At 37.7% G+C, this 57671-nt stretch carries 58 protein-coding genes (1 of these 58 running past the window's edge); 39 read left to right on the top strand and 19 right to left on the bottom strand.

Features of this window, described 5'->3' with window-relative positions:
• Window positions 1–414, bottom strand: the start of a protein-coding gene (locus GO621_RS06520) for an NAD-dependent epimerase/dehydratase family protein (RefSeq protein WP_317163398.1). 603 nt of this gene lie to the left of the window's left edge; only the first 414 of its 1017 coding nucleotides appear in the window; the start codon lies at window positions 412–414; its stop codon lies off the left edge, out of view.
• 145 nt (window positions 415–559) lie between these two features.
• On the opposite strand from GO621_RS06520, the gene GO621_RS06515 reads away from it, so the two are divergent.
• From GO621_RS06515 to GO621_RS06500, 4 genes are all read left to right on the top strand, one after another.
• Window positions 560–859 carry a YXWGXW repeat-containing protein gene (locus GO621_RS06515; RefSeq protein WP_157565674.1) on the top strand — a complete coding sequence of 100 codons (300 nt, stop codon included), beginning with the start codon at window positions 560–562 and terminating at the stop codon, window positions 857–859.
• 147 nt (window positions 860–1006) lie between these two features.
• Window positions 1007–1546, top strand: a complete 540-nt coding sequence (locus tag GO621_RS06510) for a hypothetical protein (RefSeq protein ID WP_157565325.1) — start codon at window positions 1007–1009, stop codon at window positions 1544–1546.
• A 115-nt stretch (window positions 1547–1661) separates the two neighbouring features.
• Window positions 1662–2846, top strand: a complete 1185-nt coding sequence (locus GO621_RS06505; RefSeq protein ID WP_157565323.1) for a formimidoylglutamase — start codon at window positions 1662–1664, stop codon at window positions 2844–2846.
• Between the two features lie 184 nt (window positions 2847–3030).
• A complete protein-coding gene (locus tag GO621_RS06500; protein ID WP_157565321.1) occupies window positions 3031–4146 on the top strand; it encodes a TlpA disulfide reductase family protein in 1116 nt (371 codons plus the stop codon).
• A gap of 104 nt (window positions 4147–4250) precedes the next feature.
• On the opposite strand, the gene GO621_RS06495 is transcribed toward GO621_RS06500, so the two are convergent.
• The 4 genes from GO621_RS06495 to GO621_RS19370 all read right to left on the bottom strand — a co-directional run bounded on the left by GO621_RS06495 (window position 4251) and on the right by GO621_RS19370 (window position 6508).
• Window positions 4251–4595 carry a cupin domain-containing protein gene (locus tag GO621_RS06495; RefSeq protein ID WP_157565320.1) on the bottom strand — a complete coding sequence of 115 codons (345 nt, stop codon included), beginning with the start codon at window positions 4593–4595 and terminating at the stop codon, window positions 4251–4253.
• A 24-nt stretch (window positions 4596–4619) separates the two neighbouring features.
• Window positions 4620–5894 (bottom strand): phosphoribosylamine--glycine ligase, encoded by a 1275-nt coding sequence (gene purD, locus GO621_RS06490; RefSeq protein WP_157565318.1) that lies wholly within the window; start codon window positions 5892–5894, stop codon window positions 4620–4622.
• A gap of 48 nt (window positions 5895–5942) precedes the next feature.
• Window positions 5943–6284: a DUF5615 family PIN-like protein gene (locus tag GO621_RS06485; RefSeq protein ID WP_198170155.1), complete on the bottom strand. Its 342-nt coding sequence runs from the start codon at window positions 6282–6284 to the stop codon at window positions 5943–5945.
• Window positions 6285–6346: 62 nt separating this feature from the next.
• On the bottom strand, window positions 6347–6508 hold the full coding sequence (locus GO621_RS19370) for a DUF433 domain-containing protein (protein WP_157565316.1): 162 nt from the start codon (window positions 6506–6508) through the stop codon (window positions 6347–6349).
• 671 nt (window positions 6509–7179) lie between these two features.
• Here GO621_RS19370 and secA point away from each other — a divergent pair.
• The 3 genes from secA to GO621_RS06465 are packed head-to-tail and all read left to right on the top strand — an operon-like array spanning window position 7180 to window position 12166.
• Window positions 7180–10488, top strand: a complete 3309-nt coding sequence (gene secA / locus GO621_RS06475; RefSeq protein WP_157565672.1) for a preprotein translocase subunit SecA — start codon at window positions 7180–7182, stop codon at window positions 10486–10488.
• Window positions 10489–10509: 21 nt separating this feature from the next.
• On the top strand, window positions 10510–10995 hold the full coding sequence (locus GO621_RS06470) for an SPOR domain-containing protein (protein ID WP_157565315.1): 486 nt from the start codon (window positions 10510–10512) through the stop codon (window positions 10993–10995).
• Entirely contained in the window at window positions 10982–12166 is a 1185-nt protein-coding gene (locus GO621_RS06465) for a M20 metallopeptidase family protein (RefSeq protein WP_157565313.1), read from the top strand. The genes GO621_RS06470 and GO621_RS06465 overlap by 14 nt, the downstream gene beginning before the upstream one ends.
• Window positions 12167–12301: 135 nt before the next feature.
• Here the strand turns inward: GO621_RS06465 and GO621_RS06460 are convergent, their stop codons facing one another.
• Together GO621_RS06460 and GO621_RS06455 are read right to left on the bottom strand one after the other, a co-directional pair.
• The gene (locus GO621_RS06460; RefSeq protein WP_157565312.1) at window positions 12302–12733 is read right to left on the bottom strand and encodes a hypothetical protein; all 432 of its coding nucleotides are present in this window, start codon (window positions 12731–12733) and stop codon (window positions 12302–12304) included.
• A gap of 416 nt (window positions 12734–13149) precedes the next feature.
• Window positions 13150–13467, bottom strand: coding sequence for a hypothetical protein (locus GO621_RS06455; protein ID WP_157565310.1), 318 nt, complete (start codon window positions 13465–13467; stop codon window positions 13150–13152).
• Window positions 13468–13700: 233 nt separating this feature from the next.
• On the opposite strand from GO621_RS06455, the gene GO621_RS06450 reads away from it, so the two are divergent.
• Window positions 13701–14645 carry a hypothetical protein gene (locus tag GO621_RS06450; RefSeq protein WP_157565309.1) on the top strand — a complete coding sequence of 315 codons (945 nt, stop codon included), beginning with the start codon at window positions 13701–13703 and terminating at the stop codon, window positions 14643–14645.
• Between the two features lie 4 nt (window positions 14646–14649).
• Here GO621_RS06450 and GO621_RS06445 read toward each other — a convergent pair whose 3' ends face one another.
• Together GO621_RS06445 and asnS are read right to left on the bottom strand one after the other, a co-directional pair.
• Window positions 14650–15174, bottom strand: coding sequence for a GNAT family N-acetyltransferase (locus GO621_RS06445; protein WP_157565307.1), 525 nt, complete (start codon window positions 15172–15174; stop codon window positions 14650–14652).
• Between the two features lie 49 nt (window positions 15175–15223).
• A complete protein-coding gene (gene asnS, locus GO621_RS06440) occupies window positions 15224–16672 on the bottom strand; it encodes an asparagine--tRNA ligase (protein ID WP_157565305.1) in 1449 nt (482 codons plus the stop codon).
• A 179-nt stretch (window positions 16673–16851) separates the two neighbouring features.
• Here asnS and dnaG point away from each other — a divergent pair, with 179 nt between their 5' ends.
• From dnaG to GO621_RS06410, 6 genes are all read left to right on the top strand, one after another.
• A complete protein-coding gene (gene dnaG, locus GO621_RS06435; RefSeq protein ID WP_157565304.1) occupies window positions 16852–18765 on the top strand; it encodes a DNA primase in 1914 nt (637 codons plus the stop codon).
• Entirely contained in the window at window positions 18765–19133 is a 369-nt protein-coding gene (locus GO621_RS06430; RefSeq protein ID WP_157565302.1) for a YraN family protein, read from the top strand. Before dnaG ends, GO621_RS06430 begins: the two co-directional genes overlap by 1 nt.
• Before the next feature lie 97 nt (window positions 19134–19230).
• The gene (locus tag GO621_RS06425; protein ID WP_157565300.1) at window positions 19231–19608 is read left to right on the top strand and encodes an endonuclease domain-containing protein; all 378 of its coding nucleotides are present in this window, start codon (window positions 19231–19233) and stop codon (window positions 19606–19608) included.
• A gap of 99 nt (window positions 19609–19707) precedes the next feature.
• The gene (locus tag GO621_RS06420) at window positions 19708–20784 is read left to right on the top strand and encodes a glutaminyl-peptide cyclotransferase (protein WP_157565299.1); all 1077 of its coding nucleotides are present in this window, start codon (window positions 19708–19710) and stop codon (window positions 20782–20784) included.
• A gap of 33 nt (window positions 20785–20817) precedes the next feature.
• A complete protein-coding gene (locus GO621_RS06415; RefSeq protein ID WP_157565297.1) occupies window positions 20818–21120 on the top strand; it encodes a nucleotidyltransferase family protein in 303 nt (100 codons plus the stop codon).
• Complete coding sequence (locus GO621_RS06410; protein ID WP_157565295.1) at window positions 21117–21455, top strand: HepT-like ribonuclease domain-containing protein; 339 nt, start codon at window positions 21117–21119, stop codon at window positions 21453–21455. The genes GO621_RS06415 and GO621_RS06410 overlap by 4 nt, the downstream gene beginning before the upstream one ends.
• Before the next feature lie 185 nt (window positions 21456–21640).
• On the opposite strand, the gene GO621_RS06405 is transcribed toward GO621_RS06410, so the two are convergent.
• From GO621_RS06405 to GO621_RS06390, 4 genes are all read right to left on the bottom strand, one after another.
• Complete coding sequence (locus GO621_RS06405) at window positions 21641–21928, bottom strand: type II toxin-antitoxin system RelE/ParE family toxin (protein WP_157565293.1); 288 nt, start codon at window positions 21926–21928, stop codon at window positions 21641–21643.
• The gene (locus GO621_RS06400) at window positions 21925–22167 is read right to left on the bottom strand and encodes a hypothetical protein (protein ID WP_157565292.1); all 243 of its coding nucleotides are present in this window, start codon (window positions 22165–22167) and stop codon (window positions 21925–21927) included. Before GO621_RS06400 ends, GO621_RS06405 begins: the two co-directional genes overlap by 4 nt.
• Window positions 22168–22251: 84 nt before the next feature.
• Complete coding sequence (pgi, locus tag GO621_RS06395; RefSeq protein ID WP_157565290.1) at window positions 22252–23898, bottom strand: glucose-6-phosphate isomerase; 1647 nt, start codon at window positions 23896–23898, stop codon at window positions 22252–22254.
• A 125-nt stretch (window positions 23899–24023) separates the two neighbouring features.
• Window positions 24024–25265, bottom strand: coding sequence for an LVIVD repeat-containing protein (locus GO621_RS06390; RefSeq protein ID WP_157565288.1), 1242 nt, complete (start codon window positions 25263–25265; stop codon window positions 24024–24026).
• 148 nt (window positions 25266–25413) lie between these two features.
• Between GO621_RS06390 and prfB the strand changes: the two genes are divergently transcribed.
• Window positions 25414–26503 (top strand): peptide chain release factor 2 gene (gene prfB / locus GO621_RS06385; RefSeq protein WP_198170154.1). Its coding sequence is split into 2 segments (ribosomal slippage): window positions 25414–25473 and window positions 25475–26503, totalling 1089 coding nucleotides; the frame shifts between segments, so codons are not numbered across the junction.
• Window positions 26504–26654: 151 nt separating this feature from the next.
• Here the strand turns inward: prfB and GO621_RS06380 are convergent.
• Window positions 26655–27530, bottom strand: coding sequence for a transglutaminase-like domain-containing protein (locus tag GO621_RS06380; RefSeq protein ID WP_157565286.1), 876 nt, complete (start codon window positions 27528–27530; stop codon window positions 26655–26657).
• Between the two features lie 55 nt (window positions 27531–27585).
• Between GO621_RS06380 and GO621_RS06375 the strand changes: the two genes are divergently transcribed.
• Window positions 27586–28371, top strand: coding sequence for an O-methyltransferase (locus GO621_RS06375; RefSeq protein WP_157565284.1), 786 nt, complete (start codon window positions 27586–27588; stop codon window positions 28369–28371).
• Between the two features lie 15 nt (window positions 28372–28386).
• Here the strand turns inward: GO621_RS06375 and GO621_RS06370 are convergent, their stop codons facing one another.
• Entirely contained in the window at window positions 28387–29505 is a 1119-nt protein-coding gene (locus GO621_RS06370) for a BamA/TamA family outer membrane protein (RefSeq protein WP_157565282.1), read from the bottom strand.
• Window positions 29506–29613: 108 nt separating this feature from the next.
• Between GO621_RS06370 and GO621_RS06365 the strand changes: the two genes are divergently transcribed.
• The 20 genes from GO621_RS06365 to GO621_RS06270 all read left to right on the top strand — a co-directional run bounded on the left by GO621_RS06365 (window position 29614) and on the right by GO621_RS06270 (window position 49933).
• On the top strand, window positions 29614–30594 hold the full coding sequence (locus GO621_RS06365) for a deoxyhypusine synthase family protein (protein ID WP_157565280.1): 981 nt from the start codon (window positions 29614–29616) through the stop codon (window positions 30592–30594).
• Window positions 30595–30844: 250 nt separating this feature from the next.
• Complete coding sequence (locus tag GO621_RS06360; protein ID WP_157565278.1) at window positions 30845–32116, top strand: cytochrome c3 family protein; 1272 nt, start codon at window positions 30845–30847, stop codon at window positions 32114–32116.
• Window positions 32117–32159: 43 nt separating this feature from the next.
• Window positions 32160–35204 carry a TAT-variant-translocated molybdopterin oxidoreductase gene (locus GO621_RS06355; protein ID WP_157565277.1) on the top strand — a complete coding sequence of 1015 codons (3045 nt, stop codon included), beginning with the start codon at window positions 32160–32162 and terminating at the stop codon, window positions 35202–35204.
• Window positions 35205–35230: 26 nt separating this feature from the next.
• A complete protein-coding gene (gene nrfD / locus GO621_RS06350) occupies window positions 35231–36703 on the top strand; it encodes an NrfD/PsrC family molybdoenzyme membrane anchor subunit (RefSeq protein WP_157565275.1) in 1473 nt (490 codons plus the stop codon).
• Between the two features lie 2 nt (window positions 36704–36705).
• On the top strand, window positions 36706–37242 hold the full coding sequence (locus tag GO621_RS06345) for a DUF3341 domain-containing protein (protein WP_157565273.1): 537 nt from the start codon (window positions 36706–36708) through the stop codon (window positions 37240–37242).
• Window positions 37214–37813: a c-type cytochrome gene (locus tag GO621_RS06340; protein ID WP_157565271.1), complete on the top strand. Its 600-nt coding sequence runs from the start codon at window positions 37214–37216 to the stop codon at window positions 37811–37813. The genes GO621_RS06345 and GO621_RS06340 overlap by 29 nt, the downstream gene beginning before the upstream one ends.
• Before the next feature lie 13 nt (window positions 37814–37826).
• Window positions 37827–39080: a quinol:cytochrome C oxidoreductase gene (locus tag GO621_RS06335; RefSeq protein WP_157565269.1), complete on the top strand. Its 1254-nt coding sequence runs from the start codon at window positions 37827–37829 to the stop codon at window positions 39078–39080.
• 45 nt (window positions 39081–39125) lie between these two features.
• On the top strand, window positions 39126–40349 hold the full coding sequence (locus GO621_RS06330) for a cytochrome c oxidase subunit II (protein ID WP_157565268.1): 1224 nt from the start codon (window positions 39126–39128) through the stop codon (window positions 40347–40349).
• 12 nt (window positions 40350–40361) lie between these two features.
• Entirely contained in the window at window positions 40362–42248 is a 1887-nt protein-coding gene (locus GO621_RS06325; RefSeq protein WP_157565266.1) for a cytochrome c oxidase subunit I, read from the top strand.
• Between the two features lie 84 nt (window positions 42249–42332).
• Complete coding sequence (locus GO621_RS06320; protein ID WP_157565264.1) at window positions 42333–43412, top strand: COX15/CtaA family protein; 1080 nt, start codon at window positions 42333–42335, stop codon at window positions 43410–43412.
• Complete coding sequence (cyoE, locus tag GO621_RS06315) at window positions 43399–44256, top strand: heme o synthase (protein ID WP_157565263.1); 858 nt, start codon at window positions 43399–43401, stop codon at window positions 44254–44256. Before GO621_RS06320 ends, cyoE begins: the two co-directional genes overlap by 14 nt.
• Before the next feature lie 4 nt (window positions 44257–44260).
• Window positions 44261–44839 carry a cytochrome c oxidase subunit 3 gene (locus tag GO621_RS06310; protein ID WP_157565261.1) on the top strand — a complete coding sequence of 193 codons (579 nt, stop codon included), beginning with the start codon at window positions 44261–44263 and terminating at the stop codon, window positions 44837–44839.
• A 20-nt stretch (window positions 44840–44859) separates the two neighbouring features.
• On the top strand, window positions 44860–45546 hold the full coding sequence (locus tag GO621_RS06305; protein ID WP_157565259.1) for a cytochrome c oxidase subunit 3: 687 nt from the start codon (window positions 44860–44862) through the stop codon (window positions 45544–45546).
• 20 nt (window positions 45547–45566) lie between these two features.
• Window positions 45567–45908: a cytochrome C oxidase subunit IV family protein gene (locus GO621_RS06300; protein WP_157565257.1), complete on the top strand. Its 342-nt coding sequence runs from the start codon at window positions 45567–45569 to the stop codon at window positions 45906–45908.
• Window positions 45908–46615: an SCO family protein gene (locus tag GO621_RS06295; protein WP_157565255.1), complete on the top strand. Its 708-nt coding sequence runs from the start codon at window positions 45908–45910 to the stop codon at window positions 46613–46615. The genes GO621_RS06300 and GO621_RS06295 overlap by 1 nt, the downstream gene beginning before the upstream one ends.
• Window positions 46615–47208 carry a DUF420 domain-containing protein gene (locus GO621_RS06290; protein ID WP_157565253.1) on the top strand — a complete coding sequence of 198 codons (594 nt, stop codon included), beginning with the start codon at window positions 46615–46617 and terminating at the stop codon, window positions 47206–47208. Before GO621_RS06295 ends, GO621_RS06290 begins: the two co-directional genes overlap by 1 nt.
• A 93-nt stretch (window positions 47209–47301) precedes the next feature.
• Window positions 47302–47577 (top strand): hypothetical protein, encoded by a 276-nt coding sequence (locus GO621_RS06285; protein ID WP_157565251.1) that lies wholly within the window; start codon window positions 47302–47304, stop codon window positions 47575–47577.
• Window positions 47578–47648: 71 nt separating this feature from the next.
• A complete protein-coding gene (locus GO621_RS06280; RefSeq protein WP_157565249.1) occupies window positions 47649–48308 on the top strand; it encodes a DUF2461 domain-containing protein in 660 nt (219 codons plus the stop codon).
• Between the two features lie 8 nt (window positions 48309–48316).
• Entirely contained in the window at window positions 48317–49132 is an 816-nt protein-coding gene (locus GO621_RS06275) for an OmpA family protein (RefSeq protein WP_157565247.1), read from the top strand.
• 42 nt (window positions 49133–49174) lie between these two features.
• Window positions 49175–49933: a metallophosphoesterase family protein gene (locus GO621_RS06270; RefSeq protein ID WP_157565245.1), complete on the top strand. Its 759-nt coding sequence runs from the start codon at window positions 49175–49177 to the stop codon at window positions 49931–49933.
• Between the two features lie 3 nt (window positions 49934–49936).
• Here the strand turns inward: GO621_RS06270 and rfbC are convergent, their stop codons facing one another.
• Genes rfbC through GO621_RS06255 form a run of 3 tightly spaced genes read right to left on the bottom strand, consistent with a single transcriptional unit; the run spans window position 49937 to window position 52614 of the window.
• Window positions 49937–50485, bottom strand: a complete 549-nt coding sequence (rfbC, locus tag GO621_RS06265) for a dTDP-4-dehydrorhamnose 3,5-epimerase (protein WP_157565243.1) — start codon at window positions 50483–50485, stop codon at window positions 49937–49939.
• Window positions 50482–50790 (bottom strand): DUF4286 family protein, encoded by a 309-nt coding sequence (locus tag GO621_RS06260; protein WP_157565241.1) that lies wholly within the window; start codon window positions 50788–50790, stop codon window positions 50482–50484. The genes rfbC and GO621_RS06260 overlap by 4 nt, the downstream gene beginning before the upstream one ends.
• 21 nt (window positions 50791–50811) lie before the next feature.
• The gene (locus GO621_RS06255; RefSeq protein WP_157565239.1) at window positions 50812–52614 is read right to left on the bottom strand and encodes a tetratricopeptide repeat protein; all 1803 of its coding nucleotides are present in this window, start codon (window positions 52612–52614) and stop codon (window positions 50812–50814) included.
• A 158-nt stretch (window positions 52615–52772) separates the two neighbouring features.
• On the opposite strand from GO621_RS06255, the gene GO621_RS06250 reads away from it, so the two are divergent.
• Genes GO621_RS06250 through GO621_RS06240 form a run of 3 tightly spaced genes read left to right on the top strand, consistent with a single transcriptional unit; the run spans window position 52773 to window position 57040 of the window.
• Complete coding sequence (locus GO621_RS06250) at window positions 52773–54662, top strand: S9 family peptidase (protein ID WP_157565237.1); 1890 nt, start codon at window positions 52773–52775, stop codon at window positions 54660–54662.
• Window positions 54663–54689: 27 nt separating this feature from the next.
• Window positions 54690–56348 carry a sensor histidine kinase gene (locus GO621_RS06245; protein WP_157565235.1) on the top strand — a complete coding sequence of 553 codons (1659 nt, stop codon included), beginning with the start codon at window positions 54690–54692 and terminating at the stop codon, window positions 56346–56348.
• A gap of 2 nt (window positions 56349–56350) precedes the next feature.
• The gene (locus tag GO621_RS06240; protein WP_157565233.1) at window positions 56351–57040 is read left to right on the top strand and encodes a response regulator transcription factor; all 690 of its coding nucleotides are present in this window, start codon (window positions 56351–56353) and stop codon (window positions 57038–57040) included.
• 28 nt (window positions 57041–57068) lie between these two features.
• Here GO621_RS06240 and GO621_RS06235 read toward each other — a convergent pair whose 3' ends face one another.
• Window positions 57069–57539, bottom strand: a complete 471-nt coding sequence (locus GO621_RS06235) for a hypothetical protein (RefSeq protein ID WP_157565231.1) — start codon at window positions 57537–57539, stop codon at window positions 57069–57071.
• Window positions 57540–57671: the final 132 nt, after the last annotated feature.

Below are 57671 nucleotides of genomic sequence, written 5' to 3'. Positions count from 1 at the left end.
GGGTTTTCCTTCGCCAACGGCAGCAATGGAACTTACATGCAGTAAACGGATGCCTTTTTCAACACATAAATTAACCAGGTTTGCCGTGCCTTCTACATTGTTTTTAATCAGCTTTTTTTTAAGGGAAGGATCAAAAGAAACCAGCGCTGCACAATGGTAAACTTCGGTAATGCCTTCTAATGCTTCGTTTAGGGCATCAATTTCGAGTAAATCTGCTTCAACCCAAACGATTTGTTTTTGAAAAGGAAGCAAAATTTTCGGAACAACCGAAGTGGAACGTTTGGTGCATCGAATGCTGTTTTTACCGGATAAAAATAGTTGCCGGCATAATTCGGAACCTAAAAAACCTGTTGCACCTGTTACCAAAATCATAAAAAGTGGAATATTATTACGCCAAACATAAACAATTAGCACAGCGATAAGATGGGCGTTAAATTGAATTAGTGTTATTTTTAAACCGATAGTTTTTTATTGTTTAGGCGACAATATAATTTTAGCGCACGCAGCAACCAAACAACGTGGCTAAATAATTGGTTTTCTGTTTGATAATTTTGAAACAATGAAAACGGTCTTAAAATCAGTAGCGTTATCGATATTCGTTTTTGCAGCAACGGTAGCGGTAAATGCACAAATTATTGTTCGTAAAAAACCAGTTACGCCGCAGGCAGTTGCTGTTCGTCCGCCAGCACCTTCGTCAAAACATGCTTGGGTAAGCGACGAATGGAAGCGCGATCCGAAAGGTTACGTTTGGGAAGGTGGGCACTGGGAAACGCCGCCCAGAGATAAAGCTTTTTATGTTAAAGGGCATTGGCGCCATGTGCCAAAAGGCTATATATGGGTGCAAGGCCACTGGAAATAATTTGATGCTGTTTTTACCGCATAAAAGTTGGCCGCTCAGCAATAAATAAGAGCTATCCGGGCATTGCTATTTTGCTTGAAGGTGTTTAGGGTTGATTTTTTTACGCCCATTGACTGAAAACGAGTTTTTTAAGAAAAAGTATTAAACATGCTGATCCCTAAAATACAACTTTTTATTTTGGCAAATATAGCTTGGGCCAGCCTGGGCTTAAATTATCAGCCTAAGCCAAACCCTCAGCCTAAACTTAAAGGAAGCTTCACCATAAAACGTAAGCAGCAATTGGTTTGGTTAATTCTTCCTAAAATAGATTCTGCTAAAATGGATTGTATAGGCGGCTGTGCGGTTGTCCTGAAATTTGCCGACCCTAAAATTCCAACTATAAAAGTAAAAGGCGCTATTGGCGGCACACTGTATAATTTAGGCGACTTGAACAACGATGGGAAAGATGAGGTTGGCGTTTTGCATGAATGGTTTAACGGTTGCTGGAATGCCTTTGATGTTTATACTTTTAAACACGGTTTTTGGGAGATGGCCGTTCAGCCAATTAGCACACATTGCAACCAGTGGGAAGCCAATTTAAAACCAATTGTAAAAGACCCTGCCAAAAAAGGCTTTGTTAAAATTACGTACAGTGCTTTTGAAAATAATGATATTGTTTTCAAAACTAAATCTGTTGCGGTTAAATAGCTCAATAAACAGCATGATCTGCAGTTAAATAAACTCACCGGTACTTCTTTTACCAGCATAAAATTGAATACTTTATAAGAAATAACAGATATTTGACCAGAATTAAGCTGCTTAAATGTCTTTAATTGATTTTTTTACGCCTGTTGATGCCGCACGTTTGCTGACCGAAAATGATGCAATAAAAGGCCGGCTGGGCACTTGTATTGCTGTTTTTACCGATCATTTTCCTGACCTGGAAAACCAGAAACCGGATTTGGCCATCATTGGTGTGCAGGAGGACCGCAATGCCGATGGAAATAGTGGTTGTGCATTAGGGCCGGATTATGTACGCGAAAAGCTGTACCAGTTGTACGAGGGCGGTTACAAAACACATATTGTAGATTTAGGAAATATCCGCCGCGGAGAAAGTGTAACGGATACTTACATCGCCCTAAAAACTGTTGTTGCAGAATTAATTAAAATGGATATTCTGCCAATTATTATCGGCGGCAGCCAGGATTTAACTTATGCTCAATATTTGGCTTATGAAGTGCTGGAACAAAAAGTTGATCTGGTAATTGTTGATGCACATTTGGATATGGAAGATGATACTTTTCCAGATAGTATTGAAACGACTTCATCCGCTTACCTCAACAAAATATTTATGCACGAACCGGATATGCTGTTCAATTACAGCAATCTCGGGTATCAAACGTATTTTGTAAACCAGGAACGGTTGCTGATGATGGACAAGCTGTTTTTTGATGCCCATCGTTTAGGTTCTTTAACCGGGAAAATACAATTAGCAGAACCAATAATCCGCAATGCCAGCATGATTAGTTTTGATATTGGCGCTATCCGTTCATCCGATGCACAAGCTAATTTTAACGCTGTTCCAAATGGTTTTTATGGAGAAGATGCCTGCCAGATTTGCCGTTATGCCGGTTTTAATGATAAATTAAGTTCGATTGGTTTTTATGAATTTAACCCGGCTTATGATAGCAACGGACAAACAGCGGCATTGCTATCGCAAATGATCTGGTATTTTATTGATGGCTTTTACAACCGGAAAAAAGATTTCCCCTTGCATCCTAAATCACAATATTTGATCTATAAAACGAGTTTAAAGCATAAAGAGCACGAATTGGTTTTTGTAAAAAGTAAAAAGTCTGAGCGTTGGTGGATGCAAATTCCGTATCCAACAGCAGGATCTAAAAATGAACGCTTTCATTGGGTACCTTGTCATTACGATGATTACTTGCTGGCTGTATCAGGCGAAATGCCAGATTTATGGTGGCGCACTTATCAAAAACTGATTTAATGATTTATAAAATAAGTGAGATGCTTCTTTTATCACCTAAAAATAGATGGATGATTTTAGTTTGAAAATGGTTAAGTCAGAGAGTTTGGATGCTTGTTTTAAGTTTGTTTTTACTTTCCGGCTTCCGGCCTTTTCGTCTTTTAAACTTTATAACAGTGCTTCTTTTATCAACATAAAATATAACATGAAGAAAATTTTGTTTTTAATGCTGGCTTCTTTGCCTTTGCTGGCTAATGCACAAACAGGAAATTACGATGTAAAAGGTAAGGTAGGAAAGCTGGAACCGCCTGCAAAAGCTTATTTACTGCGCCGCGTAAACGGACAAAATTCGGTTGATTCTGTTGCCTTAATTGATGGTATTTTTGAATTTAAAGGCAGTTTAGCCGAACCAACGCAGGCATTATTACTGCTTGACCATTCTGGGATTGGGATTAACAATTTAGGACCTGGCGCGGATGTATTAACCATGTATCTGGAAAACGGCAGCATTTTGATTAATGGAACAGATTCTGTAAAAAAAGCTAAAATTACCGGTTCTAAATTAAATGAAGATAATGCAAAGCTGGCAGCCGCTATAAAACCGGTAATGGACAAAGCCGTAATTTTGAACAACGAATACCAAAAGGCCACAGAAGCAGACCGCCCGAAACTGGCCGATAAGTTTAAAGAATTGCAGGCCGAGCAAAAAAGCATCCTGAAAAAGTATATCCAGCAAAACCCGTCATCCTTTGTTAGTATGGATGCTTTACGTTCTTTTGGCGGGCCTTCGCCTGATTATAATGAAGTAATCCCTTTATTTAGCAGCCTGTCGCCAGCCGTACAAACCAGCGAAAACGGCAAAAACTATAAAGTAGTGCTGGATCAGTTAAAATCCACGTCTATAGGTTCTGTTGCGCCCAATTTTACACAAAACGACCCTTCCGGCAAACCTGTTTCTTTGTCTTCTTTTAAAGGAAAATATGTGTTGATTGATTTCTGGGCTTCCTGGTGTGGACCTTGTCGGCAGGAAAACCCGAATGTGGTAAAGGTTTACAATCAGTATAAAAACAAAAATTTTACGGTTTTAGGCGTTTCTTTAGATCGTCCAAACGGAAAAGATGCCTGGTTACAAGCTATTAAAGCTGATGGCTTAACTTGGAACCATGTTTCTGACCTTAAATTTTGGGACAATGAAGTAGCAGCTTTATACGGCGTGCATTCTATTCCGGGAAATTTTTTGGTTGATCCAAGCGGAAAAATTATTGCTAAAGATTTGCGGGGCGATGACCTGGAGCAAACGCTGGCAAAATTGCTGAAGTAAGAAAAACAGCTGATAAAAGAAGCATCAGGTTTAATAACCTGATGCTTCTTTTATCAGCTTAAATTTGGGTTTTCAGTAGAAGCACTTTTGCCGATAACATATTTTCAATCTTTCAAAAAATCTTCTCTTCGAGGATTAAAAGCATCCAGCAAAATACCTTCCTCCAAACAAACCACGCCGTGCATACTTACCGGAGGAACGTAAAAGCTATCACCGGCATTTAAAATTTCTGTTTTTCCGTCGATAGTAACTTCAAACTTTCCACTTAATAAACAAGTGGTTTGTGTGTGAATATGTTGATGAGCTGTTCCAATTGCGCCAGTTTCAAAGGCTACTTTTACCAGCATTAAATCTTCATTGTAAGCCAGAATTTTTCTTTTAACACCCGGATCGGTATGGTCCCAGCTTTGCCCGTCATCTCTTATAAAAATATCGCTGTGGTTCTTCATGCTTCTTTTATCAGGTAAAAATGATTAAATCAGGTCGAAGCCAATATCTTTTCTAAAAACCCGTCCGTCCCAGTAAATTCTTGCAGCATCTAAAGTGGCTTGTTGCAAGGCATCAAATAAAGTATCTTGTAAACTGGTTACCGCTAAAACCCGTCCGCCGGAAGTTTTAACTTCTTCGTTTTCCAGTTTGGTTCCCGCATGAAAAACAAAAGAACCGCGAACATTTTCAATACCGGTAATCACTTTATCTTTAACATATTCTCCGGGATAACCGGCAGCAACGCAAACTACAGTAGCCGCAAACTGATCAGAAATTTTAAGGTTGATTTCATCCAGTTTTTCATCTGCAACGGCTTGTAAAACTTCTACCAGATCATTTTCAATCCGGGGCAAAACACTTTCTGTTTCCGGATCGCCCATGCGGCAGTTGTATTCGATGACATAAGGTTCGCCGCCACAATTCATCAGGCCAATAAAAATGAAACCTTTATAAGGAATGTTTTCTCGCTTTAAACCTTCTATAGTTGGAATAACAATTCTTTCTTCAACTTTAGCCATAAAAGCAGCATCAGCAAACGGGACGGGCGAAACAGAACCCATGCCGCCGGTATTTAAACCGGTATCGCCTTCGCCAATGCGTTTGTAATCTTTGGCCTCCGGTAAAATTTTATAGTTTTTTCCGTCCGTCAATACAAAAACAGAAAGTTCAATGCCTTGCAAAAATTGCTCGACTACAACTTTAGAACTTGCTGCGCCAAACTTCGCATCGCGTAACATTGATGTAAATTCTTCTTGTGCTTCATCCCAACTGGTACAAATTAAAACGCCTTTTCCGGCCGCTAAGCCATCCGCTTTTAACACAATTGGCAATCCGTGTGTTGCTAAATAGGCGCGGCCTTCTTCTAAAGTTTCTAAAGTAAACGTTTTGGAAGCAGCGGTTGGAATGCTGTTTTTAAACATAAATTCTTTGGAAAAATCTTTGCTTCCTTCTAATTGTGCGGCTGCTTTTTGCGGGCCGATAACAGGAATATGTTTCAGGAATTCATCTTCCAGAAAAAAATCATGAATACCTTTTACCAGAGGTTCTTCCGGTCCAACCAAAACTAAATCAATACTGTTTTTAAGCACCAAATTTTTGATCCCTTCAAAGTCTGTTACGTTGAGGTTAACGTTTTGCCCATAAATTCCGGTCCCGGCATTGCCTGGCGCAATAAATAAAGACTCACATTTTGGACTTTGGGATAACTTCCAGGCAAAAGCACTTTCTCTTCCGCCTGAACCAAGAAGCAGGATATTCATGTGCCAAAGATAGAATTTGCTGTTAGAAATTATGCCATTTTGTTGCTGCTACAATTTATACTTTGGATGAACAACACTTTGCGGAACAGTAAAATCTTCATGAATTTTATCGACAATTGCATCAAAAAAATCCATGATTCTGGGATAAGTGTTAGTAGGTGCAATAAGTACAACAACTTTCAATGAATAATTCTTAAAGTTTTGCTGAGAAGATAAGTTATTATCAATCGTAATTAAAGCAGTAAAATTATGCTCAAGTATTAGCTTCAGCAATTCACCGTTTTGCTTTCCCGGCCACTGCATATCTTTAATGGTTTTTACATCAAAACCACGATCAATAAAGCGGTATTTTAACTTAACGGGAAGGTTTTCATCCAATAATAGTTTCATCCAAAACGCTTTCAGGTAGTTCAAAATGTTTTGCGCCCCATGCAATTACCCGTTGTGCCTGCTCAAAACTCACACTTGAAAAATCTTCCCAAAAAATCATGAATAGAAATTCCTTCCTGCAAATGCCAAAATAAGCTTTGAACAGGTACACGCGTTCCTTTAAACACTGGTTTTCCAAACTGGATATTGGGGTCAACGCTAATAAAATCTGATAGCTTTTCCATAATCACAAATATAACAATATGCTTCTTAACGATTCGTTTTTACACTTTTGATTGAAAGTAAAGGCTGTTTAAATGCTGTTCGGGATGTTTGATATGCTTCTTTTATCACCTAAAAATCTTTAAGGCTTTTTGTACGAAAGCAAGGACAAACACCCATTTTTATGCGGTAAAAGAAGCATCAGGATCAATCCGTACGGCGCTAATCAGTATGGCGCCAGAAAGGTAGCCACCCAGGCGCGCAGGGCTGAATGCCGCCCGGAGGCGATCCGGCATTCTTGATTTTTGGTTCTTTTGATCAAGCAAAAGAACGCACAAGAAAAAAGCAATTGTTCTTTTTCCTTAAGAAGCTGTTTAAACTTGGTTCCCTTTATTTTATTGGCGATGCTTCTTTTATCACCTAAAAATTGGCAACGCCATTGCCTTTTGTACGGCAGCAACGGATAAACTTCCATTTTGATGCGATAAAAGAAGCATCAGGATTTTCCTGGGATAAATGTTAAACAGGGCCTGCAATAATAAGTAACAAAAGAAGTATTTTCTGTTTTCTCTAAAGCTATTCTATAGTAAATACGGTTTTTCAATCGAAATCCGTATTTTTACCTGCCATTATGGCTTCGGTTACCGTTGGCGTAATTGTTGCAAACGGAGTATTTTATCTTAGAGATTACAACATGTTGGGATTTATCAGTAAACTTTTCGGAAATAAATCGGAGAGAGACGTTAAAGGTGTACAACCTTTAGTAGAAAAAATAAAAGCAGAATTTTCAAAGCTGGATCAGATCAGTAATGATGAGCTGCGTGCAAAAACGCTTGATTTTAAAGCGCGTATTAAAGCTGGTTTAGAAAAAACAGATGCACAAATACAAGCTGCAAAAGATGAGGTAGAGAATGACCAAACCTTAGAAGTTAACCGCAAAGTAGAACTTTACACGGAAATTGATAAGCTGGAAAAAGACCGCAATACAGAGCTGGAAGCTATCCTGATGGAGATTTTGCCTGAAGCTTTTGCGGTAGTTAAAGAAACGGCAAAGCGTTTAGCCAATAACAAGACGTTAGAAGTTACCGCTACGGACTTTGACCGTGAACTGGCTGCTTATAAAAAGAATGTGCTGATTTCTGGCAATAAAGCGATCCACCATAATACCTGGATTGCTGCCGGAAACGAAGTTACCTGGAATATGGTACATTATGATGTTCAGTTGATTGGCGGTATCGTTTTGCATCAGGGAAAAATTGCAGAAATGGCAACGGGTGAAGGTAAAACCTTAGTTGCTACTTTGCCTGCTTACTTAAATGCTTTGGCCGGACAAGGTGTACATATTGTTACCGTAAATGATTATTTGGCCCGTCGGGATAGCGAATGGATGGGGCCATTGTACGAGTTTCATGGTTTATCGGTTGATTGTATTGACAGGCACGAACCAAATTCAGAAGAACGCAGGAATGCTTATTTAGCAGATATTACTTTCGGTACCAATAACGAGTTTGGTTTTGATTACCTGCGTGACAATATGACACGCAGTCCGGAAGAATTAGTACAACGCAAATTGCATTACGCAATGGTGGATGAGGTTGATTCAGTTTTAATTGACGATGCCCGTACGCCTTTGATCATTTCCGGTCCGGTTCCGCGTGGTGATGAGCATGAGTTTTATGATTTGAAACCGCGTATCGAACGTTTGGTAAATGCACAGAAAAGTTATATCACCACAAAATTAAACGAAGCAAAAAAGCAAATTGCAGAGAATAAATCAGGTGTCGATGAAGGGGGTTTAGCTTTATTGCGCGCGCATCGTGGTTTACCAAAAAATAAAGCATTGATTAAGTTTTTGAGTGAGAGTGGCATCAAACAAGTACTCAACAAAACTGAAAACTATTACATGCAGGACCAGAACAAGGAAATGCCTAAAGTTGATGCCGAACTGTTTTTTGTAATCGATGAAAAAAACAACCAAGTAGAACTGACTGAAAAAGGTATTGAACTGATCACCACTTCCGGAGAAGACCCACATTTCTTTGTAATGCCAGACGTAGGAACAGAAGTTGCCGAGATTGAAAAATCAAGTTTATCTTCCGAAGAAAAAGTAGCTAAAAAAGACGAGCTGATGCGCGATTTTTCGATTAAATCAGAGCGTATCCACTCCGTTAACCAATTGTTAAAAGCTTATACTTTGTTTGAACGGGATACCGAATATATTCTGGATGACGGCAAAGTAAAAATTGTGGATGAACAAACCGGCCGTGTTTTGGATGGCCGCCGTTATTCTGATGGTTTGCACCAAGCAATCGAAGCTAAAGAAAATGTGAAAGTAGAAGATGCTTCACAAACTTTTGCTACGGTTACTTTGCAAAATTACTTCCGCATGTACCACAAACTTTGCGGCATGACGGGTACGGCCGTAACAGAAGCAGGTGAGTTCTGGGAAATTTACAAACTGGATGTAGTTGAAATTCCAACCAATACACCTGCAAGCCGCGAAGACCGCCAGGATTTGGTTTACCGTACCATCCGCGAAAAATATAATGCTGTTGCCGATGAAATTGTAGCTTTAACAAAAGCAGGCCGTCCGGTTCTGGTTGGTACAACTTCGGTAGAAATTTCAGAATTATTAAGCCGGATGCTGAAACTGCGAGGCATCAAACACAACGTTCTGAATGCGAAAATGCACCAGAAAGAAGCAGATATTGTAGCCGAAGCCGGTAAAGCAAGCACGGTAACCATTGCTACCAATATGGCTGGCCGTGGTACAGATATTAAATTAGGCGAAGGCGTAAAAGAAGTTGGCGGTTTGGCTATTGTGGGTACAGAACGGCATGAATCCCGTCGGGTTGACCGTCAGTTACGTGGCCGTTCTGGTCGTCAGGGCGATCCGGGTTCTTCCCAGTTCTTCGTTTCGTTAGAAGATGACCTGATGCGGTTGTTTGGGTCCGAACGTATTTCGGGTTTGATGGTTCGGATGGGAATTGAAGATGGAGAAGTGATCCAGCATTCCATGATCACTAAATCTATCGAACGTGCACAGAAAAAAGTGGAAGAAAACAACTTTGGCATCCGTAAGCGTTTGCTGGAATATGATGACGTGATGAACTCGCAGCGTACTGTAATTTACACGCGCCGTAAAAACGCTTTGTTTGGCGAACGTTTAGACGTTGATTTAAACAATACCATTTTTGATGTTGCAGAAGATGTAGTTACCGAATTTAAAGACGCAAACAACTTTGAAGGTTTTCAGTTAGAAATGATTCGTTTGTTTTCTGTAGATACTGCTATTACGCATGATGAATTTGCATCTAAAACAAACCAGGTTCTGGTAGAAACAGCTTTCCATGAAATTACGGATTACTACAAACGGAAATCAGAAGCAATTGCAAAACAGGCATATCCGGTTTTAAAAGATGTTTTTGATACCCGCGGCAACATGATCGAAAATATCATTGTTCCGTTTACTGATGGTGTTCATGGCATCCAGGTTGCTGTTCCTTTGCAAAAAGCGGTAGAAAACGAAGGCCACGAAGTGGTTAAATCTTTCGAGAAAAACGTAGTGCTTACTTTTATTGATGATGCCTGGAAAGAGCATCTGCGTGAAATGGACGAGCTGAAGCAATCTGTACAAAATGCAGTTTACGAGCAAAAAGACCCATTATTGGTTTACAAGTTCGAGGCTTTTGAGTTGTTCCGCCAGATGCTATCCAACGTAAATAAAGAGATTGTTAGTTTCTTATTTAAAGGAGGCATTCCGGTACAACAGCAGCCGGAAGAAATCCGCGAAGCAAGGCCGGAACCTAAAATGGATTTACGCCAGATGCGTACCACTAAACCGCAATTAGTACACGAAACGAATGGTGTGCCAGATGAAGATACGCGTGAATTACAAAAACCAACGCCGGTAAAAGTAGAGCCAAAGATTGGCCGTAATGATCCTTGCCCTTGCGGAAGCGGCAAAAAATATAAAAACTGCCATGGTATTGGAACTGCCTAAACAAGTGTCAGTCAAAATAACATGAGTATCTATCAAGATTTAGTTAATAAAAGAAGCATCCGGACAGGTTTACCAGCCCGGATGCTTCTTTTAGCAGTGTTTTTTTTAACAGGTATTTCTTTTTCGTTTGCACAAACCCGTGGTGAAGTTGAAGTAATTAAAGACCCGAGGATTGATACCTTAATTGCACATCGTTTATTAACGGATAAATCTGCCTCAGGAAAAATAGGAAGCGGTTCCGGATGGGGTTATCGCGTTCAGTTTTTTATCAGCTCAGACCGTAAGGAAATTTACGCTAAACAAGCCGAGTTTAACCAAATGCATCCTGATTTAAGGACTTACATTATTTACCAGGAACCAAATTATAAGATCAAGGCAGGAGATTTCCGGACAAGGCTGGAAGCACAAAAACTAATGCGCGATTTACGTCCGCAGTTCCCAACATTGTTTCTTGTTTCAGAGAAAATCAATCCCTCAAAACTGGATACCACCGATGATAAAAACTAAAATACAGGAGCTTGCAAAAAACATCCATCAGGAAGTAATTGCAAACCGAAGATATCTCCACGAAAATCCTGAACTTTCTTTTCACGAAGAAAATACACGTGCATTTGTTGCTTCTAAATTGGATAAACTTGGAATTTCTTATGAAAGAATGGCGGGAAACGGCTTAGTAGCTTTGTTAAAAGGTGATAAGCCTTCTGAGCAGGTAGTTGCTTTACGCGGAGATATGGACGCATTGCCCATTACCGAAGCGAATAATGTTCCGTACAAATCAAAAAATCCGGGAGTAATGCACGCTTGCGGCCATGATGTTCATACTTCATCGTTATTAGGAACGGTTAATATTCTAAATCAGTTAAAAGCAGAATTTGGCGGAACGGTAAAGTTTATTTTTCAGCCGGCAGAAGAAAAACTTCCCGGCGGAGCAAGCCTAATGATTAAAGAAGGCGTTCTGGAAAACCCGAAACCGCAAGCCGTGATCGGGCAGCATGTAATGCCTTTGATAAATGCCGGAAAAGTAGGTTTTCGTGCCGGGAAATACATGGCTTCTACGGATGAAATTTATGTAACCGTAAAAGGAAAAGGCGGCCACGGCGCTCAGCCGCAACAGAATATTGATCCGGTAATTATCACTGCACATATTTTAACGGCATTACAACAGGTTGTTAGCCGTTTTGCTGATCCAAAATCACCTTCTGTTTTGTCTTTTGGAAAAGTAATTGCAAACGGGGCAACAAACGTTATTCCCAATGAAGTTTATCTGGAAGGAACGTTCCGCACGATGGATGAAAACTGGCGTGCAGAAGCGCATATCCGGATGAAAAAAATGGCGGAAGGCATGGCCGAAAGTATGGGCGGAAGCTGCGATTTTGAGATTAGAAAAGGTTATCCTTTTTTAATCAATGAAGAAAAACTAACAGCCAGCGTTCGTGGTTTTGCAGAAGATTACCTGGGAAAAGAAAACGTGGAAGACCTGGATATCTGGATGGCTGCCGAAGATTTTGCTTATTATTCGCAAGTTGCCGATGCTTGTTTTTATCGTTTAGGAACAAGGAACGAAGAACGTGGTATTACTTCTTCCGTGCATACGCCAACTTTTGATATTGATGAAAGTGCGTTAGAATTGAGTACGGGTTTAATGGCTTATTTAGCCGTAAAGCAATTGGGCAATTAAACCGATGCTTCTTTTACAAGTATAAAATTGTTGTGATTGTTAATTAAAAGTGAAGGGAGAAATCTTCTTTGATCTTTACAAGTTAATCTTTCTTGATGAAGATTTCTCCCTGGGGCCGAAATGGCAAAAGTTGTTTCACTGGATAAAAATACTTGATATGTTTGTGATTTTCCATCCGTCGCTGCATTCATTCATCGTCACATAATTATAACGTGAAAATGTTGGATATTTCATTTTTACTTTTATCAAAACATAGCTGTTAAAAGATTCTACAATATTCCAACTTGTTGTGCAATTTTGCTTTATGCCGCTCATGCTTTCCATGTGATCAACAAGCTGTTTTTTGTTAAAACTCCACATGTCATCGCCACGAATTATACTAAACTTTGCATTATCGGCAATAATATCTGTAAGGCCATCGCAAATGCCGCGGGTATCCGCATCAATAAATGCAGTGATGGAAAACTTCACAGAATACATGGCATGAGGATGAGGTTTGCCTGCTTTAACATTTGTTAATAAAAAAAGCAAGCTTAAAGTAAGTGAGAAAATTTTAATGGTTTTCATGATAATTGGATTTTAAATAAATTGATAATTGGATTGTTATTCTTATCAAATTTATTCCAACTTGTAAAGGTGGGAAACCGTTAAAAAGCTTGTTTTAGAAACGTGTTATTACGGTAAATAAAAAGGTAAGTATTGCGGCGTTTTGTATAAAAGAAAGTGCCGTCCATCTTTTTAAAAGCAGATGTTTTCTGGCTTTTATTCAAATAAAAAGTTGATAAAAATAGGTTGTAAATAGCATACCGTGTTTTTACGTGATCAGTAAACGGGCAAGCCTTCTTAAAAAGTTCAAAAAGCGTACCGACAGCATGACGTCGATGTAAAGTTTTACATGGTCCAAAACATATAAAATGTTCATCAGATTATCGATATCGGAAGACAAAAAATGATTATTTAACAGGGTAAAAAATTAGGGTGGTTTAATGACGATGCCTGATGATGTTTGCCATTGAGGCAGTTTTGTCAAAGCTGTTCTGGCTATTTAAAACAGTAAGCAAAGCACGGTCAAGCATTTTCCGGACGTGTTTCCTGGAATAGTTTAAAACTTTCCTGTCATAATCTTCCTGGTAGATCAACTGTAGATTGGCGTTATAAAATTTAACCACTTGTTTTTTCGGAGATCTAACATTGTTTTCTACAACCCAACATCCTTTAATTGGGTTATTAACTTTTGTTTGTTGTTGTGCGTGTACAACTGTTCCTGCACTTAACAGGACGATAAATAATATTTTTTTCATAATTACACTGTTAATCCTTGTGGATTATGAGTGTAAATTTCTACAATCAAGAGAGCTGTTTTAATCGTAATAAAACTGTAATTGTACAGGTGTTTTTACGCAATTTTTATATCCGTTTTTGCGTACGGTACTGGTTAAAGTTGCCTTTGCATTTCAATTTATATCCGTTTTGATAATTCCGCTGGTTTTGCTGCTGTGTTTTAATCCTTTACTTTTGCCGTAATAATTAAGTTATGAAAAAAGCCGCCGCGCTGTTCCTGCTACTGGTTTCGTTCTCCTGCGCTTTTTCTCAAGAGATTAAAAGATTTAACCCGGATACCGTAAAAACAATTGTAGTAGATACAGCAGTTGCAACCGTTCGTGCGAGAGGCGGCTTGTATGTACAGGATTTTATTGACCAGATCCTGCGCGATACCAGCTTTTATGAAGCTTTCCGCAACATGAAAAAATATGCTTTTACCGCAGAAAACAGGGTTTATACTTATAACAAAAACGATAAGGTAGAAGGTAAGATTTACCGGAAACTAAGCCATAGCAATGTATCCGGAAAGCACAAGATTCAATATTTAGCCAGGCTTGACAGTGGACAGGTTTACAAGCATAACGGAAAATATGAATTATATACCGTAGAAATGTTCGATTACATTTTTATGAATGCGTACAATTCTGATTTTGTAAAAGGCGGAGGTTCGCCTAATGCCGGCGGGAAAAATGAATCGTACAAAGACAAATTAAAAACTTTGATTTTTAGTCCGGGACGGCCAATCAGCGGTATTCCTTTTATCAGCAAAAAAACAGAGATTTTTTCTCCGGATATGAAGAACTTGTATCGTTATGAATTTGCCAGGGGAACTTATCTGGATTCAATTCCGGTTTATCGTTTTAAGGTTATCCAGCGTCCTGATTTACTTGATGGGCAAAAAGACGACGTGATGATCAAAGAATTAACCACAATTTTTGACCGGCGTAATTTTCAGATTTTAGGAAGATATGTGGATATGAAATTTAAAAACTTTGTAATGGATTTTAATGTACAAATGGATATCGAACTAAACCGTTTTGATGGCGAACTATTGCCAACAAAAATAAGCTATCAGGGAAACTGGGATGTTCCTTTTCACAAAGAAGAACGCGCCAGCTTTTTAGTATTGCATAAAGATTATCAGGAAGAAAAGTAAAAAATTAGCGCAACTGTTTTTCCATCAGCCAATCTTGCTGCAAATCATTTCCAAGTTTAAAATCCACAATTCCTGTTTTTGTAAATCCCCATTGCAGATAAAAATCAATTGCTTTCTGGTTCTTTTCCCAAACGCCCAGCCATAATTTTTCAGTCTTATTTTGCAAAGCCCAATCAATTGCATACTGCATTAACATTGCACCAATTTTTTGGTTATGATAAGCTTTTGCAACATACAGTCTTGAAATTTCTGCTGATTTTATACCGGTAAAAGAAGCATCGGCAGTATCAACAATGAATTTGATACCGCCAATAGGCATACTGTTTTTACTGGCATAAAAACAGTATGTGTGCGGGTTAGTTAATTCCTCCTCGATTTTATTTATGTTGAAAGCCTCGGCAAGATAATTTTCCATATCCTTCGGATCGTTGAACTCCGCAAAAGTTTCAGAAAACAGATCAGCACTAAACTTTGCGAATTGTGCCGCTTCTTCTGGTTGTACTTTTTGGATGGTGATTTCTGGGTTCATTTTTATTTTTTCTGCCTTTAACCTTTCAACCCTTTACCTTTCGCCTTCCTTAAAACTCCGCATTTTTTGGAAAACGAGGGAAAGGAATTACATCACGAATATTTCCCATACCAGTAACAAATTGAACCAATCGTTCAAAACCTAAACCAAAACCGGCGTGCGGACAAGTACCAAACCTGCGTGTATCCAAATACCAATCTAATTCTTCTTTTGGAATGCCCATTTCGTCCATGCGCTGCTCCAGTTTATCCAAACGTTCTTCACGTTGCGAGCCGCCAACCATTTCGCCAATTCCCGGGAATAAAATATCCATTGCACGTACTGTTTTTCTTCCTTCAGCATCCGGCTCGTTCTGGCGCATGTAAAAAGCTTTAATTTCTGCCGGGTAATCGGTTAAGATCACCGGTTTTTTAAAGTGTTTTTCAACCAGGTAACGTTCGTGCTCTGATTGTAAATCTGCGCCCCAGCTTTCAATCAAATAATTAAATTTCTTCTTTTTATTTTGGGAAGAGTTTTTCAAAATATCAATCGCTTCCGTATAAGTTAAGCGCTCAAAATCGTTGTCTAAACAAAATTTCAGCTTTTCCAGCAAAGTCATTTCCGAGCGTTCCTGCTGCGGTTTCTGCTTTTCTTCTTCGGCCAAACGCTGTGCTAAAAATTCCAGGTCTTCTGCATTTTTTTCCAATGCTTCTTTTATCACGTATTTTAACAACTCTTCTGCCAGGTTTGCATTATCTTCCAGATCATAAAAAGCCATTTCCGGTTCGATCATCCAGAACTCGGCTAAATGTCTTGTCGTATTAGAATTTTCAGCACGAAAAGTTGGCCCGAAAGTATAAATATCGCTTAAAGCCATAGCGCCCAGTTCGCCTTCCAGCTGGCCGGAAACGGTTAAATTTGTTGCTTTTCCGAAGAAATCTTCTTTGTAATCAACTTCTCCTTCAGCAGTTTTGGGGATATTATTTAGATCGAAATTAGTTACGTGGAAAGTTTCGCCTGCACCTTCCGCATCCGAAGCAGTGATAATGGGTGTGTTGAGGTAAACAAATCCGCGTTCCTGAAAAAACTGGTGAACGGCAAAAGCCAGCGTATTCCTTACCCTAAAAACAGCGCCAAAAGTATTGGTACGGAAACGCAAATGTGCAATTTCCCGCAGAAATTCCAGACTGTGTTTTTTGGGTTGAAGCGGAAATTTCTCCGGATCAGAATCGCCCAGGATTTCTATCGATGCTGCTTTTACCTCTACTTTTTGTCCTTTTCCCAGCGAAGCAACTACTTGTCCGGTTACGCTGATTGCTGCGCCGGTTGTCAAACGTTTTAAAAGTGCCGGGTCGGTATTTTCAAAATCAACAACAATTTGCAGGTTATTATTGGTTGAGCCATCATTTAAAGCAATAAACTGATTGTTGCGGAAAGTACGCACCCAGCCTTTTACTGTAGTTTCAAATCCGGTTTGCCCGCTTTGCAAAAGCGCCTTGATTTTTGTTCGTTGGCTCATCTTAAAATACTTTTTTTGAGCGGCGAAAATACGATTAATTCAAACAGAATAATTTAGAATTTGATAACGAGGTTTTGAAAAACCCTAAAAACAGGTGATAAAAGAAGCATCAATAGTTTAAGGTGTAAAACGGCTTCTGCGGAATGTCGTATCAAACCAAAACCTTATTTTTGTTTTTGATGATCAAGAAAGCCACGATAGATAAAATTTTTGAAGCAACAGATATTGCCGAAGTAATCGGCGAGTTTGTACAGTTGAAAAAACGTGGTGCCAATTATGTTGGTCTTTCACCTTTTGCCAATGAGAAAACGCCTTCCTTCACCGTTTCTCCCGTAAAAGGTATTTTCAAGGATTTTTCTACAGGTCTTGGCGGTTCTGCGGTTACTTTTTTGATGGAGCACGAGAAATTCACGTATCCTGAAGCGCTGAAATGGCTCGCCAAAAAGTACAATATCGAGGTAGAAGAAGACCAGCAAACGCCCGAAAACAAAGAAGAAGACAACCGCCGCGAAAGCCTGATGGTAGTTTCTGCTTTTGCGGCCAAATTTTTTCAGGAGAGTTTGTTGGAAACGGCCGAAGGCCAGAACATCGGTTTAAGTTATTTTAAAGAGCGGGGATTTCGGGAAGATATTATCCGCAAGTTTGAATTAGGTTACTCTCCGGATAATTGGGATGCGTTTAGTACGGCGGCCATCAAGCAGAATTATCAGCAGGAATTTTTATTGGAAAGCGGTTTATCGGTAAAACGTGATAACGGAACTTTGTACGACCGTTACCGCGGCCGCGTAATGTTCCCGATCCACAGCTTTACCGGCCGTGTAGTTGGTTTTGGTGGAAGGACTTTGAAGAACGACAAAAGTGTTCCAAAATATGTCAACTCGCCGGAATCAGAAATCTACCATAAATCCAGCATCCTTTATGGTTTATACTTCGCTAAAAAAGCCATTCGCGAAACCGATAATTGTTATTTGGTAGAAGGTTATGCCGATGTGATTTCTGTGTACCAGGCGGGAATTGAAAACGTGGTAGCATCTTCCGGAACGTCGTTAACGGTTGAGCAAATCCGCTTGATTGGCCGTTCCACCAAAAACATTACCATTTTGTATGATGGCGATGCGGCCGGTATCAAAGCTGCATTACGCGGTTTGGATTTGATTTTGGAAGAAGGTTTGAACGTAAAAGTAGTTACTTTTCCGGATGGGCATGATCCGGATTCTTTTGTACGGAAAGTTGGAACGGCTGCTTTTAAAACCTATATCGATCAGCATCAAAAAGATTTTATCCTCTATAAAACAAGCACACTGCTGAAAGATGCCGGAAATGATCCGATCAAAAAAGCAGAGGTAATCCGGGAAATCGTAGAAAGCATCGCAAAAATTCCGGATTCGATCAAAGCTTCTGTTTTTGTAAAGGAATGCAGTTTGCTGCTGCAAATGGATGAGCGTTCGCTGCTGACCGAGCTGAACAAAATGCGGCTGGCAAAATCAAAAAAGCAGGACCAGCCAGCTTACAAACCGGTTTCAGAAACGTCGGTTACCGAAAATATACCGGTAAAAACAGTATCCGCAGAAGACACGCAGGAAAAAGAAATTGTGCGATTGCTGATTACTTATGGCAATAAAATGATCGATTGGGATGGCATTGCCAATACTTACATCGGTCCGTTTATGATTGCCGAATTAAGCGATGTGGAATTTGAGAACCCGGAAAGCAAGAATGTGGTTGAACTTTACCGGCAGGAACTGGAAAATGGCCGCTTGCCAGACGAGACCTTTTTTATCCATCATCCTGACCGTTCCGTTGCTGATCTGGCTGTTTCTATGGTTTCTACGCCTTATAGTTTGAGCGAAAACTGGTACGAAATGCACAAAATCCTGGTGGCAGGCGAACAGGATAATATGAAGGCTACTATTCTGGGGGCCATTTTTCATCTTAAAAAGAGAAAAGTTGACCAGATTTTGGAAGGTATCCGCCGGGAACTTCAAAAAACAACCGAAGAAGCAGATGTAGATATTTTGCTGAACCAGTATCAGCACATGAAAAAAGTAGAGAAAAACATTTCCGACTTTTTAGGTTCTGTTATTTTAAAATAATGGCAGAACACAATAACTTAGGTCGAAAAGGCGAGGAGCTGGCCAAACAATATCTGGAAAGTGCGGGTTATGAAATTTTGGATCAGAACTGGCGTTTCGGCAAGGCAGAAGTTGATTTGATTGCTTATCAGCATAAAACCATCATTTTTGTAGAAGTAAAAACGCGGACAGGCAACGCTTTTGGTGAACCAGAAGATTTTGTAGATACCGAAAAACAAGCGTTATTAGTAAGTGCAGCCGATGAATTTATAGAACTGATGGATTTTAACGGAGAAGCACGTTTTGATATTATTGCCATCTTGTTTGATAAGCAAGGTAATTACCGTTTAAACCATATTCAGAATGCTTTCTGGCCTGACCCTTATTGATTGATTAAATTACCAGGAGTATTTAAATTTGCTGTATCTGTGAGCGATTTCCCCTCTTGAGAGGGGTTAGGGGTGTGTCCTTTTTTAAAGTTGATTTATGCCAAGAAAAATCATTCCCTACAATCCAAAACTAAAACAACTTTCCCGAGACCTCCGCAACAACAGCACACCAGGAGAAATTAAGCTTTGGCAGGAATTAAAAGCAAAGCAGTTTTACGGATATGATTTTCATCGCCAAAAACCTTTATTAAATTATATTGTAGATTTTTACTGTGCGGAGTTAAATCTGGTAATTGAAATTGACGGAAGATATCATGAAGAAATTACAGATAAAGATTTAAACAGAACTCAAGAGTTAACAAATTATAAACTAAATGTTTTACGTTTTACCGAGTACGAAGTAAAAACCGATATGTTTAACATTTTAAGAACATTGGAAGCTTATATTGCAGCTTTTAATGAAGTTGATAAATAAAGAGAAGAACACACCCCTAACCCCTCTCAAGAGGGGAAGCATAGCGTACTACTTTTCTGGCGTTTATTAACGCAGAATAATTTAGAATAAAATATAACAATGAATAAAAAAATAATTCTTTTAAGTTTTTGCACCGTTTTAAGTTTGTACGCTTGCCGCAACAAAACCAATAACCAGGAAGATAATGCTTCTTTATCCATCAATTTAGAAGCTGGCAGCAATGTTTCTGCAGGAAAAGATGTACTGCTTCAAATCAATGCGCCGCAAGGTTACCAGGTAGATTCGGTGGTTTATCAGTTAGATAACAATCGTTTAGGTGCTAAAAAAGATTTATCAGCTTTTACCTTAAAAACGGATACACTTCCTTTAGGCATCAAACAAATAACGGCAACTGTTTACCAGGGAAAAAGCGGTACGCCGGTAAGTACCAACATTGTTTTGTTAGCGGCTAAAGCACCGGAAGAACTGACTTACCAGGTAGAAAAAGTATTTCCGCATGATACGGCTTGTTATACTGAAGGACTGGAATATCATAACGGCTTTTTTTATGAAAGTGGGGGCGATTATGGCCATTCCAGCCTGAGAAAAGTTGACGTAGCTACAGGCAGGGTGTTACAGTCTGTAAAACTTAATCCCTTGTATTTTGGCGAAGGCATCACCATGATAAGCGATAAAATTATCCAGTTAACTTACAAAGAACAAATAGGCTTTGTTTATGATGCAAAAACCTTTAAACAGCTCTCCACTTTTTCTTACACCGTTGGTCGTGAAGGCTGGGGATTATGTTTTGATGGAAAACGGATTTTAAATACAGATGGTTCTAACCGAATTTATTTCCTGGATAAAAATAAATACACTTTAACGGGTTCCATTGATGTTTATGACGATAAAGGCCAGATCGATAACCTGAACGAACTGGAATACATCGACGGTAAAATTTATGCCAATGTTTATACCAAAGATACCATTCTGGCCATAAACCCTAAAACCGGTGCTGTAATGCAACGGATAGATATGAAAAATATTTATCCGATGGAACAAAGGCCAGCCAATACAGATCCGGGAAATGATGTTTTAAACGGTATTGCTTATGATGCCGCTACCAACCGCATTTTTGTAACCGGTAAAAAATGGGGCAAATTATTCCAGGTGAAGTTTATGAAAAAAGGTGTGTAAAAGAAGTATTTGAAATAAAATCTATTAGGTAGTATGCAACCTTTGATTAAAAATAACCTTCCCGAAATACAAAAGCTGATGCGCACTTATGGCGTAGAACAAGCTTATCTTTTTGGCAGTGCTGCATCTGGTAAAATGAAGGCTGATAGTGATGTAGATTTTTTAATCCGTTTTTCTCCTAATATGGATTTTCAAACTTACGGAAATAACTATTTCAAACTCTTATATGCATTGCAGGATTTATTGAAATTACAAGTAGAATTGGTTGCAGAAGAGACACTAAACAATCCATATTTGATTGAAAGTATTGATAGTAACAAGCTGCTTGTTTTATGAACCTTCAGGAGAAGAAGTTGCTTGCTGACGTTTTACAAGCAATAATATCCATTGACGAACATTTGGAAGGAAAACGAATATTTACAGAATATAAAGCCAGTAAAACCAAACGGCGTGCTGTAGAACGAGAACTCGAAATTATTGGAGAAGCTGTAAATAAATTATTGAAAATTAATCCTTCTGTTGAGATTTCTTATGCAAGAATGATTGTTGATCTTCGCAACAAAGTAATTCATGCTTATGATAATGTGAATGATATCGTGATTTGGAATGTTGTTGTAAATCATCTTCCCGTATTACAAGCAGAAGTTAAAAAGTTGTTGGAGGAAAAATAGAATTGAAATTATATAAAGTCCATTAGAAATTTACAATTAACTTTTGGAATCTTAAGTATTTTTAACTGTAACCTATTGAGGGAAAACTATTTTAATTGAAAAAATATATTAGACTTTATATAGTTCAGTTTAAGTTTGTGAAAAAAGGGGTGTAAAAGAAGTATAATTAGAGTCCTCGCCTGTTGCTATCTTCCAGAATAATCAGCAGGGTTTTTATAAGCATGGATAATGGTAAGAACTATAATTTGCTTTTTGTCCTCATGAATAAAATAATGAAACTGTTTTGGCAATAGCGTTCTAACTTCTTTGTATTTTATTGGAAAGCCAAATGGAAATTTAACGATGTAAGTTTTGGCTTCACGAATGCGAAATAAAAACTGTTTTGCAAGTTGTGGATTAATACTTTTATAATAGTTAACTGCGCTAATAATATCAAGACTAACAGCAGGCCTGTTTACAAAAGTATAACTCATAGGTTTTTTTCAACATCATCCAAAGTTTTATCAAAATCGCTTACATCCTCCTGATTGTTATAGTAATCATTTAACCTGTCATCGATAACTTGTTTTTGCCAAGGTGCAAGCTCTGCTGTATTTTCAGCTTCTTCCTTTTGTAAATCAGTATATTTTGTTTTTAAATCCTGCCATTCCTCAATCGGAATAAATACACCAGTTGTGTTACCTTTTATATCATGAATAAATTGTAATGCCATTATTGTAACTTTTAATCAAGTTAAAATTATAAATTTAAAGAAGCATCTGCAATTTACAGATGCTTCTTTTACCGCCTAAATTCTTTACCGCCAATCCTTATACTGATTAATCAAACCATTAGTAGAAGAATCATGATCAGAAACTGTTTCATCACCTTTTAATTCTTTCTGAATTTTTACGGCTAATTGTTTGCCTAATTCTACGCCCCATTGGTCGAAACTGAAAATGTTCCAGATAATGCCTTGTACAAATATTTTATGTTCGTAAAAAGCGATCAGGCTGCCTAAAGAGCGCGGCGTGATCTTTTTAAGCAAAATAGAATTGGTTGGCCGGTTGCCCTCAAAAACTTTAAAAGACGCTAGTTTTTCAATCTCTTCTGCGGTTTTGCCGGAAGCTTTTAATTCTGCGGTTACTTCTTCTTCGGTTTTGCCGTTCATCAACGCTTCGGTTTGTGCAAAGAAGTTGGATAACAAGATTGGATGATGCTCGCCAGTTGGGTTATGACTTTGTGCAGGCGCAATAAAATCGCAAGGAATTAATTTGGTTCCTTGATGAATTAACTGGTAGAAAGCATGTTGCCCGTTTGTGCCGGGTTCGCCCCAGATAATTGGCCCGGTAGAGTAATCCACTTCATTACCGTTCCGGTCCACATGTTTACCGTTGCTTTCCATATCGCCCTGCTGAAAATAAGCAGCAAAACGGTGCAGGTATTGATCGTAAGGTAGAATAGCTTCTGTTTCTGATCCGAAAAAGTTATTGTACCAAATACCAAGAACGCCTAACATAACAGAAATATTTTGTTCGAAATCAGTAGTCCTGAAATGCTCATCCGCTGCATGTGCGCCCGTTAGCAGTTCTTTAAAGTTATCAAAACCAATGCTTAAAGCGATAGAAAGACCAATTGCACTCCATAAAGAATATCTTCCGCCAACCCAATCCCAAAAAACAAACATATTTTTAGTATCGATGCCAAAAGCTTCCACTGCTTTAGCATTGGTTGATAGCGCCGCAAAATGCTTGGCAACATCTTCATCTTTCCCACCGCTTTTAATAAACCAATCGCGTGCAGTGTGCGCGTTTGTCATGGTTTCCTGTGTGGTAAAAGTTTTGGAAGCCACTAAAAACAGCGTTGTTGCCGGATTTAAAGTCTTTAAAGTTTCTTCAATGTGCGTTCCGTCAACATTAGAAACAAAGTGCAGGTTTAAACGAGTTTTGTAGGATTTTAAAGCTTCGGTAACCATCACCGGACCTAAATCCGATCCGCCGATTCCAATATTTACAACATCTGTAATTTCATCGCCCTTGTAACCTTTCCATTCGCCGGAAATAACAGAGTTAGAAAAAGTTTCCATCTGCTTTAAAACTTTGTTTACCTCTTCTGTAATATTCTCACCATCAACAGTTAGTGGTTTATTGCTTACGTTTCTTAATGCAGTATGCAAAACGGCGCGGCCTTCAGTTTCATTAATTTTCTCGCCCGAAAACATTGCTTCGATTGCTTCCTTTAGCTTACATTCTTTGGCCAATTGAGTTAAAAGCGCCATCGTTTTATCATCAATGCGGTTTTTGGAGAAATCAAACAAAATGTCTTCAAACGTGATGGAGAATTTTTTAAAACGGTCTGGGTCGGCAGCAAACAAATCTTTCATCTGTTGTTCTGCCATGGTTGGAAAGTAATCGGAGAGATAGCGAAATGCTTCTGTTTCGGTAAAATTTATTTTCGGTAACATGATTAGGGTTTTAATTCAAAACTAATATTAAAAGAGAACAGTTGCTTAAATTGTTCTCAATAGTTTTGATTAAACCACAAGATTACATATTGTATATTTTAGGGTGATAAAAGAAGCATTTAAGGTTATTTACTAACCGGAATAACACCGGTAACTTTTGCATTAACCGGATCACGGTAATCTACAAAATATAAACCTTTGGTGGTGGTAACAATTGCTGTGCCTTTATAAGTAATTACATCTTGCGCATCCATATTCGGAAGTTGCTTTATTAACCAAATATCGCTGGCATTTGCTGCGTCAAAAATTTTTAAGCCTGCTGTGCCATCGCAAATTAGTAGCAGGTTTTTATCTTTTGATAAACCTCTCGGACTGGTTAAAGCATAAGTTTTAATAAAAACAGGATTGGTTAAGGAAGTTATATCAAGTACATCTAACTGGTTGGAATAGCCGCCGCAAGTCGTTCCGGCATGTAAAGTAACGTAAGCTGTATTGTTATCTGCAATAACCGGATCACAGCTTCTTGCATGTGTAAATTGTGATAATTTAACCGGATTATCAGGATTTGCCGTATCGTAAATAAACATGCCGCTTTGAGAACCAATAAACAGATTATTGCCGTAAGGAAATATAGTTTCAATACTTCCCTGGTTCAAAATTGTATTTTTAACAAAAACCGGATTGGAAGCATCAGCCATATTAAAAACTTTTAGGTCGTAATTGCTGACTGCATACATACGATCATTCAGTAAACCAAACCGGGACATAGAGCCGCCGGTTCCGTTGGTAGTTGTTGCAGCATTGGAAGGACTGCTGGCTGCATATAACACATTAGGTTGCGGGTTTATATTTTTAACATAAGCAGTATCAACCCGAATCCAGTCGGCAACCATTTTTGTAGTATCAGCAGAATAGCCGTTGTAATAGTTATAGTAAAATTTTTCGGGAAAGATATTCGGGATCACCTTTTTTAAACTGGCGGAAGTTGGGTTGCTGATATCTATCGTAACCAAATCTTTATCACAATCCGCATATAAAAAATTACCTCTTACCGCAATATCGGCACAGCCAGGAATCAGGATAAAAGCAACTTTGCGCGGCTGATCCACGTTAGTAACATCAACAACATGCACACCTCTGTTTACATCCACCAAAAACAGATAATTGTCGCGGATAAAAATCTTTCCGGCTTCCACCACGTTTCTAACCGGCCCGCTTTTAATATTTGCCCTTACCTCGGCCTTGCTTTTAAAAACCGGTTTGTAATAGGTGTAATGTTCTAAGTTATTATCTTTTGAACAGGAAGCAAGCAAAGAAATGCCTGTTAAAAAAAGTATCGATAAAAAGAGTATCGGTTGTTTCATCATGGTAATTTTTTAAGTTTATAATTAACAATACGAAGCAAACTGTTGGTGTGCTACAACCAATCAGGAAAATTTTAATGCTGTTTTTACCGCCTAAAAATTGGTGTTTTGCTGATTGCTTCCGCCAAATTCAAATTTCTATCTTTGCGGCATGACAAAAGAACAAGTTCAAGACTTGAGGGATCGAGTAACTTCCCTGAGGAGGCATCTTTGACGTCGATACGAAATTATATCGCTTAAAAGAAGAAGAAGACCTAACGATGGCTCCCGATTTTTGGGACGATCCTAAAAAAGCAGAAAAAGTGCTGGCTTCCATGAAAAGTAAAAAAACATGGACGGATGCTTTTAAAGCTGTAGAAACTGCGGTAGATGATACTGTGGTAATGTATGAAATGAACCAATCCGGCGATTTTACAGATGAGGAAGCCGACGAACAATATCAAACCACGTTAAAATTACTGGAAGACCTGGAATTTAAAAACATGCTTTCTGCGGATGAAGATCAGTTGAATGCGGTTTTACAAATTACAGCGGGAGCAGGCGGAACAGAAAGCTGCGACTGGGCAAGTATGCTGATGCGGATGTACGTGATGTGGGCGCAAAAACATGGTTATAAAGTAAGTGAACAGGATTTTCAGGAAGGTGAAGTTGCTGGTGTAAAAACAGTTACGCTGCAAATAGAAGGAGATTTTGCTTACGGTTATTTAAAAGGCGAAAACGGCGTGCATCGTTTGGTGCGTATTTCTCCGTTTGATAGTAATGCCAAGCGCCATACTTCTTTTGCATCGGTTTATGTTTATCCGCTGGTGGATGATACGATTGAAATTGATGTAAACCCGGCTGATATTGAGTTTGAAACTTTTCGCTCCGGTGGTGCTGGCGGCCAGAACGTGAACAAGGTGGAAACGGCAGTTAGGTTGTATCACAAACCTTCGGGCATCATCATTAAAAACCAGGAATCACGCTCACAGTTGCAGAATAAAGAAAATGCAATTCGTTTATTAAAATCGCAATTGTACGAGGCGGAATTGCGCAAAAGGATGGAAATTACCAACGCGATTGAAGGTGCAAAAATGAAAATTGAATGGGGTTCACAAATCAGAAACTACGTTTTGCATCCTTATAAATTAGTAAAAGATGTGCGCACCGGACACGAAACTTCTAATGCGCAAGGTGTTTTGGATGGCGATCTGGATGAATTTTTGAAAGCTTTTTTGATGGAATTTGGCGGGAATAATTAGGTTAGAGGTAAAAGGTAAGAAGGTAAAAGGTTGCCTTTATTGTTTATATTTTTCTGTATAAACATGCTGTTTTTACCACACTAAAATTTAGGTGATAAAAACAGTATTGCTTTTACTTTTAAACCTTTATCCTTTCGCCTTCAAACCTTCCTTAAGAATGCGGATGCTCTTCACTCACAATCATCAGCAATTCCGTTAACTCTTCTACCTTTTCAGTCAAACCGGAATTTTCATAAGAACTGATTAAATTTCTGATAATGCGTTTAATAATATCCAGGTTACTGCAAGGTTCGTAATACTGTTTTTCAGGTTTCAGGTTGAGTTGTTTTAAAAACATATCTACATCGCGTTTCCCGAAAATGAAGCCTTTGTTAAACGTGTTGATGTAGAATAAAATGCCGTTTTCTACTTCTGGCTGTATACTTTCATCTACATAAGCCAAAATAAAATGCTGCGGCAAATTCACACCAAAAACCGGAATGTCCAGCTTTTGCGCAATTACAGAATAAATTACTGCCAGCGAAATCTGGTTTCCCTTCTTCATTTCCATTACCTGGCTGAGATACGAATTCTGCGGATCCTGATGATTGGCTGTGTTACCGCTAAAACCATAAATGTTATAAAAGACATGGTTCATTAGCTTAATTTTTTCTACTGCACTTGATTCGTAGAGCATTTGCAGCCAGATATCACGCTTAATCGCTTCAATTTCATTAATAACTTTTTGCTCGTCTAAATCTGGGTATTGGTATTTGTTCATAATAAGCGCGCCGCGCAACAGATCAAAAGAGCCGCTCTGGCACCAAAGTTTTAAATCGTTTTTCAGGCTGGAAAACTGTATTTCGTGTACTAATCCGGCAATACGTTCCTGTAAAACCGGATCGAAAGCACTTTCCCACGCAGCTTCTAAATGACTGACCACTTCTGCACCATAAGAAAACAACTTTTCGTGCACATGATTAAATATTTCCTGGTCCGGATCGTCCAGGAGTTTTACTAAAGAGGCTATTTCAGATGGATTGATCATAAAACGAAACCGGTTAAAAACAACAATTATTTCAAATATAAATTATCTTTGGCGTATGTTCAACTGGAGATTTGCCAGCGATTACCTTAAACATTACTTTACCGCAAAGAGCAGGCATGGCGTGCATTCTCCCTTTGTGTATGAACTTATTGATAATGTAATATACGATTTTAGTGCCAAAACCGAATACCTGTCAATAGAACAGATCAGGCAGCAATTGTTGCAAAGCAAAGCCAAAGTTAAGGTTGTTGATTTAGGTGCCGGTTCGCACATCAATAAAGATGTGGTAAAAGAAGTACGCACCATCGCCAAAAATGCTTTAAAACCACAGCGGCTGGCGCAACTGATCTTTCGATTGGTTGCCCATCTTCAACCCCCAAATTTGATTGAGCTGGGAACCTGCCTCGGTATAACTTCCTTGTATCTGCATCAGGCAAATCCTTCAGCACAATTAACAACGATTGAAGGTTGCCAGGAAATTGCAGCTGTAGCTGCTAAAAATTTTGAAATTTTGGATGCAAAGAATATCAGTTTATTAGTTGGGAACTTTGATAGTGTTTTACCGGAAGTGCTGGAAAAAGTACAGCAAACAGCTTTTGTTTTTATTGACGGCAACCATACCGAAGAAGCTACTTTAAGATATTTCGATTGGATTTTGCCAAAAGCTTACGATAAAACCGTTATTGTTTTTGATGATATTTATTGGAGCGAAGGCATGAAAGCTGCCTGGAAAAAAATTAAACAACATCCACAAGTTACGGTAACGGTTGATCTGTTTTGGATCGGATTGGTGTTCTTTAAAAAAGATCAGGTAAAGGAAGATTTTAAGGTGAAGTTTTGATGCTTCTTTTACCACCTAAAAAGCTTCGCCCAAACTTAAATAAAAACCTGATTGTCGTTTTTCGCCTGCCGGTTTTTCGCCAACGCCATAATCGGCACGAATGCTGATCCCTTTTTCTACATCAAAAAAGTAACGCAAACCGCCACCGTAATTCGGTTTCAAATCATTAAAGCTGAAGCTTGTATTGTAAACAGTTCCTGTTCCTCCAAAGACAACCATTGCTATGCGGTCGCTTAATCGGTAACGCAATTCTGATTGTAATGCTAAAATATTTCTATCCCGAAAACGTCCGCCGTAATAACCACGCATCAACTGGTCGTTTCCCAGCGTTTGCAGCAAATAAAAAGGCGTATTGCTGCCGGTTGTAAACTCGTAACTTCCGTTAAAAGCTAAAACCAGTTTTTTTGTTAACGAATTAAACTGACGGAAATCAAAATTGAAATAGCCACCATTGTAATTGGAACGGTTAATCTTGCTGATCAATCCGCCGTTAACATTTACATACAATCCGTTTAAAGTGTAAGTATTGGTGTTTCGGTTATCAAAAATTAAACTTGGCCCGTAAAATAAATTTCCGCCGCCTTGTTTGCCAGGAATAGCGGTGGTAGAAAAAATACCTCCCGGCTGTTCATCTTTAAAAGCATCCTGCTCGTAATCCAAATTCAACCCTAAAAAAACATGGTTAAAAACAGCTTTTTCTGCTCCGGCAATCAGGTGGAAACGTTTTTGTACCAATAAATCTTTATTCGCAGCACTGGTATTGTTCCCAATTCCGTAAAAATTAAAAGGAAAGTTGGAGTAGCCAATATCGCCGGTTAAATGGTAGGTATTTCCCGACAGCCAATAATCCGTTTTTAAGCTGATGCGGCTTTGGTTTTTAAAAGTATAAGAAACAGGAAAATACAGGTTTGAAACTTTGGTGTTGTGGTTTGAAGTATCAGCATAAAAAGAATATAAAGCGGCAAAACCAATTTCCAGTCCGGTTTCCTGTGCATAAGCTACGAGCGGCAAAGGCAGCAAACTGCTTCTTTTACTGCTGTCTTTTTCTAAAAAGAGCTTTCGTATAAACCGGGATTGTGCAAATGAAAATTGGGCACACAAAAAAAAGGGCAGTAAAAACAGTATTCGTTTCATGAAATTTGATGCGAAGATAAAATATCTGCCGCTTCTACGGGCTGATTATATTTAAGGATGAAATTCCGTTCGTTCAAATGTATATTTGCAAAAATTTAAGATAACACAATGAGTACAGAACGAGGGCCAATATCTCAATTCATAGAAAAACAATACCTCCATTTTAACGCCGCAGCTATGGTAGATGCAGCAAAAGGTTACGAAACGCATTTGCTGGAAGGCGGCAAAATGATGGTAACCATAGCCGGGGCAATGAGTACGGCAGAACTTGGAATTTCTTTGGCAGAAATGATCCGCCAGGATAAAATTGCTATTATTTCCTGTACCGGGGCAAACCTGGAAGAAGATATTATGAACCTGGTTGCACATTCTCATTACAAACGCGTGCCTAATTACCGTGATTTAAGTCCGCAGGACGAATGGGATTTGTTAGAAAACCATTACAACCGCGTTACTGATACTTGTATTCCTGAAGAAGAAGCTTTCCGCCGTTTGCAAAAACATATTTATAAAATCTGGAAAGATGCCGACACCAGTGGCGAGCGTTATTTTCCGCATGAATACATGTACAAAATTTTATTAAGCGGAGAGCTGGAGCAGTATTATGAAATCGATCCGGTAAATTCATGGATGTTGGCTGCTGCTGAGAAAAACCTGCCGATTGTAGTTCCGGGATGGGAAGATTCAACCATGGGGAATATCTTTGCTTCTTACGTCATCAAAAACGAGATCAAAGCAAGCACCATGAAAAGCGGGATTGAATACATGGCTTGGCTGGCGGATTGGTATATCAAAAATTCTGGTGGTAAAGGAATAGGCTTTTTCCAGATTGGCGGCGGTATTGCAGGCGATTTTCCGATTTGTGTTGTGCCGATGCTTTACCAGGATTTGGAAATGGATAAAATCCCTTTCTGGAGTTATTTCTGCCAGGTTTCTGATTCTACTACTTCTTATGGTTCATATTCTGGCGCCGTTCCTAACGAAAAAATAACCTGGGGCAAATTAGATATACATACACCTAAGTTTATTGTAGAATCTGATGCAACTATTGTAGTTCCGTTAATATTTGCCTGGATTTTAAAACAATAATTTATATAATCAAATTTTTATGCCATAAAAGAAGCATGAGTTAAAACATAATCTGTTAAAATATGCTTAAACTGTATAAAAAAGACCGTTTTTCCGCTTTATTTAGAATGGATATAAATTGGTTTTAACAGTCATCAAATTGTCACTGGTACTTTTATAAATTATACTTTTGTGAACTGGAATTGTGGTAAATACAGGTTGTTTCAACAATTTCGGTTCTTCAATAACTATTAAAGCATATATACACCCTATGAGAAATGTCTCATTGCTTTTAAAGCAGATTTCAAGGTTACTGTTCATTGTTGCAGCTTTTGTTGCTTTTGGCACCACTGCCCATGCCCAGGACCCGGCAAAAGGAGAGGCGCTGTTTAAAAGCAGCAATTGCGGTTCATGCCATAAAATTGATATCCGCATGACTGGCCCTGCTTTAGGCCCAACCATTACTTCAGAACCTGATGAAGCTTATTTGATCAAATGGATCCAGAATAACCAAGCGTTAATTGCTGCAAAAAATCCGAAGGCGCTTACTATTTATAACGAATACAACCAATCTCAAATGAGTGTATTTACAAACCTGAGCGATCAGGATGTAAAAGACATTTTGGGATATGTAAAAGATCAGTGGAAAAAAGTACAAGCAGCTAAAGCTACCCCTACAGGTGATGGTTCTGGTGCAGTTGCTGATTCTGGCCCAAGCAATGTAATGCTGCTTGGTTTAATTGGTGTAATTGTTATTGCCTTCCTGATTATTCTTGTTTTAAACAGGGTAATTGGTACTTTGGAAAGGTTGCTTTTGCAAAAACAAGGTATTCTTCCGGAAGATACAGAAGAAGAAGAAAAACCAGCGGTTGACCGTTTAGCAACAGTTAAAATATTAGCTAAAAATAAAAAGTTTGTATTTTTTGTAGTGCTTTGTTTGGTAGTTGGATTAGGAAGCTGGACTTGGGTAACACTTTGGAATACTAACGTGCACCAAGGCTATCAACCGGTGCAGCCAATCAAATATTCCCACCAGTTGCATGCGGGCGCAATGAAAATAGATTGCCAGTATTGCCATTCAGGTGCCTATAAATCTAAGAATGCTTCTATTCCTTCTTTAAATGTTTGCATGAACTGCCATAAAGTAGTTAAAACAGAGTCTCCCGAGATACAAAAAATCTATAATGCTTTAGGTTACGATCCGCAAACACAAAAATACGACAGTACGAAAGCAAAGCCAATTCAATGGGTCCGTATTCATAACCTGCCAGACTTTGCTTATTTCAACCACTCCCAGCACGTTAAAGTAGGCGGAATTAAATGCCAGGCTTGCCATGGCCCGATCCAGGAAATGCAGGAAGTTTATCAATATTCCCCTTTAACCATGAAATGGTGTATCCAGTGCCATAAACGTACAGAAGTTAACTTTAAAGGTAATGCCTACTATGACCGCATGACTGATGTTCATGATCGTATTAAACGTGGCGAAAGAGTTACAGAAGCATCATTAGGCGGTATTGAGTGTGGCAAGTGTCATTATTAATTTTTAACAAAAAGCATTTACAATTATAGTTTACAAAGCTTAAATGGAAAGCAATAAAAAATACTGGAAAGGTTTAGAGGAGTTGAATAATTCCCCTGAGTTCATGGAGATGAACAAAAGCGAGTTTGCTGAACCACTTCCAATAGAAGAAGTTTTAAGCGGAGCAGGTTTATCTGCCAAAACCCCGCGGCGTGATTTCTTAAAAGCATTGGGATTTGGAGTTGGGGCAGTAACTTTAGCTGCCTGCCAAAAAGTTCCGGTACATAAATCAATTCCTTATTTAATTAAACCGGAGGAAGTTACTCCTGGTGTTGCAAATTTTTATACTTCAAGTTATAATGGCCAGGGCATTCTGGTAAAAACGAGAGAAGGCCGTCCAATTAAAATTGAAGGAAACCCAGAAGACCTGATTGGCGGTGGCAGTTTAAGTGCGCAAGGCCAGGCTTCTGTTTTAGATTTGTATGATGTAACCAGGTTGCAAAATCCGGTATTACAAAAAGATGAATCAAGCTGGGACGCAGTTGATGGCTTTATCAAAAGAGAATTAGCTACTGTAGCTGCAAGCGGTAAAAAAATACGAATTGTTTCTTCTACAGTTCACAGTCCTTCTACTAAAGCGGTTATTGCTGCGTTTACTGCTAAATTTCCAACAACAAAACAAATCAATTATGATGCTATCTCTTACACAGGTATCATTCAGGCGAATCAAAACAGTTTCGGAAAAGCTGTTTTGCCACATTATCATTTCGAAAAAGCAGATGTAATTGTAAGTTTTGGTGCTGATTTCCTGGGAACATGGATTTCTCCTGTTGAGTATATGCGCCAGTGGGTTAGCAATAGAAACAATACATCGTTACAAAATAAAAAAATGTCGCGACATGTGCAGTTCGAAGCTGGCATGACTATGACAGGAACAAATGCAGATACCCGTATCCAGATTAAACCATCAGAAGAAGGCCTTGCAATAATTAATTTATACAATGCAATTTCTGGTACTACACTTCCTGGCTCAAAACAATTAAGTAATAAAGCAGCGGATACTGCTATAACTTTAGTTGCAAAAGAGTTGTTGGCAGCAAAAGGCAGATCGTTAGTTGTATGCGGTTGCAATGATGTAGCTATGCAGGTTTTGGTTAATGCCATTAACTCTTTGCTTGGAAGTTATGGAACTACTATAGACCTTGATAACCCATCTTATCAATATGCTGGTAATGATGCCGAATTTGTTGAGTTTATCAATGAAATGAAACGTGGTGAAGTTGGTGCTGTATTCTTTATGGATGCAAACCCGGCTTATAATTACTTTAATGCCAAAGATTTTACCCAAGCATTAGCTAAAGTACCTTTAAAAGTTTCTTTTTCTGATCGAAATGATGAAACATCTTCGTTATGTGACATTATAGCGGCTAAAAATCATTACTTAGAAACTTGGGGCGATGATAATATCTTTGCTGGTTATTATACCATTGTTCAACCAACTATCAATCCCGTTTATAATACCCGCCAGGCAGAACAAAGTTTATTGATTTGGACTGATAATCCAGTTAAAGATTATTATTCATTTGTAAAAAATAACTGGGAAACAAATATACTTCCACAAGTTGGCCTTACGGGACAAGCAGGCTGGGAAACACTCTTACAAAATGGTGTGGTAAAAACAGCAGGAGCGCCAGTAACTGCTTATACGTTTAATAAAGATTTAAATGTTATTGCACAAAATATTATCAACCGCAGTAACCAGTTAACAGCAAGCGGTGCAAATGCAGTAGAGTTGCTAGTTTATGAAACTGTTAACATGGGAGATGGCAGAAAAGCGAACAACCCATGGTTGCAGGAACTTCCGGAGCCTGTTTCTAAAGTTACCTGGGATAATTTTGTTGCTATTGCACCAAAATTTGCAGAAAAATTAGGCATAAAAGAAGGTGATGTATTAAAAGTTTCTTCCGGAAGCCATACAGTAGAATTGCCTGTTTTATTACAACCAGGCCAAGCTCAGGGAACTATTTCTGTTGCGTTAGGATATGGACGGACATTAAGCGGAAAAGTTGGGACGGGTGTTGGTAAAAATGCTTTTCCTTTCTTTACTTTTAAAAACGGCACTTTTCAAACCGCTGCACCAGCTTCCATTTCTACCACAGGTGATGTCTATATTTTAGCTCAGACACAAACGCATCATTCCTATGAAGGACGGAATATTATCCGCGAAACGTCTTTTGATAAGTATTTGAAAGATCCTTCGTCAGCTAATGGCCGTCACGAAGCAGAACATAAAACCTATACGCTTTGGCCAGAATATAACCGCCCTGAATATAATTGGGTAATGGCCATTGATTTAAATGCCTGTACAGGTTGCGGAGCTTGTATAGTTGCCTGTAATGTAGAAAATAATATTCCGGTAGTTGGAAAGGATGAAGTTCGTCGCAGACGGGAAATGCACTGGATACGTATTGATCGTTATTACAGTTTTAAAGAGGGCAATGAAAATGTAACTGAAGAAAGGGAAATCGATAAGCTGGAAGATTTGGATAATGTTTCGGTAATACATCAGCCGATGCTTTGCCAGCATTGTGATCATGCCCCTTGTGAAACCGTTTGTCCGGTTCTTGCAACTGTTCACTCATCAGAAGGGTTAAACCATATGGCATATAACCGTTGTGTAGGGACACGCTATTGCGCGAATAACTGTCCGTACAAGGTTAGAAGGTTCAATTGGTTCAATTACTGGAATGATTCCCGTTTTGATAATTATCTTAACAACGAGCATACACAATTAGTATTAAATCCCGATGTTACCACTCGTTTCCGTGGGGTAATGGAAAAATGTACTATGTGTATCCAACGTATTCAAGGTGGAAAACTTAAAGCAAAAATTGACCAACGGGCGTTAAAAGACGGGGAAGTTAAAACTGCTTGTCAGCAAACTTGTCCAACCAATGCCATTATTTTTGGAAATGTTAATGATCCTGACTCAGTAGTTTCTAAAGCATTAAAAAGTGAGCGTACTTATTACGTATTGGAAGAACTTAACACCCAGCCTGGAGTTGGCTATCAGGTTAAAGTAAGAAATGTTAATGAAACTCTGGCTTAATTATAACTTAACGAAACATAAGTAGTATGTCATCTCAACACGAATCTATAATCAGGGAACCTTTAATAACAGGGGATAATATCACTTATTCTAAAATAACAAATGATATTCTGTTTCCTGTTGAAAATATGCCTAATAAAGCCTGGTGGATTGGCTTTAGCGTTGCGTCTTTAGGAGCATTGCTGTGGTTATGTGCAGTTAGTTATACATTTTGGTATGGCATTGGTGCATGGGGTTTAAACAAAACAGTAGGTTGGGCCTGGGATATTACAGGCTTTGTTTGGTGGGTAGGTATTGGCCACGCTGGTACGTTGATTTCTGCTGTACTTTTACTATTCCGTCAAAATTGGCGTAATTCAATCAACCGTTCTGCTGAGGCTATGACCATTTTTGCCGTTATCTGTGCGGCAACTTATGTTGTTTCTCACATGGGGCGTCCATGGATGGCACTATACACTTTGCCTTTACCTAATCAATATGGCTCTTTATGGGTAAATTTTAATTCCCCACTCGTTTGGGACGTGTTCGCTATCTCTACTTACTTCTCTGTATCCTTAGTTTTTTGGTACACAGGTTTATTGCCTGATATTGCAACAATTCGTGACAGGTCAACTGGCATACGACGTAAAATTTATTCTGTAATGTCATTTGGATGGAATGGTTCAGTTAAAACATGGCAACGATTTGAAGCAGTGTCCCTTGTACTTGCAGGTGTTGCAACCCCATTAGTACTTTCAGTACATACAATTGTATCAATGGACTTTGCAACTTCCCTTGAACCAGGTTGGCATACTACTATTTTTCCACCCTATTTCGTTGCCGGGGCTATATTCTCGGGGTTTGCTATGGTTCAAACTTTATTATTAGTAACCCGAAAGGTGTTAGGATTAGAGAATTACATCACTATGTTTCATATTGAATCTATGAACAAAATTATCCTAACAACAGGATCAATTGTGGGTGTGGCCTATCTTACAGAGTTTTTTATTGCGTATTACTCTGGAGGTGAATATGAGCAATATACTTTCTTAAATAGATTTATAGGGCCTTACTGGTGGGCAGGCTGTATGATGTATGGGTGTAATGTACTAATGACACAATTAATGTGGTTTAAAAGTGTTAGGACAAATATTGCCATATCATGGGCTTTATCTATCATTGTAAATATCGGTATGTGGTTTGAGCGTTTTGTAATCATTGTAGTATCACTTCATCGGGATTTCCTTCCATCTAGCTGGGCTATGTTTCATCCAACATGGGTAGATGTAAGCGTTTTTATTGGATCAATTGGCTTATTCTTTACCATGTTTTTACTGTTTTTACGCGTATTACCATCTGTAGCAATGGCAGAAGTGAAATTACTTTTAAAAAGTTCCAGCGAACAAGAGAAAAAGAAACTTTTAAAACATGGAAATATAGATACTGCCCAGGTAGAATACTACAAGGATAGTTTAATAAAATATGACAGTATTGAACAAGCTGAATACCAAAATACTTAATTATGAATAGTACGAAATATATACTTGGTATCTTTGATGATCCTGATGATATGATGAAGGGCATCGACAACCTTAAAGAAAAAGGTATTTCTATTTACGATGTCTTTACCCCAATGCCAATCCATGGTATTGAAAATAAGTTAGGTATAAAAGAATCTCGTTTACCAATTGCTGCATTTATCTTTGGCTGTACTGGTTGTACAGTGGCTTTTTGTATGCTATATTATATGCTTGTTCATGATTGGCCTATGAATATTGGAGGTAAACCGCATTTTGCAGTTCCTGATTTTGTACCTATTTGTTTTGAATGGACCGTGTTATTCAGTTCTTTTGGTATGGTCTTCACTTATTTTTATTCGAATCATCTTTTTCCGGGCCGTACACCGAGAGTAATGGACTTAAGGGCTACGGATGATCGTTTTGTAATTGCTATAAACGCAAAGACTAATTATGATCATAATCAGATTGATTCTGTACTAAAATCAGCGGGTGCTGTAGAAATTAAGCATAATGACAGAAAATATATTAGCTATGAATAAATTTAAGATACTCAGTATAATTGCAGTAGTTACTGTCGTATCTGTTTTACTTACTGCTTGCGGTAAAGATAAACGCAGCACCGGATGGGAATATGCACCTAACATGTATGAACATATTGCTTATGATCCTGACCAGCCTAATACTAATTTTAAAGATGGAAAAACTGCGCAGCTTCCACCTGCAGGTACTATACCAATTGGTTTCGTTCGGTTTGATTATCCAAATACAAAAGAGGGATATGAGAGAGCAAGTGTAGAGGTAGTAAATAAATACATAGCTACTAAGCAAAGTCTTGCTGATGGTAAAATTTTATTTGAACACTTTTGTTCGCCATGCCATGGTATACAAGGCCAGGGTGATGGATTAGTTGTGCAACATGGTTTTCCTGCTCCTCCATCGTATTCAAAAGGTAATTCATCCAGAGGGGGTGCTATGAAAGACCTTACAGATGGAAAAATTTATCATACAATCACTTATGGGTTAAATGCTATGGGTTCTTATGCTTCTCAGTTAGCTCCTGATGAGCGCTGGAAAGTAGTGCTGTATGTTCACCAATTACAAAAATTATAATATCGACAAATTGATGAAAGCTATTAATTACGACCAACAATTTGAATTTTCGGGGAAAGCTAAAACCTATAGCTTGATAGCCATTGCAATTGGTTTGTTAGCTATTTTATTTGGATTATTGACAGGTCAAACGGAGCGGATCTTTGCAAACTTATTACTGATGAGCTATTATTTTGCTTGCGTTTGCATGGCTGGTGTTTTATTTTGTGCCATACAATATGTATCACAAGCAGGTTGGTCTTCTTCAATTCTTCGAGTTCCTCAAGCATTTGCTAAAGTATTGCCCTACGCAAGCTTGTTTCTGATTGCAATTATTACCATAGGCTTATTTACAAATCACTCAGTTATAGAAGAAGGTAAAAAGATATTTGAGCCTAACTTATATGCACAATGGGCCACTAAAGGGGTTACTATTAAAGGGAGTGGAACTTATAATGCCGAAGTTGCAGCAAAAGCAGGATATTTAAATATACCTTTCTTTTTAGCGAGACTTGTTATATTTTTAATTCTATATTCTATAATTGGATTAATGCTTGTAAAGTATTCAAGAAAAGAGGATGAATTAGGCGGAATGTCTAATTACAATAAGAGCTTTGGTATTTCTGCTGTTTTTCTGGCGATATTTGGTTTTACTTATCCTGTTTTTGCTTTTGATGCAATCATGTCTTTAGAGGCACATTATTATTTTTCAACCCTGTTTGGTTGGTATAATTTTGCTGCTATGTGGGTTAGCGGACTGGCATTGATTGCTTTAGTAGTTATAATCCTTAGACAAAATGGTTATATGGATTGGGTTACTGAAAATCATTTGCACGATATGGGTAAATTAGTTTTTGCATTCTCCATTTTTTGGACCTATCTATGGTTCGCTCAATTATTACTTACCTATTATGCTAATATACCTGAAGAAACAGTTTATTATTATGAAAGATGGGAGCCTGAATTTAAACCATGGTTTTGGCTAAACATTGTATTAAACTTTTGTAGCCCGGTATTACTATTAATGTCACGTGATGCAAAAAGAGCCCCAACTGTATTAAAATATGTTTGTATTGTTGTTCTTTGTGGCCATTGGTTAGATTACTATCTGATGGTTATGCCAGGAACTGTAGGGGCGGAAGGAAGAGGATTTGGTGTTGAAGAAGTTGGTATCGCTTTAGGCTTTGTAGGTTTATTTACTTTTTTAATGTTAAATGCTTTAAGTAAAGTGTCACTTATTCCTAAAAAACATCCGTTCCTGGAAGAGAGCTTAAATCACCATATTTAAAAAAGATCAATCTGAAGGCTCAGGAAAATTTATAAAATCTTTAAAATGAAATTTGAAAGATCAACTTATTTAAAAATAATATTTAGCAGTATTAGTTTTTTACTGCTGTTTTTAACAAACAATTTATTCGCACAAGGTAGTACTAGTACTGCACCAACAAGTGTAAATGCACCTACAATAGCAATAGACGGATCTATGGCAAGTGATGCAATGTGGATGGGCATTGGTTATAATGTACTTATATTTTTGCTAATATGTATTGTTATAGCAATCCTTGGCCGAATCCTTAAAATTTATGATCTTACTTTACAAATGCAAAGTAAAAAAGGGATTGATTGGAATAAGATCATGGCAATGTGTTTCGGATTGTTCTTAATAGTGGGTTTATATGGTGCCTATTGGGAGTATACAGTACATGGTAGTATGATTCTTCCTGATGCGGCTTCAAAACATGGTGTCAGAATTGATGAGATGTTTAACATTACGTTGATCATTACAACGATTGTTTTCGTTGGTACCCAAATTATGCTGTTTACTTTCGCTTATATCTATCGAGGCTCTCAATTAAGAAAGGCGCATTTTTTACCACATAATAATACCATCGAAAAGCTTTGGACGATAATACCAGCTATTGTATTGACAATATTAGTAGTTTTTGGGTCATTAACATGGAAAAGTATTATGGATGTTCCCGTATCCGAGCAGCGTTCAGCTTTAAATGTTGATATAACAGCACACCAGTTTGCCTGGGAAGTGCGATATCCTGGAAAGGACGGAAAACTGGGCTTGAAAAATGCAAAGCTTTATTCTGCAAACAATAAAGTAGGCGTAGATTATAAGGATAAAAACAGCTATGATGACTTAACTGCCGATGAGATTGTAGTTCCGGTAAACAAACCACTTCGTATCAACCTTATTGCGCAAGATGTTATACACAGTTTTTATTTACCCTGGTTTCGCGTACAAATAAACGCAGTACCTGGTTTACCAACATTTTTTCAGTTTATACCAACCATTACAACAGATGAAATGCGTACAAAGTTGGATAATCCTACTTTTGAGTATAAGCTTTATTGTAATAAAATTTGTGGTGGAAACCACTTCAATATGCAGAAGGTTTTTAGGGTGGTAAAAGAAGCAGAATACCAGGACTGGTTATCCAAACAAAAACCTTATTTGAATGACCAGTTGAAAAAGGAATTAAAAATGACAGTAGTACAACCGGCTGATTCTGTTATCAAAAATAAATTAGCTTTTAATAAATTATAAGGACAAGAGATTATGGCAACAGCATTAACAGTTAATAATCCGGCATCAGTTCACAGCCATGAGGAGCATGGCGAACATCATCATCACGAAACTTTTCTGACAAAATATATTTTTAGTCAGGACCATAAAATGATTGCAAAGCAATTCCTGATAACTGGTATTATCATGGGTGTAATTGCAATGATTTTATCTGTACTTTTTCGTATTCAGTTAGCTTATCCAAATACAGCTTTTCCATTTTTAGAAACTTTATTAGGCCGTTTTGCTCCTGAAGGCCGTTTAGACCCTAATTTCTATCTTTCCTTGGTTACTATACATGGTACCATTATGGTATTCTTTGTATTAACTGCAGGATTAAGCGGTACATTTAGTAACCTTTTAATTCCACTACAATTAGGGGCACGTGATATGGCTTCCCCATTTTTGAACATGTTATCATACTGGTTTTTCTTTACAGCTTGTGTAATCATGTTGAGTTCATTTTTTGTACAAAAAGGCCCTGCAGGTGGTGGATGGACTATTTATCCTCCTTTATCTGCTTTACCAAAAGCAATGCCAGGCTCGGAAATGGGCATGACTTTGTGGTTAGCCAGTATGGTTCTGTTTGTGGCTTCTCAGTTAATGGGTGGTATCAATTATATCAGTACGGTATTAAATATGCGTACAAAGGGAATGGATTTGTGGAAAATGCCTTTAACAATTTGGGCATTTTTTTTAACTGCAATATTAGGTGTACTTTCTTTCCCTGTATTAGTAGCGGGCGTAGTGTTGTTAATATTTGACAGAAGTATGGGAACAAGCTTCTATCTTTCTGACATTGTTTTAAATGGTGCAGTATTGCCAAATGAAGGAGGAAGTCCAATTTTATTTGAACACTTATTCTGGTTTCTGGGCCACCCCGAAGTTTACATTGTTATTATGCCTGCAATGGGTATAGCATCCGAAGTAATGGCTGTTAACTCGCGTAAACCTATTTTTGGTTACCATGCAATGGTGTATTCTTTAATTGGTATTACTGTTTTGTCATTCATTGTATGGGGTCATCACATGTTTGTTACGGGAATGAATCCGTTTATCGGTGGTGTTTTCATGATAACTACATTAATTATTGCAGTACCATCAGCAGTAAAAACGTTCAACTGGTTAGCAACTTTATGGCGTGGAAACATTCGGTTTACTCCCGCAATGATGTTTGCTATTGGTTTGGTTTCCTTCTTTATTTCCGGAGGGTTAACCGGCATATTTTTAGGTAATGCAGCGTTGGATATAAACTTACATGATACCTATTTTGTAGTTGCGCACTTTCACTTAGTAATGGGCTCTGCTGCAATTTTTGGTATGCTTGCAGGTGTTTATCATTGGTTTCCTAAAATGTTTGGCAGATTAATGGACGAGAAGTTAGGTTATTTACACTTTTGGTTGACATTTATCGGAGCCTATCTTGTTTTCTTCCCCATGCACTTTATGGGTTTAGACGGTGTACCACGTAGATATTATGCTTTTACAGAGTTTGAATCTATGAAGCAATGGTTATCTGTAAATACATTTATTACCTGGGCAGCAATTATGTCTGCATTGGCACAAGTGGCATTTTTGTTTAACTTCTTTTATTCCATATTTCACGGTAAAAAAGCAACACAAAATCCTTGGAATGCCAATACATTAGAATGGACAACACCGGTAGAACGAATTCATGGAAACTGGCCGGGAGAAATTCCAACAGTTTATCGCTGGTCTTATGATTACAGTAAGCCAGGGCACGACCAGGATTTTATTCCTCAGACCGTTCCTTTCTCACAAACCATGACTTCAAATTTACCACATGATTTTGAAGATGACCCGGATGTAGAAAAATTACAATCAGAGTGGATTAAGCAAAATTCTCAGGAAGTAAAGTAATCATACATTTATTATTAATTTGATTGAGGGTATTTATGCAGGAGCTTGTATCCTCTTAAATACCCTTAATTTTTTAACATCAACTTGAAGTATTCAAAAGCCGAAAAAAGGTTTCAGTTTATTAATTTGTTATCCATAGTTGCACTATTTGTATTGATTTTAGCAGGTGGTGTGGTAAGAAGTACAGGTTCCGGAATGGGCTGCCCTGATTGGCCGAAATGTTTCGGACAATATATTCCACCCGTAAAAGAAGCACAATTACCTGCAAACTATCGTACCCAATTTGCTGCAAATCAATTAAAAAAGAACCAACATTTTGCGAAACTGCTTAATGCTTTTGGTTATACTTCTCTGGCTTCCAAAATAAAATCAGATGCTTCTATTGTAAACCATCAGCAGGAACAATTTAATGCTGCTAAAACCTGGACCGAATATATTAACAGGCTAATAGGCGCTATTACAGGAATACTCCTCTTGTTAACAGCCGCATACTCTTTTTACTACTGGAAAAATAGTAAGGTAATTGTTTTTTTAAGTGTAATTAATCTTGTTCTCGTTGCTTTTCAGGCATGGCTCGGATCAATTGTGGTATCGTCAAACCTTGTTCCCTGGATTGTAACTGCACACATGCTTATTGCTTTAGGTATATTGGCAATTTCAATTTATACCTGGCACCAATCCAAATTATTGCATCTCAATAAAAAGATAAAAACAAAAGCATTTGTACTTATTATAACTGGTGCAGCATTAATATTAGACATTGTACAGATTACCATTGGGACAGAAGTGAGAGAGAAAATAGACGAATATTCTGGAAGATTAAATGGAAGTTTTAGGCAGGAATGGATAAATGGTGCAAGTAAGGTTTTAGATAACCATAAAAACTTGGCATTAATTGTAATAATTGTAAATGTGCTGCTGTATTTGGTTATCCGAAAAAACTTTATCAAAAGCTCTGTTCAGCAACAGTTAATGAGCGCAAGTTTTGTTATTATTATGTTACAAGCCTTTGCCGGTGCAATATTAACTTATTGGAGTTTACCGCCTGTAGCGCAAATTGCCCACATTATATTGGCAAGTTTATTATTTGGTGCACAATTTTATTTATTGCTGAACTTGTTTAAATCAGCAGAAACGTTAGGAGCGAAATATGAGATGGAGTGATTTTTCTAAACTGATCAAGTTTCGCCTTACTTTTCTGGTTGTTTTTTCTGCTTCTATATCTTTTCTAATCGGTAGTAAAGTAAATGGCGAGATAGTTTGGAAAAACTGGGCACTATTAATTATAGGCGGATTTTTAGTTACTGGTGCAGCAAATGGGTTTAACGAAATTATAGAGAAAGACCTGGATAAGTTAATGCTTAGAACTGCTGACAGGCCATTGCCTTCCGGAAGAATGACTAACGGACAAGCTTTGGTGCTAAGCCTTTTTATGGGTATCGCTGGCACTTATATTTTAGGGCACCTCAACTTAACAACTGGCTATCTTTCTGTGTTTTCTATTTTTTTGTATGCTTTTATTTATACACCTGCTAAAAGAAAATCTCCTGTTGCTGTTTTTATCGGTGCAATTCCTGGAGCATTACCGCCATTAATCGGATATGTGGCAGCTCATCCAAAAATAGATTATATAGCCCTTGTTTTATTTGGGATACAATTTGTTTGGCAGTTTCCTCATTTTTGGGCAATTGCCTGGGTATTGGATGATGATTATAAATTAGCAGGTTTCCGTTTATTACCATCAGGAAAACGCGATGCAACAAGTGCAGCAATAACATTTTTATTTACATTAATTTTAGTTCCGGTAAGTTTATTGCCAACATATTATAATTTTGGCGGTTTATATGTCGGTGCCGTTTCATTATTGTGCAGTTTTGCGTTTTTATATTTTGCGTTTAATCTATTGCTGAAACAAGATATAAGTTCAGCAAAAAAATTAATGTATAGCTCTTTCTTTTACCTGCCAATTGTTCAGTTGGCATTATTATTTGATTTTGTTGGAAAGTAGAAAAATGAGTCAGTCAGTAATAGATAAAGAGAAGTTAAACCTTCAGCCTAAAAAGTTTAATATGTGGTTGTTTATCATCACCTCATTTATGCTTTTTGCTGCTTTTACCAGTGGTTTTATTGTTTACACACAAGGATCAGCAGATAAAGGAATCAAAATTATCCTTCCACATGCTTTTATATACAGTACAATTGTAATTTTATTAAGCAGCGGAACTATGTATTTAGCTTTTCGCGCAGCAAAGCAACTGCAGTTTAGCAAACAGCGGCAGTATTTGTGGCTAACCCTAATATTGGGAATAGGCTTCTTTTGCCTACAATTTTATGCATGGACAGTATTGGTAAAAATGGGTGTTTACTTAATTAACCCTAACGCTTCACAATCATTTATCTATATATTTACAGGCGTTCATTTAGTCCATATTTTAGCTGGCCTAATTTTAGTGATTAACAGTTTAGTTGGCAGTTATAAAAACGCTCCTCCTGTTAAAAATATTTTTCGTTTAGAAATGGCATCCATTTTTTGGCATTTTGTAGATATTTTGTGGATATATCTTTATGTTTTTTTACTTTTGAATCAATAATAATTCTATACCTAACTTAGATGAGTACAACTGTAGCACCTATCGATCGAATTAAAACTACACCCTGGGCAGGTGGCCGCTCTCCATTTTCTATAGAATATGGAAAAATGATGATGTGGTTCTTTTTACTGTCTGATGCCTTTACCTTTTCTGCATTATTGATTGCTTACGGTGCTTTACGCTTTAGTGCTAAAGCGTGGCCAATGCCAGATGAAGTTTTTCAATCTATCCCTTTTATAAAAGAACATGGTGCGCCACTGGTTTTTGTAGGATTGATGACCTTTATCCTGATCATGAGTTCTGTAACTATGGTATTGGCTGTAGAAGCCGGCCATAGGGGCGCTAAAAAGGAAGTAGTTAATTGGATGATTTTAACTGTAATTGGTGGTATTATATTTTTAAGCTGCCAGGCTTTAGAATGGACGCACTTACACGAAGAAGGGGCATGGTGGGGAAGTAACCCGTTTAAGAGTGCTACAGGCTTAGATACAGGTACTAATTTTACCAATCTGTTTTTTACGATAACCGGGTTTCATGGTTTCCACGTATTTAGCGGTGTTATTATTAATATTGTCATTTTGATTAATGTTATAAAAGGTACTTACGAAAAACGCGGAAGTTACTTAATGGTAGAAAAAGTAGGCTTGTACTGGCACTTTGTAGATTTGGTATGGGTTTTTGTATTTACGTTTTTCTATCTGGTTTAAATTTTTTAAATAAAAATAGTATGAGCACAGAACCTTCAAACGTTCATCATGAAGAAGATCATGAATCACTTTCAAAAGGTAAAATTTGGCAGGTATTTTTTGTACTGCTGGGCATAACAGCTATTGAGTTTATTATTGCATTGTACCTTGTTCCGCACCATGTTTTAAAACAAGGAATAGCAAACCCCATATATATCATGCTTACGTTAGCTAAAGCATTTTATATTGTTGCCTACTTTATGCACTTAAGGTTTGAAAAAATTGGCTTGGCTTATTCCATTCTTGTGCCAACTATATTTATAATTGGGCTGATACTTGTTTTAACCAACGAAAGTAATTATTGGTTATTTACAAGGCTTTAATGGCTAACTTTAAAGTAGTAAAAAGATTTGTAATCCTGGTGCTTATACTAATAGTACCAGGATTTTTGTATTATTTACTTCAGGCCAAAGGCAAAAACCGCTATAAGCCACTTCCTGTTTACGGTCCTAAACAAGTTGCAAAAACTTTTCATAAAGTAAGGGGACAAGTAATTTACGATACTATTTACCACCAAATCCCTGATTTTAAATTATACGATCAGGAAAACAAGTTGATTACTCAAAAAAACTTTGAAGGAAAAATACTCCTCGTCAATTTCTTTTTTACCCAATGCCCAACGTTGTGTAAAGAAATTAACAAAAATGTAGCTGATCTGGCAACAGCTTATAAAAAAAACAACATTCTAAAATTTGTTTCTATAACCGTTGATCCGGCTACAGACAATGCATCAGTTTTAAAAAAATATGCCACTTCTTTAAAAGCAGATGAAAACCAGTGGAAGTTTTTAACCGGCGATACTTCAACTATTTATCCTTTAAGCCGTAATGGTTTTTTGGTAACTGCTGTCAATGGTAATAACAATCCCGAAAATTTTGTTTATAGTGAAAAACTGATTCTTGTAGATCAGGACAGAAGGATAAGGGGTTATTACAACGGTACTTCTGTAAACGAAATGACAAAATTGAATGATGAAATAAAAGTGTTGATTGCCGAAGAACTTCGTAAAATTAAAAGTAACTTATATTGATGGAAAACAAAACAAACAAAATTCAGGACAAGCAAATCTTTCGTTTTATAATTGGTATTTCCATATTTGTATTTGCAGTAGTTGTAATATTAATTTTGAAAGTGCTGCCCGTTCCTGCGGTTTTACCGTCATTTACTTATAAATTACCTTTAATTAATGCTTATCTAAACGGAACTTGTAGTATTTTACTTCTTTTATCACTCTTTTTTATCAAACAGAAAAATATTGTAATGCACAAAAGGATTAATATTACAGCCTTTGCATTGTCTTCCCTTTTTCTGGTTTTTTATATTGTTTTCCACTATTTGGCACCAGAAACACGTTATGGCGATTTAAATGGCGATCATTTGCTTTCCTCCGCAGAAAAAATGGCAACAGGAAATTTAAGATTTGTATATTATGCTATTTTAATCAGTCATATTATACTTGCAGCAATTGTTTTACCATTAATTTTGTTCAGCTTTAATTTTGGTTTGCAAAACCAGATCAATAAGCACCGGAAAATTGTACGCTGGACCTGGCCTATTTGGTTTTATGTTACCGTAACCGGTGTTATTGTTTACATCATGATTTCGCCTTATTACCAATTTTAGCGTTATTTTTGTTGTGGATTATAATGCTTCTTTTATCACCTAAAAATTGGTAAGCAGAGTAATGATCTTCCATTTTTATTAAGAATTATGCTGATGAAAACCCTGAAAAAAATATTTGTAGCTTTTGTGCTTGCGCTGCTTTTTTTAAGCACCGAACCTGTAAAAGCACAATGTGCCATGTGTGCAGCCAATGCAGAAACTTCGCATAATAGCGGCAATAACAAAGCCGATGGTTTGAATAAAGGCATTATGGTTTTATTGGCAGCACCTTATCTGGCGGTTGCTGTGGTAGGATTTATTTGGTATAAAAGGTTCAGGCGTAAAAATATTGCCCTGAATATGCGGAACGAAAAGCTAAACTTAAATTAGTCAATTCGTTTTTAGTTTGATAAACTTTTAAATGCTTCTTTTATGGCAGTTATTTATTGACCAAATTTAAAATGATTAAAGCTGAAACGTTTGATTTTTTAAAAAGCTTAGCAGAAAATAATAACCGCGACTGGTTTACAGCAAATAAAGCAGTTTATGAAGATGCACGTGAAAACGTACTGGATTTTACCAAACAACTCATCCGGCAACTTGCAAAAACAGATCCGCAGGTAAATGCAGATACCGATCCTAAAAAATGTGTGATGCGAATTTATCGCGATATTCGTTTCAGTAAAGATAAAACGCCTTATAAAAGTAATTTCGGCATCAACATAAAAACCGGAAGCGGAAATACAGAACTTGGGTATTATTTGCATATCCAGCCAGATAAATCTTTTGTCGGCGGCGGTTATTGGATGCCAACGCCCGAACATTTAAAAGCTATCCGGCAGGAAATAGATTACAATGGCGCCGCCTTAAATGCCATTATTAGTGATGCTTCTTTTATCGATGATTTTTCTGCATTCGATCAACAGGAACAGTTAAAAAATAACCCGAAAGGTTACGAAGCCGATCATCCTTATCTCAATTTATTAAAGCTGAAAAGTTTTGCTGCTATCCATCACCTAAATAATGAAGAACTAATGGATAAAATGGCCATACAAAATGTTGTTAAATATCTTGCTAAAATTCAACCGCTAAATCATTTCCTCATCCAGGCCCTTCATTAATTGTTATCATGAAAAAAAGTGTTCTGTACATTTTTAATTTTTGCGTGTTATTGCTGGCATTGCAATCGTGCGTGGTTTTATCACCAAAAAAATATAAAGGTTTATTGGCACAGCGCGATTCGTTAACACAACGGATTTCAACATTAGAAGAACAATTAACACTGTTGCAAACAGATACGGCAAGAATACACCGTGAAATGGCAGAATTAACAGAGAAATACAATGTGCTGAACAATAATTTTAGTGCAAGTTCTTCCAGAGTGAGCCAGCTTTCCGGAGATTTGCAGAAACGCGAAGCACGTTTACAGGAAGTTGAAGAAACCTTGCGCAAACGCGATGAAGCTACCAATGCTTTGCGCAACAAGCTGCAACAAGCGCTTTTAGGCTTTCAGAATAGTGGTTTAACAGTTGATATCAGGAACGGGAAAGTTTATGTTTCGCTGGCTGATAAACTGCTTTTTCCTTCGGGAAGTATTGTTATCAACGAAAATGGTAAAGCTGCTTTAAAACAATTTGCAGAAGTGCTGAACAAAGAACCAGACATTAATATTGCGGTTGAAGGCCACACAGACAATAAAAAAGTAAATAATTTAGGGCAGATTAAAGATAACTGGGACTTGAGCGTTTTGCGTGCAACTTCTGTTACGCGTTATTTAACGGAAGTAGAAAAGGTTGATCCGCAGCGATTAACAGCAACCGGAAAAAGCCAGTACCAGCCAATTGATCCCGGAACAACGCCGGAAGCTTTAGCAAAAAACCGCAGGATTGAAATTGTATTAAGTCCGAAATTAGACGAATTGTACAATCTGATTTCGACAAAGTAAAACGGACATCAATTTTATCGGCATAAAAGAAGCACCTGTATCATGAAAACTTATGCTGTTATTTCGGATATTCACGGAAACTCACTTGCTTTAAAAGCAGTTTTAGAAGATATACAATTACGAAAAGTAGATGTAATTGTGAACCTCGGCGATCATGTTTTTGGTCCTTTAGAACCGCAAAAAACGGCTGATTTAATTTTTGGACGACAGATGATCTGCATCAGCGGAAATAAAGACCGGGACATTCTGGAAAACCTGGATCAGTCCACTCAAGATGAAACGCTGGAGCAAGTCAAAAAAAACCTTGATAAAAGAAGCATTGATTGGTTAAAAAGCCTTCCTTCAACACAAAGTATTGATCGTTTAATTTTTGCCTGCCATGGAACGCCCGAAAGCGACAACGCGTATTTGCTGGAAGAAGTAACGGAAAACGGCGTTTTTGTTTATAAAGATGAAGAACTGGTTGCCAAAACAGCAAATATTAAAGAACAAATTATTTTGTGCGGACATTCTCATGTTAACCGTGTGATCTGGCTTTCTAACGGAAAAATTATTTTAAACCCCGGAAGTGTTGGTTTGCCTGCTTATTTAGGAAATGCAAAAGTCCGTTTTGCAATGGAATCTATGACGCCACATGCTAAATATGCTTTAATTTATGCAGGTAAAAACAGCATCAACATAGAACAAATTAACTGCAGTTATGATTGGAATGCAGCTTCGGAAACAGCAAGAAAAAATGGAAGAGAAGATTGGGCGCAAGGTTTATTGTATGGCCGAATGCCCAAATCTTTAAAAAGCTAAAGCTTAAAACGGACTTTTAAAATCTGCAAAAGCTGGTAAAACGGTATCTTTTGGAGATAGCAAAACGTTAGATAAATCTGTCTGCCAATCAATATTTAAAGTCGGATCGTTCCATAAAACACCAATTTCCGAAGCTTTATCGTAATAATTGGTTACTTTATAAGTGAAAATGGTATCATCTTCCAAAGTAACAAAACCATGTAAAAAGCCAGGCGGGACCCAAAATTGTTTGTGGTTTTCTCCGGTTAATTCAACAGTAACATATTGGCCAAAAGTTGGCGAATTTTTACGGATATCAACTGCAACATCTAAAACCCTTCCTTGTAATACGCGTACTAATTTGCCTTGGGCAAAAGGATCTGCCTGTCCGTGTAATCCGCGCAATGCCCCTTTTTGGGAGAATGATTGATTATCCTGAACAAAAGTAGCATCAATACCAGCTTCACGGTATTTCTTCTCGCTGTAACTTTCGTAAAAATAACCACGGTCGTCAGGGAAAATGCGAGGTTCTATAATGATTAACCCTTCAATTTTTGTAGTGCTGATATTCATTGTTCGTCGATAATTTTCATGGTAGAACTAAAAGTAACCAATTGGTTTGCAAAAGCCAGTTGCTGTTCGCTTTCAATTTGCGGCGCGTATAAGCTTTGGTAAGATTGAAGCGATGATATTTCGTTGGTACGAAATTGCACGCAGTAAGTTAAGCCTTCATTTGGAGAATCGGTTACCTGCAACATTTGGTATGATTGAAAAAATCCGGTTTCCATTACCGTTTGGATAAAGTTTATCTTTACCCAGCTTAACCATTCCTGCTCAATTGATTCCTCAATCAAAATGGTAATATTGTAAATGAACATGCTGTAAAATTAGGATTTTTATCAGGAACTGGGCGTTGCATCTCCTCTTAGTACCCTGAATTTTTTACGTGCATCGTTAATCCATAAGCTGGAAGGATAATCCGTAATAATCTTTTGATACAAAATTTGTGCTTTTGGTTTGTTGTTCAGCCGGTTTTCGTACAAATCTGCCATCATAAAAACAGCGTCATCAGCCCAAAGTTCGGTTGGATGTTCGTCCACAATTTTTTGTAAAGGGATAATGGCAGCTGGGTACTGTTTTTGCTGGATAAAAATTCGTGCCTTAGCCATTAAAATATCATCGGCCAAAGTATTTCCGGGATAAACACGGTCAATGCTGTCCAAAGTAATTAAAGCGCGGTCAGCTTGTTCTTTGTAGATGAGAAAATCAGCGCGGGCATACATCTTAAGCGCATTGCCAGTGGTATCAAAAGTAGTATTATCGGTAATTAAAAGCGAAAGGTTAAGCGCATCGTTGGCAATTAATTGTGATGTTGCCGCTTTTAAAACATCTAATTGCGCTTTTGCCCAGTTAAAATCGCCTGTAAAATAAGCCAGGCGCGCGTTCCTGAATTTCGCTTCCTGGGCAACATTGGTATTAGGAAAAGCTTTTTCAACCTGGCTGTACAATAAAGTTGCTTCCCAGGGTTGGTTGTTTAGCAAATAAACATCGCCCAAATCCATTTTACAATCAGCTAATAAATTTGGACGTAAACCTTGTATCTGAACAGCTTGTTCCAGCAGTTTTTCGGCTTCAGTTGTTTTATGCAACTTAAATGCCTGTAACCTTGCTAATTTTTGCATGGCAAAAGCAGTACTGCTGTTACGGCCAAATTCCGACAACAAATCCTGGTAATCTTTTTCCAGGCTGATCAAATCCTGCTGCTGGAATTTACCGGAAGTAACTTTTAAATTTTTAGTGTTTAACAGTTCAATTCGTGCCGGAATATAATATTCCTGCTCTTTTCCTTTAGCAATAATAAATTCGTAACCACGAATGGCAGCGTCGTACGCTTCGTTACCGTTTAAAGTCTGGCACAACTGGAAAACCTGTTCGCCATTATCTTTTTGTCTTTTTGAAAGGGCAATAACCTGGTTTAAGGCCAAATCATACTCTTTTTGCTGAAGATATTGCCAGGTAAGTAATTGAATAAATACCAAGGCTTGCGGGTTTTTCTGTATTTTATCCAGCAGTAAACCCTTAAAAACTTCGTAATCTGCCGCGCCATCAAATTGGCTGGCGATATTATTTTGCGCCTGATAAAGATAATCGGGATTATAAGAGAGCATGTTCAAATATTCGGCAGCCATCATCATTTTATTATGCTGAAAACGGTACATGCTGATTAAAGGAATAGCAAAAGCCTGTTCGTTGTGTAAAATTGCCCTGCCTTGTAAAAAAACCTTTATGGTATAATCTGTATTTCCGGCCTGATAAAGCTGGTTTGCAATCATGCTGATCTGGCCTTCATCTGCCGGAAGGTTTTTTAATATTTCTTTATAAACCGTTTCCGCTTTAGGAACCTCGCCTTTTTCAGTATAAATGCTACCTAAAGTAATGGTATAATCCCAATTTTCCGGATGCTTTTTAACCATTTTTTTGGTTAAGTTTTCGGCTTCGTCCAGTTTTTTCAAGCTGATCAAACTGTAACAATAAGGTTTAAAATACGTTTCATTATCCTGTTTAAACAGCTTCTGGTAAAGCTGGCTGGCTTTATCTTTTTCTCCGGATGCCATATATTGCCGGGCCAGCAGCACATCATCAGACTGAGCAGTTGCAGTTAAAAAGAAACATGAAAATAGTAGTGATAAAAACAGCTTCATCCTGATCAAAAATAAACTAATTCCTGATTTAAAAGAAGCTAAACTTATAACAGAGAAGAATTGCAAGGGGTAAAATTGTAGTGACAGTTGACTTAAATTCTTTCTTAATTTCTAATTTAACCCAATCAAATTATCCGGATATAGTTTCCCTAAACCTAATGAGAAGGCGTTATTACTTGTTAACACTATGCTTGGTTGCGGTGGTTTTTAACGCCTGTATTAACCATGTCAGAAAAATTCCGGTCATTAGTTTTTTTAAAACACCCGAGAAAAGTGCTTTTCATATTTCTCCGAACGGAAAATACATTTCTTACCTTAAATTATATAAGGACAAGCTTAACATCTACGTACAATCTGTTGCTGATGGTAAAGAAAGCCAGGTTACCTCTTTTGCTGATTATCCTGTTAAAGATTATTTCTGGACACTAAACAATGAACTTGTTTTTAATAAAGATCTGATCGACTTAAACCAGTATCAGCTTTTTGCAATGAATATGCAGGACAGGAAGCTGAAGAAATTATTGTCTTTAGCAAAAGTAAGGCTGAGGTTAATCAGCCGCAGCAATAACAACAAAGACTGGATCAATATTGCGATGAACAAACGAGATTCTGCTACTTTTGATGTTTATAAACTAAATACACAAACCGGAGAACTAAAACTTTATATTAAAAATCCGGGAAATATAACTGAATGGTATCCTGCTTCTAATGGAAACATCCGCCTGGCAAAAGCATCAGACGGTGTAAACGAAACGATATTGTTCCGGCAGGATGATAACCATCCTTTTAAACCCATTATCAGCAATAATTTCAGAAATTCTGTAACGCCTATTGCTTTTATAAAAAATCAGGGGAATCATTTTTATGCCCTGTCAAACTTAAACCGTGATAAAACTGCTCTGGTAGAAATTGATGCAGAAACAGGTAAAGAAGTAAAGATGATTTACGACCGGAAAACGGCAGACATTGGCGAAGTAAATTATTCGAGGAACAAACACCGCTTAGATATAGTTAACTGGGAAGGAGCAAAACCTGAAAGACATTTTATGAACCAGGATATAAAACTGATTTATGAAAACCTGTCGAAACTTTTACCGGATAACGAAATTAAGATTATCGACCGTGATACATCCGAAAATAAACTGTTGATTAGCACTTACACTGACCGTAGTCCTGGTTCTGTTTATTTGTATGAAGCAGATGCCAAAAGGCTTACTAAATTAACAGATTTTAACCCGGATATTAAGCCTGAAGAAATGTGCGCCATGAAACCGGTTACCTATAAGGCATCAGATGGTTTGCTGATTAATGGTTACCTTACTTTACCGCAAACATCAAAGCAAACAGACCTGCCGGTAATTATGATGCCGCACGGTGGCCCCTGGAGCCGTAATAGCTGGGGTTATAATGCCGAAGTGCAATTTTTGGCTAACCGGGGTTATGCTGTTTTTCAGGTAAATTATCGTGGTTCTACCGGTTATGGTAAAGCATTTATGAGTGCAGGTTTTAAAGAAGTGGGCGGAAAAATGCAGCAGGATATTACCGATGGCGTAAAATGGCTGATTGAAAATAAAATAGCAAACCCTAAACAAATTGGCATTTACGGCGGTGGTTTTGGCGGGTTTTCTGCTTTGCACGGGGTTTCTTTTAATCCTGGTTTATACCAGTGTGCTGTAGTACAATATGGGTTAATTAACTTTTTTACCTTTATAAAAGACGTGCCGCCGTTTTTAAAGCCTTATTTAAGCATGACGTATGAAATGGTAGGCAACCCGGATAAAGATGCGGATATGCTCCGTGCAATTTCGCCGGTTTTTCATACAGATAAAATAAAAGTACCTTTACTGATCTTTCAGGGAGCAAAAGACCCAAGGGCAAATATTAGCGAACTCAACCAATTTGTACGCGACTTGCGCAGCCGTGATGTTCCAGTAAAATATGTTCTGAAAGAAAACGAACGGACTTATTTTAAGAATGAAAACAACAGGTTGGCCATGTATGCCGAAATCGAAAGTTTTTTGGAAAACAACCTGAAAAACAAGAAGTAATGCCACTTCTAAAAATATCCTGACTTGATGAAAGACAAAAGAGCTTACCGGAAAAACTTTTTACTGGTAACTGCTTTTGTAATCCTGATCTCCGCTTTTGTAATTGCCATACTTCTTTTATCATATAAATTAACGCGCCGGTATATTGAGAACGAATTCGGTTCCAGAAAGGTAGATGTACTGGAGCAAACGATAAGGCCGTACAACGATTTCTTTCAAAATAAAATTGCCGAAATTACCTCTTACAATGGTTTTCTCAACGTAACATCTGCTGCCAAATATTCCGGGTCTGTTTTTAGTAAATATCCGTTTGTTAAAAATGTTACTTTTTACGACCTGGATATCAGCAACAACCTCAAACGTTTTTCTTTTCGTACTAACCACCTCAGTATTTATATAAACTCAGTTTATAGTTTTTTACCTGGTAAAAACAGCAATGGCTTGCCACAGGTAAAAGCCTTAAAAAAGAAAAAATTAAACGATGCTGATTTTAACCAAATGTCTTTACAATTGTCTGATTATATTGAAGATGTAGATACAGCTAAAATCAGCAGTCCGGACATAGACCTTCGCAAAAATTTTTACAACATCCGCCCCAATAAAATTAGTTATTTAAATATTCCTTTAAGGCAGGAACTCAAATTATATAAAGAATTACTGCGGATCAATAAACCAGTTTTTAACCATAAGCAAAACATGTTTACGTTTTACCTGGATCCGTTTGCTTTAAAAATCCGCAACACTAATCCTGGTTTGTATCAATCCATTACTATCCGTCCTTTAGTTTATGATCCTATAGATAACGACCAGGAGAAGTTTACTACAGAGATAGCTTTTCCCGGCGCCTTTTCTAATTATAAATTATATTTCCGGACTAATAAAAGTTTCCTTACACATGAAATCATCAAAAGTTTTTTGCCTATTGCTTTTGGCGTAATGTTGATCTATTTTTTCCTGCTGACTATTGCACTGCTGATTTACCGCAACCTCAACGTTAACTTAAAATTATTTAAGTTACAGTATGATTTTATCAATAATTTTACACATGAATTTAAAACGCCGGTAAGCGTAATTAAAATTGCCGGTTCTAATTTGCAAAGCAAGAACGAACTGAGCGAAAGGCAGCGCATTCATTATGGTAAGATTTTAAATGAAGAAGCGGATAAGCTAAACGAGCTGATGAATAAGTTGCTGTCTTTTACGCAGTTAGAAAATAAATCAATTCAGATTAAGAGCCAGCAAATAGATCTGGACCAGTTTACCAAAAGCCAGATCGAATCTTTAAGGATAAAATATCCATCCTTTAATATCAGTTATACAGATTCGGATATCCATGCTTTTTTTACCGACCCGGTTTTGTTAGGGAGTATTTACCAGAACCTGATGGAAAATGCTTATAAATATTCGCCGCCCGAACGGAAAGAATTAGCAATAAAAATTGAAAAGAATAAAAAAGAAGTTATCTTTAAATTTAAAGATCAAGGCATCGGCATTGACCAAGCTGAATTAAACAATATCTTTAAAAAATTTTACCGGATACAAAATCAGTATAACCAAAACGGAAGCGTAGGTTTAGGGCTTGCATTTTGCAAAGAACTGGTTAATTTTATGCACGGAGAAATTAGTGTTAAAAGCAGTATTGGCAAAGGTTCCGAATTTGTGGTTGCACTTCCTTATGAACATTAATAATGAGTAAAGAGATTAAAATTGCGCTAGTAGAAGATGATGAGAACCTGCGCTTTCTGGTTGCAGAACGTTTAGGGTCCGAAGGTTATACGGTTTTAGAGGCAGCAGATGGCCTAACAGCAGAAAAACTGATTTTGGAACAACAACCGGATATTGTATTGCTGGATTGGATGCTGCCCGGCAAACAAGGCGCGGATGTTTGTCAGGAAATACGCAGCAAAGGTTACGATAAACTGGTAATTATGATGACTGCCAAAGCGCAGGATGTAGATAAAATAGAAGCTTACAATGTTGGCGTTTCTGATTATGTAACCAAACCTTTTAACATGGATGTACTGGCTGCTTTAATTGAAAACAAGTTAAAATACACAGCAAGCAGTGATAAAAGTGAAAGCTATCGTTTTGCCAATATGGAACATCAGCCGAACACGCATACGCTGATTAAAGATGGCAAAAAGGTAGAATTAACCATTCTGGAAAATCGGATTTTGCTTTACTTCCTTAAAAATCGGAACAAGGTAATCCACCGGGAAGAATTGATGATGGAAGTTTGGGGCTACAACGCGGATGTAAATACCCGAACTTTGGATATGCATATTGTGCGTTTGCGCAAAAAAATTGAGGAAAACCCGGATTCGCCGCAGTTTTTGCAAACGGTTAGAGGGATTGGTTATAAGTTTGTGTTGGAGTAAAATTTAAGTAATTTTTAACATAACCTATTTATTTAAAAACGTACTTTAAGCCAAAACCAAAGCGTGCAGCTTCAAACTCAAGTCCATCACTAATAAAGACTATTGGCCTGAAATCAATATTGACGCTTAAAGGAAGCGTTTTTATTTTATAATCTAAACCAGCCATTGGCCTTAAAGCAAAGGCAGCGTTAGCATCCCCATCTAAAAAAACCTGCGGGCCTACACCTAAATACCATTTTAATTCAGGTGCTTCTTTAAATGACTGGTGATATTGGTAAAAAGCCCCTAAACTGAAATAACCGTCACCCAAAAGGATTTCGCCTTGCAAAGCATTTTTATCATTAAAAAAGTGCTTAATGGTTGGGCCAACAGTTGCTCCGCCATTACCAAAATCGATACCTAACCCAACTGCAGTTTTATAAGTTGATTGTGCAAACAATTTTGAATTAGGAACAAAAACTATAAGTATTAGTGTAATTAAAAGGAGAGGTTTTTTCATAATATAGATTTGTGATAAGTTTTGGCAATATATATATAATATCATAATAATTCGTACTACTATGACTTAGTAAGATACTTATTTAGTTGATGTTGTTTAGGCTAAAAAGATTCTTAGCCAAATGTTTTATAA

It is taken from the genome of Mucilaginibacter arboris (assembly GCF_009754915.1).
Classification (GTDB): domain Bacteria; phylum Bacteroidota; class Bacteroidia; order Sphingobacteriales; family Sphingobacteriaceae; genus Mucilaginibacter_A; species Mucilaginibacter_A arboris.
The sequence above is the reverse complement of the archived record's forward strand: the minus strand, read 5'-3'. Positions and strand labels throughout refer to the sequence as shown.

Coding starts and splice junctions, on each gene's coding strand:
- GO621_RS06360 (WP_157565278.1), top strand. CDS start 30,845: ATGAGAAATGTCTCATTGCTTTTAAAGCAGATTTCAAGGTTACTGTTC.
- GO621_RS06415 (WP_157565297.1), top strand. CDS start 20,818: ATGCAACCTTTGATTAAAAATAACCTTCCCGAAATACAAAAGCTGATG.
- GO621_RS06325 (WP_157565266.1), top strand. CDS start 40,362: ATGGCAACAGCATTAACAGTTAATAATCCGGCATCAGTTCACAGCCAT.
- GO621_RS06455 (WP_157565310.1), bottom strand. CDS start 13,467: ATGAAAAAAATATTATTTATCGTCCTGTTAAGTGCAGGAACAGTTGTA.
- GO621_RS06495 (WP_157565320.1), bottom strand. CDS start 4,595: ATGAAGAACCACAGCGATATTTTTATAAGAGATGACGGGCAAAGCTGG.
- GO621_RS06245 (WP_157565235.1), top strand. CDS start 54,690: ATGAAAGACAAAAGAGCTTACCGGAAAAACTTTTTACTGGTAACTGCT.
- GO621_RS06310 (WP_157565261.1), top strand. CDS start 44,261: ATGAGTCAGTCAGTAATAGATAAAGAGAAGTTAAACCTTCAGCCTAAA.
- GO621_RS06425 (WP_157565300.1), top strand. CDS start 19,231: ATGCCAAGAAAAATCATTCCCTACAATCCAAAACTAAAACAACTTTCC.
- GO621_RS06255 (WP_157565239.1), bottom strand. CDS start 52,614: ATGAAGCTGTTTTTATCACTACTATTTTCATGTTTCTTTTTAACTGCA.
- GO621_RS06485 (WP_198170155.1), bottom strand. CDS start 6,284: ATGAAACTATTATTGGATGAAAACCTTCCCGTTAAGTTAAAATACCGC.
- GO621_RS06345 (WP_157565273.1), top strand. CDS start 36,706: ATGAATAGTACGAAATATATACTTGGTATCTTTGATGATCCTGATGAT.
- GO621_RS06240 (WP_157565233.1), top strand. CDS start 56,351: ATGAGTAAAGAGATTAAAATTGCGCTAGTAGAAGATGATGAGAACCTG.
- GO621_RS06470 (WP_157565315.1), top strand. CDS start 10,510: ATGAGTATCTATCAAGATTTAGTTAATAAAAGAAGCATCCGGACAGGT.
- GO621_RS06270 (WP_157565245.1), top strand. CDS start 49,175: ATGAAAACTTATGCTGTTATTTCGGATATTCACGGAAACTCACTTGCT.
- GO621_RS06410 (WP_157565295.1), top strand. CDS start 21,117: ATGAACCTTCAGGAGAAGAAGTTGCTTGCTGACGTTTTACAAGCAATA.
- nrfD (WP_157565275.1), top strand. CDS start 35,231: ATGTCATCTCAACACGAATCTATAATCAGGGAACCTTTAATAACAGGG.
- purD (WP_157565318.1), bottom strand. CDS start 5,894: ATGAATATCCTGCTTCTTGGTTCAGGCGGAAGAGAAAGTGCTTTTGCC.
- GO621_RS06450 (WP_157565309.1), top strand. CDS start 13,701: ATGAAAAAAGCCGCCGCGCTGTTCCTGCTACTGGTTTCGTTCTCCTGC.
- rfbC (WP_157565243.1), bottom strand. CDS start 50,485: ATGAATATCAGCACTACAAAAATTGAAGGGTTAATCATTATAGAACCT.
- GO621_RS06460 (WP_157565312.1), bottom strand. CDS start 12,733: ATGAAAACCATTAAAATTTTCTCACTTACTTTAAGCTTGCTTTTTTTA.
- GO621_RS06500 (WP_157565321.1), top strand. CDS start 3,031: ATGAAGAAAATTTTGTTTTTAATGCTGGCTTCTTTGCCTTTGCTGGCT.
- GO621_RS06235 (WP_157565231.1), bottom strand. CDS start 57,539: ATGAAAAAACCTCTCCTTTTAATTACACTAATACTTATAGTTTTTGTT.
- GO621_RS06340 (WP_157565271.1), top strand. CDS start 37,214: ATGACAGAAAATATATTAGCTATGAATAAATTTAAGATACTCAGTATA.
- GO621_RS06445 (WP_157565307.1), bottom strand. CDS start 15,174: ATGAACCCAGAAATCACCATCCAAAAAGTACAACCAGAAGAAGCGGCA.
- dnaG (WP_157565304.1), top strand. CDS start 16,852: ATGATCAAGAAAGCCACGATAGATAAAATTTTTGAAGCAACAGATATT.
- GO621_RS06405 (WP_157565293.1), bottom strand. CDS start 21,928: ATGAGTTATACTTTTGTAAACAGGCCTGCTGTTAGTCTTGATATTATT.
- GO621_RS06330 (WP_157565268.1), top strand. CDS start 39,126: ATGAAATTTGAAAGATCAACTTATTTAAAAATAATATTTAGCAGTATT.
- GO621_RS06285 (WP_157565251.1), top strand. CDS start 47,302: ATGAAAACCCTGAAAAAAATATTTGTAGCTTTTGTGCTTGCGCTGCTT.
- GO621_RS06510 (WP_157565325.1), top strand. CDS start 1,007: ATGCTGATCCCTAAAATACAACTTTTTATTTTGGCAAATATAGCTTGG.
- GO621_RS06250 (WP_157565237.1), top strand. CDS start 52,773: ATGAGAAGGCGTTATTACTTGTTAACACTATGCTTGGTTGCGGTGGTT.
- cyoE (WP_157565263.1), top strand. CDS start 43,399: ATGAGATGGAGTGATTTTTCTAAACTGATCAAGTTTCGCCTTACTTTT.
- GO621_RS06515 (WP_157565674.1), top strand. CDS start 560: ATGAAAACGGTCTTAAAATCAGTAGCGTTATCGATATTCGTTTTTGCA.
- GO621_RS06290 (WP_157565253.1), top strand. CDS start 46,615: ATGGAAAACAAAACAAACAAAATTCAGGACAAGCAAATCTTTCGTTTT.
- GO621_RS06370 (WP_157565282.1), bottom strand. CDS start 29,505: ATGAAACGAATACTGTTTTTACTGCCCTTTTTTTTGTGTGCCCAATTT.
- GO621_RS06390 (WP_157565288.1), bottom strand. CDS start 25,265: ATGATGAAACAACCGATACTCTTTTTATCGATACTTTTTTTAACAGGC.
- GO621_RS06420 (WP_157565299.1), top strand. CDS start 19,708: ATGAATAAAAAAATAATTCTTTTAAGTTTTTGCACCGTTTTAAGTTTG.
- GO621_RS06355 (WP_157565277.1), top strand. CDS start 32,160: ATGGAAAGCAATAAAAAATACTGGAAAGGTTTAGAGGAGTTGAATAAT.
- GO621_RS06305 (WP_157565259.1), top strand. CDS start 44,860: ATGAGTACAACTGTAGCACCTATCGATCGAATTAAAACTACACCCTGG.
- GO621_RS19370 (WP_157565316.1), bottom strand. CDS start 6,508: ATGGAAAAGCTATCAGATTTTATTAGCGTTGACCCCAATATCCAGTTT.
- GO621_RS06465 (WP_157565313.1), top strand. CDS start 10,982: ATGATAAAAACTAAAATACAGGAGCTTGCAAAAAACATCCATCAGGAA.
- GO621_RS06400 (WP_157565292.1), bottom strand. CDS start 22,167: ATGGCATTACAATTTATTCATGATATAAAAGGTAACACAACTGGTGTA.
- pgi (WP_157565290.1), bottom strand. CDS start 23,898: ATGTTACCGAAAATAAATTTTACCGAAACAGAAGCATTTCGCTATCTC.
- GO621_RS06300 (WP_157565257.1), top strand. CDS start 45,567: ATGAGCACAGAACCTTCAAACGTTCATCATGAAGAAGATCATGAATCA.
- secA (WP_157565672.1), top strand. CDS start 7,180: ATGTTGGGATTTATCAGTAAACTTTTCGGAAATAAATCGGAGAGAGAC.
- GO621_RS06275 (WP_157565247.1), top strand. CDS start 48,317: ATGAAAAAAAGTGTTCTGTACATTTTTAATTTTTGCGTGTTATTGCTG.
- GO621_RS06280 (WP_157565249.1), top strand. CDS start 47,649: ATGATTAAAGCTGAAACGTTTGATTTTTTAAAAAGCTTAGCAGAAAAT.
- GO621_RS06335 (WP_157565269.1), top strand. CDS start 37,827: ATGAAAGCTATTAATTACGACCAACAATTTGAATTTTCGGGGAAAGCT.
- GO621_RS06375 (WP_157565284.1), top strand. CDS start 27,586: ATGTTCAACTGGAGATTTGCCAGCGATTACCTTAAACATTACTTTACC.
- GO621_RS06295 (WP_157565255.1), top strand. CDS start 45,908: ATGGCTAACTTTAAAGTAGTAAAAAGATTTGTAATCCTGGTGCTTATA.
- GO621_RS06365 (WP_157565280.1), top strand. CDS start 29,614: ATGAGTACAGAACGAGGGCCAATATCTCAATTCATAGAAAAACAATAC.
- GO621_RS06380 (WP_157565286.1), bottom strand. CDS start 27,530: ATGATCAATCCATCTGAAATAGCCTCTTTAGTAAAACTCCTGGACGAT.
- GO621_RS06430 (WP_157565302.1), top strand. CDS start 18,765: ATGGCAGAACACAATAACTTAGGTCGAAAAGGCGAGGAGCTGGCCAAA.
- GO621_RS06260 (WP_157565241.1), bottom strand. CDS start 50,790: ATGTTCATTTACAATATTACCATTTTGATTGAGGAATCAATTGAGCAG.
- GO621_RS06505 (WP_157565323.1), top strand. CDS start 1,662: ATGTCTTTAATTGATTTTTTTACGCCTGTTGATGCCGCACGTTTGCTG.
- asnS (WP_157565305.1), bottom strand. CDS start 16,672: ATGAGCCAACGAACAAAAATCAAGGCGCTTTTGCAAAGCGGGCAAACC.